At 46.5% G+C, this 57,671-nt stretch carries 55 protein-coding genes and 3 pseudogenes (1 of these 58 running past the window's edge); 16 read left to right on the top strand and 42 right to left on the bottom strand.

Translation table 11 applies throughout. The features are described from left to right. Positions 1-229, top strand: partial view of a carboxynorspermidine decarboxylase gene (nspC, locus tag D8Y20_RS08155; RefSeq protein WP_121542568.1) — the end only. The gene continues 905 nt to the left of window position 1, outside the view; only the last 229 of its 1,134 coding nucleotides appear in the window; the start codon falls outside the window, past its left edge; its stop codon occupies positions 227-229. 99 nt (positions 230-328) lie between these two features. Here nspC and D8Y20_RS14030 read toward each other — a convergent pair. The 3 genes and pseudogenes from D8Y20_RS14030 to D8Y20_RS08140 all read right to left on the bottom strand — a co-directional run. Beyond that, positions 329-793, bottom strand: a pseudogene (locus D8Y20_RS14030) (30S ribosomal protein S6--L-glutamate ligase); the annotation flags it as partial. Between the two features lie 26 nt (positions 794-819). Next, entirely contained in the window at positions 820-1,272 is a 453-nt protein-coding gene (locus D8Y20_RS08145; RefSeq protein ID WP_121542566.1) for a RimK/LysX family protein, read from the bottom strand. Further along, positions 1,265-2,581, bottom strand: coding sequence for a mechanosensitive ion channel family protein (locus D8Y20_RS08140; RefSeq protein WP_236075345.1), 1,317 nt, complete (start codon positions 2,579-2,581; stop codon positions 1,265-1,267). Before D8Y20_RS08140 ends, D8Y20_RS08145 begins: the two co-directional genes overlap by 8 nt. A 261-nt stretch (positions 2,582-2,842) precedes the next feature. Between D8Y20_RS08140 and D8Y20_RS08135 the strand changes: the two genes are divergently transcribed. Then, the gene (locus D8Y20_RS08135) at positions 2,843-4,567 is read left to right on the top strand and encodes an autotransporter assembly complex family protein (protein ID WP_121542564.1); all 1,725 of its coding nucleotides are present in this window, start codon (positions 2,843-2,845) and stop codon (positions 4,565-4,567) included. Further along, on the top strand, positions 4,567-8,019 hold the full coding sequence (locus tag D8Y20_RS08130; RefSeq protein WP_121542562.1) for a translocation/assembly module TamB domain-containing protein: 3,453 nt from the start codon (positions 4,567-4,569) through the stop codon (positions 8,017-8,019). The genes D8Y20_RS08135 and D8Y20_RS08130 overlap by 1 nt, the downstream gene beginning before the upstream one ends. A gap of 28 nt (positions 8,020-8,047) precedes the next feature. Here D8Y20_RS08130 and D8Y20_RS08125 read toward each other — a convergent pair whose 3' ends face one another. The 4 genes from D8Y20_RS08125 to speA all read right to left on the bottom strand — a co-directional run bounded on the left by D8Y20_RS08125 (position 8,048) and on the right by speA (position 11,514). Continuing rightward, positions 8,048-8,269 (bottom strand): lipopolysaccharide assembly protein LapA domain-containing protein, encoded by a 222-nt coding sequence (locus D8Y20_RS08125; RefSeq protein ID WP_121542560.1) that lies wholly within the window; start codon positions 8,267-8,269, stop codon positions 8,048-8,050. A 118-nt stretch (positions 8,270-8,387) separates the two neighbouring features. Next, positions 8,388-9,200 carry a magnesium transporter CorA family protein gene (locus D8Y20_RS08120; RefSeq protein WP_121542558.1) on the bottom strand — a complete coding sequence of 271 codons (813 nt, stop codon included), beginning with the start codon at positions 9,198-9,200 and terminating at the stop codon, positions 8,388-8,390. Beyond that, complete coding sequence (locus tag D8Y20_RS13610) at positions 9,185-9,331, bottom strand: hypothetical protein (RefSeq protein ID WP_153232659.1); 147 nt, start codon at positions 9,329-9,331, stop codon at positions 9,185-9,187. The genes D8Y20_RS08120 and D8Y20_RS13610 overlap by 16 nt, the downstream gene beginning before the upstream one ends. 269 nt (positions 9,332-9,600) lie before the next feature. Next, the gene (gene speA, locus D8Y20_RS08115; RefSeq protein WP_121542586.1) at positions 9,601-11,514 is read right to left on the bottom strand and encodes a biosynthetic arginine decarboxylase; all 1,914 of its coding nucleotides are present in this window, start codon (positions 11,512-11,514) and stop codon (positions 9,601-9,603) included. Between the two features lie 284 nt (positions 11,515-11,798). On the opposite strand from speA, the gene D8Y20_RS13605 reads away from it, so the two are divergent. Next, positions 11,799-11,966 (top strand): hypothetical protein, encoded by a 168-nt coding sequence (locus D8Y20_RS13605; protein ID WP_153232658.1) that lies wholly within the window; start codon positions 11,799-11,801, stop codon positions 11,964-11,966. Between the two features lie 268 nt (positions 11,967-12,234). Further along, a complete protein-coding gene (locus D8Y20_RS08110; RefSeq protein ID WP_121542556.1) occupies positions 12,235-12,648 on the top strand; it encodes a PilZ domain-containing protein in 414 nt (137 codons plus the stop codon). Positions 12,649-12,730: 82 nt separating this feature from the next. Here D8Y20_RS08110 and D8Y20_RS08105 read toward each other — a convergent pair whose 3' ends face one another. The 29 genes and pseudogenes from D8Y20_RS08105 to D8Y20_RS07970 form a co-directional block, all read right to left on the bottom strand. Further along, positions 12,731-13,903: a deoxyguanosinetriphosphate triphosphohydrolase gene (locus D8Y20_RS08105; protein WP_121542554.1), complete on the bottom strand. Its 1,173-nt coding sequence runs from the start codon at positions 13,901-13,903 to the stop codon at positions 12,731-12,733. 17 nt (positions 13,904-13,920) lie between these two features. Beyond that, complete coding sequence (gene pyrF / locus D8Y20_RS08100) at positions 13,921-14,574, bottom strand: orotidine-5'-phosphate decarboxylase (protein ID WP_121542584.1); 654 nt, start codon at positions 14,572-14,574, stop codon at positions 13,921-13,923. Between the two features lie 59 nt (positions 14,575-14,633). Beyond that, entirely contained in the window at positions 14,634-15,773 is a 1,140-nt protein-coding gene (locus D8Y20_RS08095; protein WP_121542552.1) for a heat-shock protein, read from the bottom strand. Then, positions 15,770-16,081, bottom strand: coding sequence for a lipopolysaccharide assembly LapA domain-containing protein (locus D8Y20_RS08090; RefSeq protein WP_121542550.1), 312 nt, complete (start codon positions 16,079-16,081; stop codon positions 15,770-15,772). The genes D8Y20_RS08095 and D8Y20_RS08090 overlap by 4 nt, the downstream gene beginning before the upstream one ends. A 7-nt stretch (positions 16,082-16,088) precedes the next feature. Continuing rightward, complete coding sequence (locus D8Y20_RS08085; RefSeq protein WP_255418414.1) at positions 16,089-16,388, bottom strand: integration host factor subunit beta; 300 nt, start codon at positions 16,386-16,388, stop codon at positions 16,089-16,091. Between the two features lie 138 nt (positions 16,389-16,526). Next, a complete protein-coding gene (locus D8Y20_RS08080; RefSeq protein WP_121542546.1) occupies positions 16,527-18,356 on the bottom strand; it encodes a 30S ribosomal protein S1 in 1,830 nt (609 codons plus the stop codon). 81 nt (positions 18,357-18,437) lie between these two features. Next, positions 18,438-19,151, bottom strand: a complete 714-nt coding sequence (gene cmk / locus D8Y20_RS08075; protein ID WP_236075342.1) for a (d)CMP kinase — start codon at positions 19,149-19,151, stop codon at positions 18,438-18,440. Continuing rightward, entirely contained in the window at positions 19,151-20,521 is a 1,371-nt protein-coding gene (aroA, locus tag D8Y20_RS08070; RefSeq protein ID WP_236075341.1) for a 3-phosphoshikimate 1-carboxyvinyltransferase, read from the bottom strand. The genes cmk and aroA overlap by 1 nt, the downstream gene beginning before the upstream one ends. Then, a complete protein-coding gene (locus D8Y20_RS08065) occupies positions 20,505-21,386 on the bottom strand; it encodes a prephenate dehydrogenase/arogenate dehydrogenase family protein (protein WP_121542544.1) in 882 nt (293 codons plus the stop codon). Before D8Y20_RS08065 ends, aroA begins: the two co-directional genes overlap by 17 nt. A gap of 4 nt (positions 21,387-21,390) precedes the next feature. After that, on the bottom strand, positions 21,391-22,494 hold the full coding sequence (gene hisC / locus D8Y20_RS08060) for a histidinol-phosphate transaminase (RefSeq protein WP_236075340.1): 1,104 nt from the start codon (positions 22,492-22,494) through the stop codon (positions 21,391-21,393). 82 nt (positions 22,495-22,576) lie between these two features. After that, positions 22,577-22,948, bottom strand: coding sequence for a GxxExxY protein (locus D8Y20_RS08055; protein WP_121542540.1), 372 nt, complete (start codon positions 22,946-22,948; stop codon positions 22,577-22,579). Positions 22,949-22,990: 42 nt separating this feature from the next. Beyond that, a complete protein-coding gene (gene pheA / locus D8Y20_RS08050) occupies positions 22,991-24,142 on the bottom strand; it encodes a prephenate dehydratase (protein ID WP_121542538.1) in 1,152 nt (383 codons plus the stop codon). Positions 24,143-24,214: 72 nt separating this feature from the next. Further along, complete coding sequence (locus D8Y20_RS08045; protein ID WP_236075339.1) at positions 24,215-25,453, bottom strand: O-antigen ligase; 1,239 nt, start codon at positions 25,451-25,453, stop codon at positions 24,215-24,217. A gap of 2 nt (positions 25,454-25,455) precedes the next feature. Then, on the bottom strand, positions 25,456-26,430 hold the full coding sequence (locus tag D8Y20_RS08040; protein WP_201265586.1) for a glycosyltransferase family 4 protein: 975 nt from the start codon (positions 26,428-26,430) through the stop codon (positions 25,456-25,458). A 177-nt stretch (positions 26,431-26,607) separates the two neighbouring features. Continuing rightward, the gene (locus tag D8Y20_RS08035; protein ID WP_121542536.1) at positions 26,608-27,747 is read right to left on the bottom strand and encodes a glycosyltransferase family 4 protein; all 1,140 of its coding nucleotides are present in this window, start codon (positions 27,745-27,747) and stop codon (positions 26,608-26,610) included. Then, positions 27,744-28,655, bottom strand: a complete 912-nt coding sequence (locus tag D8Y20_RS08030) for a glycosyltransferase family 2 protein (protein WP_161957600.1) — start codon at positions 28,653-28,655, stop codon at positions 27,744-27,746. The genes D8Y20_RS08035 and D8Y20_RS08030 overlap by 4 nt, the downstream gene beginning before the upstream one ends. Beyond that, positions 28,652-29,563, bottom strand: a complete 912-nt coding sequence (locus D8Y20_RS08025; protein ID WP_121542532.1) for an NAD-dependent epimerase/dehydratase family protein — start codon at positions 29,561-29,563, stop codon at positions 28,652-28,654. The genes D8Y20_RS08030 and D8Y20_RS08025 overlap by 4 nt, the downstream gene beginning before the upstream one ends. Before the next feature lie 35 nt (positions 29,564-29,598). Then, the gene (locus tag D8Y20_RS08020) at positions 29,599-30,819 is read right to left on the bottom strand and encodes a glycosyltransferase (protein ID WP_121542530.1); all 1,221 of its coding nucleotides are present in this window, start codon (positions 30,817-30,819) and stop codon (positions 29,599-29,601) included. Between the two features lie 2 nt (positions 30,820-30,821). Then, positions 30,822-31,565 (bottom strand): bifunctional 2-polyprenyl-6-hydroxyphenol methylase/3-demethylubiquinol 3-O-methyltransferase UbiG, encoded by a 744-nt coding sequence (locus D8Y20_RS08015; protein WP_121542528.1) that lies wholly within the window; start codon positions 31,563-31,565, stop codon positions 30,822-30,824. 10 nt (positions 31,566-31,575) lie between these two features. Next, the gene (locus D8Y20_RS08010; protein WP_161957599.1) at positions 31,576-32,691 is read right to left on the bottom strand and encodes a glycosyltransferase family 10 domain-containing protein; all 1,116 of its coding nucleotides are present in this window, start codon (positions 32,689-32,691) and stop codon (positions 31,576-31,578) included. Beyond that, positions 32,691-33,371 (bottom strand): FkbM family methyltransferase, encoded by a 681-nt coding sequence (locus D8Y20_RS08005; RefSeq protein ID WP_121542524.1) that lies wholly within the window; start codon positions 33,369-33,371, stop codon positions 32,691-32,693. Before D8Y20_RS08005 ends, D8Y20_RS08010 begins: the two co-directional genes overlap by 1 nt. Before the next feature lie 44 nt (positions 33,372-33,415). Then, the gene (locus D8Y20_RS08000; protein ID WP_121542523.1) at positions 33,416-33,952 is read right to left on the bottom strand and encodes a methyltransferase domain-containing protein; all 537 of its coding nucleotides are present in this window, start codon (positions 33,950-33,952) and stop codon (positions 33,416-33,418) included. A 41-nt stretch (positions 33,953-33,993) separates the two neighbouring features. Further along, positions 33,994-34,149: pseudogene (locus D8Y20_RS14025) on the bottom strand (DapH/DapD/GlmU-related protein); the annotation flags it as partial. Between the two features lie 75 nt (positions 34,150-34,224). Then, positions 34,225-34,407, bottom strand: a pseudogene (locus D8Y20_RS14020) (hypothetical protein); the annotation flags it as partial. Positions 34,408-34,460: 53 nt separating this feature from the next. Further along, positions 34,461-35,870 (bottom strand): lipopolysaccharide biosynthesis protein, encoded by a 1,410-nt coding sequence (locus tag D8Y20_RS07990; RefSeq protein WP_161957598.1) that lies wholly within the window; start codon positions 35,868-35,870, stop codon positions 34,461-34,463. 301 nt (positions 35,871-36,171) lie between these two features. Continuing rightward, positions 36,172-36,606 (bottom strand): transcription antitermination factor NusB, encoded by a 435-nt coding sequence (gene nusB / locus D8Y20_RS07985; protein ID WP_121542520.1) that lies wholly within the window; start codon positions 36,604-36,606, stop codon positions 36,172-36,174. Next, a complete protein-coding gene (gene ribH / locus D8Y20_RS07980) occupies positions 36,606-37,112 on the bottom strand; it encodes a 6,7-dimethyl-8-ribityllumazine synthase (RefSeq protein WP_121542519.1) in 507 nt (168 codons plus the stop codon). Before ribH ends, nusB begins: the two co-directional genes overlap by 1 nt. Next, entirely contained in the window at positions 37,109-38,323 is a 1,215-nt protein-coding gene (locus D8Y20_RS07975; RefSeq protein WP_121542518.1) for a bifunctional 3,4-dihydroxy-2-butanone-4-phosphate synthase/GTP cyclohydrolase II, read from the bottom strand. The genes ribH and D8Y20_RS07975 overlap by 4 nt, the downstream gene beginning before the upstream one ends. After that, positions 38,323-38,925, bottom strand: a complete 603-nt coding sequence (locus D8Y20_RS07970) for a riboflavin synthase (RefSeq protein WP_121542517.1) — start codon at positions 38,923-38,925, stop codon at positions 38,323-38,325. The genes D8Y20_RS07975 and D8Y20_RS07970 overlap by 1 nt, the downstream gene beginning before the upstream one ends. A gap of 427 nt (positions 38,926-39,352) precedes the next feature. On the opposite strand from D8Y20_RS07970, the gene panB reads away from it, so the two are divergent. Genes panB through dbpA form a run of 6 tightly spaced genes read left to right on the top strand, consistent with a single transcriptional unit; the run spans position 39,353 to position 44,999 of the window. Beyond that, positions 39,353-40,144 carry a 3-methyl-2-oxobutanoate hydroxymethyltransferase gene (gene panB / locus D8Y20_RS07965; protein ID WP_121542516.1) on the top strand — a complete coding sequence of 264 codons (792 nt, stop codon included), beginning with the start codon at positions 39,353-39,355 and terminating at the stop codon, positions 40,142-40,144. Further along, positions 40,141-41,001, top strand: a complete 861-nt coding sequence (gene panC, locus D8Y20_RS07960; protein WP_121542515.1) for a pantoate--beta-alanine ligase — start codon at positions 40,141-40,143, stop codon at positions 40,999-41,001. The genes panB and panC overlap by 4 nt, the downstream gene beginning before the upstream one ends. Continuing rightward, entirely contained in the window at positions 40,998-41,375 is a 378-nt protein-coding gene (panD, locus tag D8Y20_RS07955; RefSeq protein WP_121542514.1) for an aspartate 1-decarboxylase, read from the top strand. Before panC ends, panD begins: the two co-directional genes overlap by 4 nt. Before the next feature lie 2 nt (positions 41,376-41,377). Next, positions 41,378-43,012 carry an NAD(P)/FAD-dependent oxidoreductase gene (locus tag D8Y20_RS07950; protein WP_121542513.1) on the top strand — a complete coding sequence of 545 codons (1,635 nt, stop codon included), beginning with the start codon at positions 41,378-41,380 and terminating at the stop codon, positions 43,010-43,012. Then, positions 43,013-43,600, top strand: coding sequence for a DUF1456 family protein (locus D8Y20_RS07945; protein WP_121542512.1), 588 nt, complete (start codon positions 43,013-43,015; stop codon positions 43,598-43,600). It begins immediately after the preceding gene. Between the two features lie 19 nt (positions 43,601-43,619). Further along, on the top strand, positions 43,620-44,999 hold the full coding sequence (dbpA, locus tag D8Y20_RS07940; protein ID WP_121542511.1) for an ATP-dependent RNA helicase DbpA: 1,380 nt from the start codon (positions 43,620-43,622) through the stop codon (positions 44,997-44,999). A 71-nt stretch (positions 45,000-45,070) separates the two neighbouring features. On the opposite strand, the gene D8Y20_RS07935 is transcribed toward dbpA, so the two are convergent. From D8Y20_RS07935 to D8Y20_RS07920, 4 genes are all read right to left on the bottom strand, one after another. After that, entirely contained in the window at positions 45,071-45,541 is a 471-nt protein-coding gene (locus D8Y20_RS07935) for a cyclic nucleotide-binding domain-containing protein (RefSeq protein WP_121542510.1), read from the bottom strand. A gap of 343 nt (positions 45,542-45,884) precedes the next feature. Beyond that, on the bottom strand, positions 45,885-48,107 hold the full coding sequence (locus tag D8Y20_RS07930) for an ATP-binding protein (RefSeq protein ID WP_121542509.1): 2,223 nt from the start codon (positions 48,105-48,107) through the stop codon (positions 45,885-45,887). After that, the gene (locus tag D8Y20_RS07925; protein WP_121542508.1) at positions 48,100-48,969 is read right to left on the bottom strand and encodes an ABC transporter substrate-binding protein; all 870 of its coding nucleotides are present in this window, start codon (positions 48,967-48,969) and stop codon (positions 48,100-48,102) included. The genes D8Y20_RS07930 and D8Y20_RS07925 overlap by 8 nt, the downstream gene beginning before the upstream one ends. A gap of 3 nt (positions 48,970-48,972) precedes the next feature. Further along, on the bottom strand, positions 48,973-50,904 hold the full coding sequence (locus tag D8Y20_RS07920) for a TonB-dependent siderophore receptor (protein WP_121542507.1): 1,932 nt from the start codon (positions 50,902-50,904) through the stop codon (positions 48,973-48,975). A 389-nt stretch (positions 50,905-51,293) separates the two neighbouring features. Here D8Y20_RS07920 and hslV point away from each other — a divergent pair, with 389 nt between their 5' ends. From hslV to D8Y20_RS07895, 5 genes are all read left to right on the top strand, one after another. Then, the gene (hslV, locus tag D8Y20_RS07915) at positions 51,294-51,824 is read left to right on the top strand and encodes an ATP-dependent protease subunit HslV (RefSeq protein WP_121542506.1); all 531 of its coding nucleotides are present in this window, start codon (positions 51,294-51,296) and stop codon (positions 51,822-51,824) included. A 1-nt stretch (position 51,825) separates the two neighbouring features. Next, on the top strand, positions 51,826-53,169 hold the full coding sequence (gene hslU, locus D8Y20_RS07910) for an ATP-dependent protease ATPase subunit HslU (RefSeq protein WP_236075338.1): 1,344 nt from the start codon (positions 51,826-51,828) through the stop codon (positions 53,167-53,169). A 154-nt stretch (positions 53,170-53,323) separates the two neighbouring features. Beyond that, positions 53,324-54,031 carry a DUF3047 domain-containing protein gene (locus D8Y20_RS07905; protein ID WP_121542505.1) on the top strand — a complete coding sequence of 236 codons (708 nt, stop codon included), beginning with the start codon at positions 53,324-53,326 and terminating at the stop codon, positions 54,029-54,031. A gap of 57 nt (positions 54,032-54,088) precedes the next feature. Next, a complete protein-coding gene (locus tag D8Y20_RS07900) occupies positions 54,089-54,610 on the top strand; it encodes a hypothetical protein (protein WP_121542504.1) in 522 nt (173 codons plus the stop codon). 267 nt (positions 54,611-54,877) lie between these two features. Continuing rightward, a complete protein-coding gene (locus tag D8Y20_RS07895) occupies positions 54,878-55,282 on the top strand; it encodes a hypothetical protein (RefSeq protein WP_121542503.1) in 405 nt (134 codons plus the stop codon). Positions 55,283-55,405: 123 nt separating this feature from the next. On the opposite strand, the gene D8Y20_RS07890 is transcribed toward D8Y20_RS07895, so the two are convergent. Continuing rightward, positions 55,406-57,181, bottom strand: coding sequence for a glycoside hydrolase family 6 protein (locus D8Y20_RS07890; protein ID WP_236075349.1), 1,776 nt, complete (start codon positions 57,179-57,181; stop codon positions 55,406-55,408). Further along, positions 57,181-57,564 (bottom strand): 3D domain-containing protein, encoded by a 384-nt coding sequence (locus D8Y20_RS07885; RefSeq protein ID WP_121542501.1) that lies wholly within the window; start codon positions 57,562-57,564, stop codon positions 57,181-57,183. The genes D8Y20_RS07890 and D8Y20_RS07885 overlap by 1 nt, the downstream gene beginning before the upstream one ends. Positions 57,565-57,671: the final 107 nt, after the last annotated feature.

The following is a 57,671-nucleotide window of genomic DNA, read 5'->3' as shown; positions in this document are numbered from 1 at the left end:
CGGTGGCACCTCTTGCCTTGCCGGCGATGTCATTGGAGATTATTCCTTCGATGAAAAACTGAGTGTTGGTTCACGACTGGTATTTGAGGATATGATTCACTACACCATGGTAAAAACCACCATGTTCAATGGTGTCTGTCATCCTGATATCGGCATCTGGCACAGCAACGACAGCTTCGAACTGGTACGTCGTTTTACCTATGAGGATTTCCGCGACCGTCTCTCCTGATGATGTGAACGGTTCAACACAGATATGCCAGACAATCCAGCGTATATTGCCAAGCCCAGAAAGTTTTACTGCTATTCAAGTGATCGGAGTAAAACCTGAAATACTTTCAGCCGCTTTTTTATTCTCAGTCAGAACCACACCGATACCCTGCATACCTTCCAGCAGTTTAATGACAAATTGATTGCCACCTACGGAATTCAACAGGTCACCAATATCATCCGGATTGTGGGAAAACCCGGTTACCGGCAGGCCGATACCTTTGCGCGCCAACAGCTGGGTGGAACGCAACTTGTCACGCGAACGCGAGATGGCGACCGACTCATTGAATGGATAGCCCCCCATCATTTCAAACTGGCGCAGAACCGCAGTACCATAAAAGGTGACGGATGCACCGATACGTGAAATAACCGCATCAAAACCTTCTACTTTTACACCTTTATAACGAATGGATGGACGCATCGATGTGATATTCATATAACACCGCAGGTGATCAAACACGTGCACCTCATGGCCTCGTTCTTTAGCCGCTTCAACCAGTCGCTTCGTTGAATAGAGTTTTGGATTTCCTTACATAATTGCAATTATCATATTTAACTTCCGTTGTTCAATTCATTCGTCCGGTTGCCTAATAGATAGGAACGTCTGGGATCTACAATGCAGTCTCCCGCCATAGCTGTTCGACCCAGTAGCATTCTAAATTTCATATTTTCACGGTTGGTCAGTGTGATCTCAATATTTTTACGCAGACCACCCAATACCAACGACGTTAATATCACCGCACGCTGCTCGGTGTGACCACCTGAGTCGGTGACATTACGTTCATCCAGCAGCGGGGCAACGCATGTCTTTACTATCGACGCATCATGCTGATAAGGATGAACAGAAAACCGTACCATGGCAATGCCAGCTTCACTGAAAGGTTCCATTTCAAATGTGTGCAGTGCAGAACTGCGAGCGCCGGTGTCCACTTTTACCTTGATGGCCACAATGCCCAATCCAGGCAGTGAGGCCCATTCTCGCCAACCGAGCACTAATCTATTCATTATGTGCATCCTTTTGCTGTAATCCAGTATCATTAGCATAGCTGATGTGAACATCACGCTGTGGATACGGAATAGTGATGCCTGCCTTTTTAAAGGCCCGCCAGATAGCAAGATTCACTTCTGATCTAACACCACCCAATCCATTTTCGGGATCAAGTATCCAGATTCGCAGTTCCAGTACAATCCCATTGTCACCGAACTCCATCAGTCGTGTTAATGGCACCGGATCATGCTGAACACGGGGGGAAGCGTTGGCGCATTCAAGCATCAGCTGCATCGCTTCTTCCGGATCATCATGATAACTGATCTGCACACGTATCTTCATGCGAATATTTGAATCAGTATAACTCCAGTTGATGACTTCAGAAGTCACCAGATTTTCATTCGGTATCAGCGTTTCCACACCATCGCGGTCACGCACAACAATATAGCGGGCACACAACTCCTGCACCCAGCCAAATTTATCGCGTACGGTAATCACATCACCCGGTTTAATGGAGCGATCAAACAATAGAATAAAACCACTGATGAAATTACTTGAGATACGTTGCAAACCAAAACCGATACCCACACCAACCGCACCACTGAACACTGTCAGTGCGGTCAAATCAATGCCTGCGGCATCCAGTGCCACGAAAATAGCGATGGCAAACAGCACAAATTTACTGAGCTTAGCCAGTGCAACCTGAGTACTGCCGCTAAAATTCTCAGACTGTTTTACCCGTTGTTCGATCCATTTGGTCAGCCATTGCGCCAGCATCCAGAAGAAAGCAATCGTCAAAATCAGTTTAATTACCAGCAATAGAGATATATGGCTTTCGCCAAGATTGAATGCGAATGCATCAAGTGCTGAAATAACGCTGGGAAGCCAGCCGAGCAGATGCAGGACAACCATCAGCCAGATCATTGTACTGATGATACTCTCCCAAGCTTTGACCAAGCGACCACTGGAAAACCCTTTACGCAACATATATATAAGAATGCGAATGGCGGCCAGCGAAAGCAGCAACGGTGTGGCAATCGTTAACAATGGCGTCTGTATATCAAGATTCTGGAGAATAGCTTTACCGATCAACGTCACCAACAACATCGAAATCGGAAATTGTATGCGATGCAGACCCTTGCGAGACATCTTTCGCAGTCTGCTTTCTGCTGTCTCCCGCCCTTCACCCTCCGAGCGTAAAATGAAGCTACGCACCGAACTGGCGAGAATCACGGCGAATGCCAATATGATCACCTGCCACCAGAAGTCAGATTGCATGATATGGTTTATTATTGTTTCATAATTACTTTGAAAGCGTTCTAACATAAAACTCCCTGTAACATCTGTTCTACACCTTCTGCCCCGTCACTTGGTAGGAAAAATAACTTGATTGCTGTATTCAAACAGATGATCACATCATATGCCTTTGCATGCTTTCGACAACCGATTGCAGACAATGGCACACCGTACAGTGCGTAAAATCCCCCCTAACACTGATATTATTTTATTGTCAGCAAAATCAATCCAGTTGATGATGCGACAGTCTCAGTACCATAGTTCAGATGGCTGATAACAGGTGGACGTATCATGTATTGGTGGATAGCAGTAATTAAATCTACAAATAACCACATCTTAGCCCTTCAGACAATCGTACTGGGTCTGCTGCTGACGTATTCGCCACCTGTTTTAGCTGGTGATGCAGGCCATATTCTGGACAGCCCCATTACCGCTCCTGATTCCCTGTTAAAAAAAATGGACACCTTGCGTCTTAAAGCATCCGCCGGCTCAGCCATCGTTGGCTACGTCGCGAAACAGGACTCTTTGTTAATTCGGCAATGGTTGCGTAGTGAAGGCTACCTGGATGCCAAGGTGGCAGTCCTCATTGAGGAAGGAAAAGCGATCTGGCGCGTAAACGCAGGCAAACTGTGGCACATTCGTCTCATCAATATTAAACCTGAACCCGACAGCCGGATGCCCGTTCCGCTCAGTGGCGAAGCTTTTGTCAGTGCGAATTATGAAAACGCCAAAACTGCATTGCACTGGTCTTGGCGTGATCGCGGTTATCTGAAGGCAGAATTTAGTAAAGCTGTCGTCATCCCCGATGCACAGAATAAGCAAGTTGATATTATCTGGGAGATTAATCCCGGGCCACTATTTTATATATCAGATATTCATGTTGAAGGTGCCCGTCAGTATGCAGCTGAACTGGCCGTGAAGATCAGTCGCTTGAAACCTGGTCTGGTGCCCGCCCAACAACGGCTGCACGAAGCAATGCAGCACCTGGCTGATGATTCCCGTTATCAACATGCGATGATTGTGCCAGATCTTCAGCATGCGACCGGCAATCAGGTCCCGGTTCGCATCACCGTCACCGAGGCCGGTTGGAGAAAACTTAGCGGTGATGCCGGTTTCTCAACGGACGCCGGTTTCGGGCTCGCTGCCGCCTGGGTAGATCGCAGTCTGATGCAGGGCAATATTGAATACGCACTGCGTGGTGAAGCTTCGCGTACTGCATCCGGGATTGGCGGCACATTAAAGCGCCCGGCCTGGCCTGCCGCCAACCAGCAGGTCGGCATGAATATCGACTACTACAGAGCTGACAGTGATGGACGGCGTTATGACTCCGTCAGTGGTGGCCCCTTCTGGCAATGGAATTTCCATCACACCGATTACCTGCGCCTGTCGCTGCAGGCCGAAAATGTACGCGAGGAAGGAATCGGACTGATCACCCTTGGCCCTCGTGTTGATGTCCATTTTTCCCGTGAGAGTGGTGGCATGCTGCCTTCACGTGGCTGGCGCGTGAATGCAGGGGTTGGTTTGCCGTTACGCGTGAATAGCACCGGACTATGGACAGTGATGAATGTGTCCGGGCGACTGTTTTATCAACCTGTTGATTGGGCTCTCCTCTCTCCCCGCGTCGGTTACGGGCGCACGCTTAATTTGCAGGGTACGGTGCCGAAAACATATCGTCAGTTTGCCGGTGGAGCGACCAGTGTACGCGGATTTGCACTCGACTCGCTGGGGTCTACTGGCATTGACGGACTGGCAACAGGTGGACTAATGAAGGCCTTTGGCGGCGTGGACCTGGTCTTGATGCCATCAGCCGAAAGGTTTTCACCGGTACTGTTCGGGGATGTAGCTAAAATATGGCAGGCCATCGGCAGCAAAACTCAACCTGTCTGGTCGGTTGGTGCAGGTATGATTATACAAACCCCGGCTGGCCCTTTACGCCTTGATCTGGCTCTGCCATTGAACAGGCGCACACAGGATGCCCGCTTTCAGTTCTACCTTACCCTTGGAGATATATTTTGATGCGACGGGCTTCGATTGTTATCGCAGCAATCACAATGCTCGGCCTGACTGCCTCTACCGGTCTGTGGTTCTGGCTGGATAGCAGTGCAGGACGCCAATGGGTTTCCGACTCGGTACATACACTGAGCCATGGCAGCGTAACCATTCGCGGTTTAAGCGGACATCCCTTATCACAAGCCACTGCTGATGCAGTGCTATTGACCAGCCCCACGCTGGCAATGACCGCAGAAACGGTGATATTGGACTGGTCACCATGGCGTTTGTTAAGCGGAAAACTGAGCATCGCCACGCTGGATAGTGACAAGGTACATCTACGCATGATCGAGGCTGCTCAAGCGAATGACGATTCCCCGGCCACCTTACCGGCCATCACCATCGGATTGGAGTCGATGCATGTCGGCGAATTGATCGTAGAAAAAAGTGATTCCAGCACAACCCGGCTCACCGACATCCGGATAGAGAGAGCAAATTTCGGCACAACCCTTTCCGGTGCATTGCAGGCGCGCCTGCCCGATGCGGATCTGAAATTGCATGTAGTCGGTTCAATGGCTGATTGGAAGCTTGATGGCCATTTGATACGGGGTAACAACCTCAAACGGGATGATACAAACACACTCGACATCACGCTAGCAGGTCACTTTCTAAATAGCGGCAAAGCCGAACTAGCCATGATCTCCGGTGATACCGATGGCCATCTGGAAGCACGCTGGCAGTACGACAACAGCACCTTGAAGGCTAGTGGCACACTAATAACGCAAGCAGGCACATCCAAACTGACAGGAGACTGGACACTCAGCACGCCAACCGACTTCTCCCAAGTCAATCTGAACATGCGAACTGCAGCGATGAGCCCTTTGCTCATCAGGTCAATACCACTGGATATCAGCGCCAGTTTGAACGAAAGCGGTTTATCCGCCGTGATCGAAGAACGTGGAGCATCACTCAAGCTGCATCTCACCTACAAACAAGCGCAATTAGAAGGAGAGATGACACTGGCAGAATGGATATCTCCGTTGAAAAATGCCGTTGGCCGACTGAGCGGCCGCATCCACGGATCATGGCAGCAGGATAATCAAACATGGCAACTACATGGCGATATCGACAAGGGTGAACTGGCCGGTTTAATAGCCCGCTTAAAGATCGATGGTGAGGGAGATGCAGCACACTGGAAGATACACAGGGCTGATTTGCGCGCGCTCGGACTGATTTTAAAGGCCAGCGGTCAGGGCGATCATGATCAATTCACAGCCTCTGGAGAACTCGCAGGCAAGAGCATCACACCTGCACTTACCTTTGCGGGTTTAGCGCAAGCCTCCGGCAGTCTTACGGCAGATATAAAACTGCAAGGCAGCTACAAAGACCCACACCTGCAACTCACAGCAAAAACAGCCGGGATCTCACTGGAATCTATTCACATTGATACACTCACGCTTAGTGCTCAACACAACCTCACACATGGAAGTGCTCAACTGACAGCCACAGGTATGTCGGTCTCTGGCAGGCGTGAGATGAAGAGGTTGAGTGTAACAAGCAATCTGAAGTCCAATCAGCTGAGCGTAAGCATGGCTTCACAAGGCAGGCTACAGAGTCGCGCCAAGGTTCAGGTCGATATCAGCGATCTTGAGCATCTCGATTTTGCTATCACCGGCGCAGACCTGAACTACGCATCTGCCCGATTATTGAAGGCAGACAAACTGGTATTGCACATTGATGGCCCAAACATCCTTTTATCCGATGCCGACCTGCACATACTTGATGCCAAAGCCAAGGCTGCTTTTGCAATTACAAATGGACAGGTCAAGGGCACCTTGCATATGGCAGGTCTGATTATCAGCGGCAATGAGCCATGGTTGAGCGGCATGAAATATCATCTCTCAGGCAAGGGTGATCTATCACTCGAACTAGCAGGCCAATCAACATCACCTACTGCTCAATTTCATCTCACAGCACCTGCATTCAATATCAAGCATGCCATGTTCACAGGAAAGAATGGTCGCGCACTAACACTTGCCGATGTCAGTCTTAAACTCGATTATCAACAGCCTTGGCTAGCCTGGCAGCTCAACGCAAAAGCTTCTGCAGAAGGATCATTAGCAAGTCATGGTCGCTTCTCGATGCGGTTTAGCATGCAGCCGTGGCAACTGGAATTACCTGAGCAATTAAATGGTTCGGGATCGCTTGCGCTCAAACTGGCCCGCCTGTCTGATTTTCAACCACTGCTTCCACGCATCGACCCCTTTGAAGGTAAGGCGAACCTCGATTTAAGCTGGAGCATGCCGATGCGTTTGAGTGCTATCAGTGGCAATAGCAACATCAGCTTTGATGCCCTCGGCATACCTGAATTTGGTCTGGATATGAAAGGTGATATCAACACCACCATCACGGAGGGGAAACCCCATACTGATCTGCGCCTGCACAGCGGTAGCGGCGAATTGAGCATGCGCGGCCTGATCGACATCAATAAGCGCACTATCCCGGAGATTCGGTTCAATCAATTTTCTCTGATCGATCTGCCTGATCAACAACTGGCAGTCAGCGGCACCATTGCCACTTCCGAGCAGCAAGACATCAGCATCATCAAGGGTGATCTTGAAGTCACCCGTATGCGTCTGGAAATACCCGATCCGGTTCCCGGTCCTACTACTGATCTTCAATGGCCAGATGAAACAAAGATGGTAACAAGTAATAAAAAAACGCCATTAACGAAAATCGACTTGAATCTGGTGTTAAACGACGACTCCGAAATATATGGCAGAGGCATGCAGCTTAAACCAAAAGGACGATTACATCTTGGCAGCAGTCTTTCTCAACCGCTGCTAACCGGTGTACTGGATCTGGCCAGTGGTAAAATTGAGTTCCGCAGTGTCAAACTCGATATTCAACCGGGCAGCCGCGTTGTCTTTTCCGGTGATCCCAAACGACCATCCATCCATGTCATCGCAGCCCGAAAAATCGGAGATATTTCAGCCGGAGTCATCGTTGATGGCCCTGCCGATCAACTGAATTCTCAGCTCTTCTCTGACCCTGCGATGTCCAATGCCGAAATATTCTCCTACATTGCCACTGGTCGCCCGCTTGCCTCGCTTGGCAGCGATACTGTTAGCGATCTGATGACCGCATCTGAATTTATTCTCGGCCCCGGCACCATGATGCAGGAGGTGCAGGGTAAGGTAAAACAGGTCACTGGACTCGATGTGTTCGAGATTGGTGGCGATACTTCAGGCGGTAAGTTGAAGGCAGGACGCAGACTCTCCGAGGAGATGACGTTGACGGTAGAACAGACTATTTCCAAAGAGCCCAGCTCTGCGTTAACCCTGGAGTACATGCTAACCAAAAGCGTCTCGCTGTTTGCCCGTCAGGCTCTGGACATGGCTCCTAAGGTTGGCTTGCGTTATAGCAAAGAGTGGTTCGGTTCACCGAAAAAAACGACGGCGCGTGGCATAACACCTTAAACACACGCTCAAGCATTATCAGGCGGGATTACTTCGCTATGTGCTCTCGTTTCTGCATCTCATGCAGTCTTTGCCCACGCAGTAACCAACCTATAGCTACGCCAATCAGGATGAGAAAGATAAACATCAATGCCCGCGACATGGCGATCTTCCAGAACAAGAAGTGCAACTCGACAATATCAGCGTTCTGAACGATAAAAATCGAGCCCAGTGCAATCAAACATAGCGTGATAGATAATTTCAGATTCATTGAGACTCCATGCTCAAATCATTCCTTTGTTTGTTCTGCATGAGTATCTGCTAGCACGACACCTACACGGACTACATCTTCCTTGTCGGCAACGCCGGGTTTTACAGCCACCTTACCGCTACCACCACTTCTTGAACCTGAAGAAAGCAGCCAGCATTGCGCCCAACAACAACATACCCCAAACCGACAAGGCGAAACCATTGGGATAAGCCAGCACATCCATATGTGTGAAATTCATGCCAAACACACCTGCAATAATACCCATCGGAGTCAAAACCACCGTGATCACAGCCAGGAAGGTCATCACCTCATTCAGTCGCTGGCTAAGGAGTGACTGCGCCGCCTGCATCACATTCAGTGCATGTTCCGCCTTGGATTCAGCAATTGCAGTCGCCCTTTCCATATGCTCATGCGCATCAATCAATCGCAAATTACCCTTATAAACAGGGTCATCCATCAGCTTTTCAATGGCAATTCCATTGGTTCGTGCATGCCGAGCCAGTGTCGCCATCTCCTTACGCATATTGAGTAATCTGCCTAGATCGGCACGGTTTACATCTGCCAGACACTCCTCTTCAAACTCATCCATCTCCTCACGCAAGATATACACACGAGAAAGCAGATAATCCACCAGCATATGAATAATCATGCTAGCGCACTCATTAACATTTAAACCCTTGAAATCCGCATTGGTGAATCGATGAAACCGCTTGCCGGGCCAAACCAAAGCACACATATCTCGATCCACGAGAATAGATACACTGGTCACTTCACTGAATGGATCCTCTGTCTCTTTTTCAACAGGGAAACGCAAAATAATATGCATGGCTGCATTTTCAAGACGCGTGAAATGGGGCGGATGAATAAGGTTGCGAATATCCTTGATATGCAACGCATCCAGAGCAAAGCGTTCACTTAGCATATCCAGCATCTCAGGCGCATGCTCCACAATGTATGTTCAGGCGTTGCCAGCGCTTCTTGCAGGTCAATTTCCCGCATGTCTTCCAGCAGGTGAACATGCACCGATGATTTTATTTCAATGGTTTCATTGGCTGGCGGCATATTGTATCCTCTTGCAATACTATATGTTTAATAAATCCAAATAGCGATTATTAAGCTTCGGCATCAAACTCAGAAACCATGAAGCTTTTACCCTTGCTTTGACTCGCTACAACCCTCCGAATTCTTTACTCATGTTTTCGCATCAATATTCAAACAGCTTAGAAATAGAAAAGAATTGCTATACATACATGAAGTTTCACCACGCTTCTGCCCTCTTCCAGCATGACCATAGATCCGTTATGAGGTCGGTATGCACTATCCTAAGGATGTTAGATTCCTGTGCCGGGCATCTGCTCTTCGAGATAGGTGTAACCGGCTAAACCGTCTTTGTAGAAACGTAGAAATTTATTGGACTGAGCCGCAGTCAGGCGACCTTCCGAACGGGCCTGAGTGAGCTGGCGGCGCATGCGATCAAGCAACACCTTCTCATTGAACTGCACATAATCAAGGACATCGGCTACCGATTCCCCCTCCACGATCTGCTCTAGTTCGTACTGATCACCATCCATGCGTATATGCACAGCATGTGTATCACCGAAGAGATTATGCAAATCACCCAAAATTTCCTGATAAGCACCGGTCAGAAATACGCCAATCAGATAGTCATCTCCGTTTGCTATTCCATGCAGCGGCAGCGTGGGTGAATGACCTGATGCAAGTGGAAAGTTCTTAATAGTGCCATCGGAATCGCAGGTGATATCCACCAGAATACCCTGCCGGTCCGGCTCTTCATCCAGACGGTGAATAGGCACCACAGGAAAGACCTGATCAATAGCCCATGCATCGGGCAGCGACTGAAACAGGGAAAAATTACAGAAGTATCGATCAGCCATCTGGCTGCGAATGCCCGGTACCAGCTCGGCAGCCTCATCCTCATCAAGTAGTTCCAGCAAGCGAATCAGCATATGCCAGTATAACTCATCGGCTTGGGCGCGCTCCATCAGCGTGCAGTGGCCAAGCACAAAAAGGCGATTGATATCTTCGCGCAGAGATACCACATCATGCAGTGCTTCACGCGGTGAGATTTGTTCAAAAGCACTATATGTATCCCACAATTGACGCAACTGCATCGGGGCATGTTCATCCGGTTCATTGAGCGAAAGATTACTGGCGCGTTTGGTAACTCCGAGCACATCAATCACCATCACCGAATGATGTGCCACCAGAGCACGGCCGGATTCAGAGATAATATTAGGATGCGGCAGCTCTTCATCGTCACAGACAGCTTTCAGCGTCCAGACAATATCGTTGGCATACTCTTGCAATGAATAATCCACCGAGGTGTGCGAACCGGAAATAGAACCATCGTAATTCACGCCGAGGCCACCACCGACATCCATGAACTCAATCGGTGCACCGAGCTTGTGCAGCTCAACATAAAATCGGGCAGCTTCCTGCATGGCCTGCTTGATACGACGGATACGCGGCACCTGCGAACCGATATGGAAATGTAGCAATCTGAGCGTATTGAGCTTGTCAGCAGCTTTTAGTTTTTCGACTACCTCCATCAACTCATGGGCAGAGAGACCGAACTTGGAATTATCACCGCCGGAATCCTCCCATTTACCATCAGAGGTGGCCGCCAATCGACAGCGCAGGCCGATCAGTGGCTCAACATCCAACCGTTCCGATGCTTCCAGAATCATATCCAGCTCACCGAGTTTCTCGACCACGATAAAGACTCGTTTACCCATCTTGCGACCGATCATGGCCAGTTCGATAAATTCACGATCCTTATAGCCATTACACACAATCAATCCTTCAACATCTTCAAGCATAGCCAGTGTGGCGTGCAGTTCAGGTTTGGAACCAGCCTCCAGCCCCCAGTTGAACTCAGCACCGAATTCAACAATTTCTTCTACTACCTGACGCTGCTGATTGACCTTGATCGGATAAACACCGTAATAGCGCCCCTCATAGGCAGCATCTTTGCGGGCAATGGAAAAGCGATCATGAATCTGGCCCATGCGCTGTTTAAGGATATCGGAGAAACGCAGCAGAAACGGCGGATATAAATCCTTTTCAGCCAGTTCATCACATAGCTGCTTCAGATCAACCTGATGTTCACCATCGGGAATGGCCACCATATTGCCCGCTTTGTTAATATCAAAGAAACCGTTACCCCAGCCTTCAACCTGATAGAGCTCTGCAGCATCGTCTGTTGTCCAACTTATTTCACCCATCATCTGACCTCAGACCCAAATCTCTTTTATTCGCAGCCAGCGGAAACTACCACATACCATCTATACCCTGACAAGTATTTTCATCGGCCAACGGCTACTTACTAAGGAGAAGTTTATTTATTACACCCTGCAACAAGAGCCTGGCTTGATTATTTTTATAGTGACTTCGACACTTGGATATTTTTTATATAGGTTGAGAAGTCCATTCTTTCTGTTTGATCCGCTTAAACGCATAGCGAATTTTTCAAAAAGATTGAGAAAACAAACGTAGTTGAGGATATTTCATGTATAAACATATACTTGCGGCTTTGTTAGTACTGATATTCAGTGCGGCCATGACTGGCTGTTATTTCGATCCACTGCATGATTTTGGTTACCGCAATGGTCATTATAACAACGGTAATTATGAAGGTGAACGAAATCATGGTGAAGATCACAACGATCACGACTAAATCATTCTAAAGCAGCAGAAAGAAGATCTTTGGATCGACTGTTTGTCACATTGAACGGCCGTAGATTAAGCAAGGCCCTATTAGCATGGCTTACAGACAGTCATTAGCCCAAATATTATTCAGGTTAGATATCCATATATCTGCATAAAATTGTACGGTGGCCGTATCAATTGACAAGTCACAAACCAACCCAAAGAGTGTAGCTATGCTGTTTTCATTTTTGCCATGAATCTACTCGGAATGTAAGCACTAGTGGCTGGAGGTATGCATGCCCGATGATCAAAATAGAGCGTTTCAGCGCACCACTATTTCCCTGCCTGCACAAATCACCCCTGCAGATGGAGATCCCTTTGATGCCGTCATCAAGGATTTAAGTCTTCACGGGACTTGGGCTAAGGCCAAGCATGATCTTAAAATTGGTCAAGCGTGTAAAATCACCATCCAATTTGAGAACCATGAAGATGAACTGCCCATTCATGCGGAGGGGGCGATCACAAGAGTTGAAGATCATCATTTTGGTATTAAATTTGATACCATCGGTTTTGAATCACATGAAGAACTGGAGAGCATGATTCTTCAACACTCGAACAACAAAGAACAATGCCTCAAAGAGTTTACCAAAGAGTCTTTTTTCTTCGACCCGCTATCCGCTTTCGACTTTGATCCGATGAAACCACGCTGAAAAAGGCCTATTTTTTTATTCCTATCTCTGTTTATGCTCTAGGTGTTAGTAACGCTGTGGCAACCGCGTTGAAGCTTTATCTTTATGGGCGCACATGCACATTGAACAGGCGCTCGTGTTCTTCCAGTGCATAACGATCGGTCATGCCGGCAATATAATCGGCTATAATCCTTGCCTGACGTTGCTTACTCAGTCCATCCGAAGCTTTAGCTTCGAGCATCTCATGTTGCTGATTCTCAGGTAACATGGATGGATTCTGAATATAAACATCAAAAATTTCACATAATACCCGTTCAGCTTTATTGGCCATGCGAGCAACGCGGTAATGGCGATACATATTTTTATAAAGGAATTTTTTCATCTCTCCATTGATCCGACGCACAGGTTTTGAAAACCCGACAAGGGTGGAGCCTGCGGCACGTACATCAGCAAAGCTTTTGATGCCCTCAGCTTTAATGCGTTGACTTGTTTCTTCAACCACATCACCGATAAGAAAATTGATCATCATACGCACGGTTTCATTGACTTTTAAACGTTCAATTACATCTGGGAATTCGCGTTCTGCCTGTTCATAAAAACGGCCAAACAACTCCAACCCCATCAAGTCATCAATGGATAACATACCAGCGCGATATCCATCATCGATATCGTGATTATTGTAAGCAATTTCATCTGCCAAGTTACCAATCTGGGCTTCCAGTGCCGGCTGCTCATGCAGGTTAAAATGGCTCAAATCACTATTTTGTGGTGTATCATAGGTGGAGTGATGTTTCACAATACCTTCGCGTGTCTCATAACTCAGATTCAAGCCAGTGAAAGCGGCATATTTATGTTCCAGGCTCTCTACAATGCGCAGTGACTGACGATTATGTTCAAAACCACCATAAGGCTTCATCACAGAATTCAAAGCATCCTGCCCGGAGTGCCCGAATGGCGTGTGTCCCAAATCATGAGCCAACGCTACAGCCTCAGCCAAATCTTCATGCAGACGCATGGATCGACAAATAGAGCGGGCAATCTGAGCCACTTCGATAGAGTGGGTCAAACGGGTACGGTAGTGATCCCCTTCATGGTTAACAAACACCTGTGTTTTATATTCAAGGCGGCGAAACGCGGTGGAATGAATAATACGATCACGATCACGCTGATAAGGGTTTCGATATGGTGATTCAGGTTCATCATGCACGCGCCCTCGCGAATGGCATGTTTTACAGGCATAAGAGGCCAGTGTTGTTTCATACGCCTGTTCCGTCATCTTACCAACCTTATAACTTAAGCGGAACGCATCAGAGACAATGCTTCCAGCGCTGCCTGACGAGGATCTAAAGCGTGTAGAATGGGACGACCAACCACTAAAAAGTCGGAACCGCCAGCAATTGCAGAAGCCGGATCAGCGACACGTTTCTGATCCTGCACATCTTGCCCCCCCCAACGAATACCGGGGGTAACCGTGATAAAATCACTACCACAAGCCGTTTTAATCGCCGCAGCCTCAAACACACTGCAAACTACTCCATCCAAGCCTGCATCCTGCGCCATTTTGGCACGTTCAAGCGCTACAACCCTGGCTTGCTCTTTTGGCATCGCATCACTGGTTAACACAGTGACTGCAATCAGACGCATATCCGGAAATGCCACCGCAGCCTGAGCTGCCGCATTGAGCATTTCAGAACCACCTCCAGCGTGGACATTGATCATATTCACGCCCAAACCACCCGCACTTTCAACCGCCTGCGCCACTGTATTGGGAATATCATGAAATTTCAGATCAAGAAACACACGATGCGACTGATTCAAATCACGTACCAAGGCAGGTCCTTCTGCTACAAACAAGCGCAGTCCCACTTTTAACCAACCAACCGAATCACCCAATCTATCCCGCATTTGCAATGCAGCATCGCTACTGTCCACATCAAGTGCCACCATCAAACGATTCAACATATCATCGTTCTGATTTGCTACTCCAGTCATAACATCATTCGACATTACACGTTCTCCTCAGCTTTAGGATGCAACGTGCCCCAAGAATGGCATTGCGGGCACTGCCAACGCACTTCTACCACTTCGACACCGCACTGTTCACAAACATAATTCTTGGCTGTTTTGCGCCACTGGCGTGCAAAACCGGTGTGTACATCTGAATCTTCTCCCAACGTAGCATTTAAACGTAAGGATTCACGCAGAGAGTGTGGGACAAATGATAACTCATTACATAAATTTCGAGCTTCTGTAATGCCTCGCTTCTCGGTCAGTGATTCAATCCAGGCCAGGATCAACTCCGCATCTTGTCCATCCAACCACAATTCACGTAACAGATTCAGACCACGGGTTTGATAAAATGTTTCATGCTGTAACAACGAAGGGATCACCAGCGGAAAATGTTCGCGTGCCTGCTTCCACAACGTCCGAACACCAGTTTCAGCAGCATCAAGATCCTGTCGATGCAAAGCCAGATCGATTTCAACAATACGCGCAGGTGCACATCTAACATCAAGCTCAAGTGCCCGGGCTGCATCCGCCTGTGCACCTTCCTCATCATGCTGCTCAAAACGCTGCCGCGCCACTTCAGCAAACAAATACGCACGATGAGAACCGTATGATTCATTGCGCACACGTTCCAGGCGGGATAACAACTCCTCAGCCAGTAACCACTCTTTACTCTGCTCACGAATTCTTAAACTTGCTTCTAAAGCAGCGGCATGATCAGACTGGATATTCAAAGCTTTCTGATACTGTACAAGAGCCCGATCCAGCAAACCACCTGTCTGAAAATCGATGGCCAGAGCCACATGCGCCTGCAGATGAATATCCTGAGACAAATCAGGACGCGCTAATAGGTTCTGATGGATACGAACAGCACGGCCAATTTCACCACGGGCACGAAACATTTCACCAAGTGCCATATAGACATCAGCTGCTTCAGAACGTAAACGCGCCACCTGCACCATCTCTTGCAATGCACGATCCGGCTCATCAGAGAGCAGATAATTGATGCCACGTAAAAGTGGAGAAATACGCTCATCTTCTTCATGATTGGATTCGACATCTTCTTGGACCGGACGTAAGACCAACGCCACCAAGACCACCAGTGCAAAGGCTGTAATAGCCAACAACAGTGTATTCATACGTCGTCTTGCAAGGGAATATTTCTGAGATTATCCACTTCTCGTTGTAAGCGTGCATGCTCGGCTTTCAGCCAGGCAATCTCTTGTTTGTGTTTGCGCCTGGAGAAGGTCAAGGCCAACACTCCGCCAGTAAAACCAAGCATAAATGCCAAAAAAACCGGGATATAAATAGGAACTTCAGAGCTAGTAACACCAAGAAAATGTACTTGTACCGGCAATAGGTTTGCCATGGCAAACATGGTGGCAAACGAGGTCAAGACAATGACCAGTAGAACGTTTATCCAGTTCACCGAGTTAAAACTTTGCATAAAATGATTATTCAGCGGAGCTATCCACGCGCTCACGCAGCTCTTTACCGGGTTTGAAATGTGGAACACTTTTAGCTGGAACCATAACAGAGTCACCAGACTTTGGATTTCTGCCCAAGCGTGCATTACGCTGTTTGGTGGTAAAACTACCAAAACCACGCAATTCAACATGATCCCCTGTTGCCAGAGCATCACCAATCACAGTGAAAATCGTATTCACTACCACTTCAGCTTCGCGGCGAGTAATGCCTTCCTGCTTTTCAGTAATCATTTCAATCAATTCAGATTTTGTCATTTCACTCTCCAAGCATGGCAAGACTAGATACTCCCCGCCAATCCACAAGTCCTTCGCAAAAACAGAACCAACTCAAGAGTCTTGTAAAAGCCCGGGTGGAGAATGATACCCCCACCCAAGCTTTACAAGTCACCTTTTCATATCTGCTTATTACAGCTGTTTATCTAAAAATTTACGTTGCAATTCCAACGCCAATGCAGATGGCGTTGACTCTGAAGCATTTTTCTGTGAATAGTTACGTACTGCATCCCGTTCTTCATCACGCAATTGCTGGCTAATAGACAAACTTACCTGTCTGCGCTTGCGATTGACTTCAATAATTTTTGCTTCAACCGTATCACCAACTTTCAGGTCTGCATCTTCACGGGGTACTTCGCGACGGGCCAGAAAAGCCTGCACACCATCGGCAACTTCAACCACAGAACCACCCTGATTAAGCTCAATCACCTTGCCATTAACGCTATCGCCACGCTTCACACCCGACATAAATACTTCAAACGGATCTCCGGAAAGCTGTTTAATGCCAAGCGATATACGCTGTTGTGCAACATCCACACCCAATACGACAGCTTCAATTTCCTGACCCTTGCTGTATTCAGGTAGTACTTCCGCACCTTTTTTATCCCATGACAGATTTTCCAGGTGAACCAGTCCATCCATACCACCAGCAACCGGCACAAAGAAACCAAAATCAGTAACATTTTTGATTTTACCAGTCACATGTGAACCGATGGGATGATCAGCCAACCAAGACTGCCATGGGTTTTCACTCACTGCTTTCAAACTCAAACGGATACGACGTGCTTCAGCATCTACTTCCAAAACAGAGACATCAACCACATCCCCTTCTGCTAACACAGAGGCAGGTTTCACATCATGCTTGATCCAGCTTAGTTCTGAGCGATGGATCATGCCTTCAATACCCGGTTCAATTTCAATCACTGCACCAAAGTCCAGCAAACGGCGTACCGTACCGGTTAAACGCATACCTGTTTCGTAATTTGCAGCCACATTATCCCATGGGTCAGACTGTAATGCCTTCATAGATACAGATACTTTTCCAGTTTCTGCATTTAATTTCACAATCTCAACAGTCACACTCTGGCCAGCAGCCAACATTTCAGATGGATGTTTAATGCGTCTCCATGAGATATCTGATACGTGTAAAAGTGCATCGACACCACCCAAGTCAACAAAAGCACCAAAGTCGGCCATGCGTTTGACTACACCGGTAAGTTTATCACCAACGGCTTTTCCTTCGAAGAAAACAGCACGCTGCGCATCACGCTCAGCAGCCATTGGTTTCTTACGCGATACCACCACATTTTCAGGTTTACGACGTGCTTCCAGCACTGCCACCTTACACGTTTTTCCTATGATATCTTCAGCATTAATGTGCATATCCGTATCAGCTTCTGAGCGTGGCATAAATGCGTTTAAACCAGACAGGCTAACGCGATAACCACCCTTCACAGCCGCCGTTACAACAGCTTCAACCGCTTCACCACTTTCAGCGGCTGCAGCAACTGCTGTCCATGCCTCACGTTGTTTCACTTCCAGAACAGACAACTTCACGCCACCGCTAGTGGACTGAACCAACGCATCAATTTCATCGCCAACAGCAGGTAATGCGATACCAGCCTGAACAAACTCAGCCGCAGGGATCGTACCCTCATCTTTGGCACCCACATCAATAGTTACAGTATCAGCGGTTACGCTCACCACCATACCTGTGATCATTTCTCCGCGTTTAACAATTGGCTTCTCTTTCAAGGAAGCTTCAAACATCAGTTTGAACGACTCTTCCTCTTCAGCCTCAACTGTTGATGACACAGTTTTCTCTTCTGTCACCTCAACATCCTGTTTCACTTCGATATTTGGTGTCAATGTCACTTCAGCCTCTTGTTTCACTTCGGCGTCTTGTGTCACTGCAGCGGTCTTCTCTTGCTGTGTGCTTTCCAAGCTGTTGGTTTCGCTCATGTTGTACCATCCCGGTTACTCAATTCATCAAGAATTGTTATTCAGTATTGTGTATTTTTTATCTCGTTTTCTATTGCTTTATTACGACACTGACCTTGCAATCAGTTTTCTACGTTCTAACACACCAAGCATGCGATCGATGACTTCATCAACACGCAAAGTAGTTGAATCTATGCCAATTGCATCATTAGCCTGTTTCAGTGGCGCATGCTGACGTTCAGCGTCGCGTTGGTCACGCATTTTCAACTCTGCCAGCACGCCTTCAAGGCTACTATCGCTATCATCTTTGAGCTGAGCCCAACGCCTGCGAGCTCGTTCACGCACTGAGGCGGTCAAAAAGAACTTGGCTGGCGCGTTGGGTAAGACAACCGTACCAATATCACGACCATCCATAATACAGCCTTTTTCAGCCAGAAGATGTTGTAATCCTAATAATTTCTCACGTACTGAGAGCATCGCTGCAACCTGTGATGCTGCCGCACCTACCTGCTCATTACGCAACTGAGATGTCACATTTTCACCTGCAAAAAAAACACCATCTACTGTCCAGTCAATGTCTGTCAGTAAATCATCCACCAGTGCAGCCACATCGGATTCACAATCTAATGACACATCACGTTGCAACGCCACTGAACCTGTCAGACGATATAACAGACCGGTATCCAATACCGGCAAAGCCAGTTCATCAGCCAACATTTTAGCAACGGTGCCTTTGCCTGAGCCCGATGGCCCATCAATCGCAATCGTTAAGCCCTCGACAGGATTCCAGTCACTCACGCCTGACTCCTCACTCATCAGGCATTCTCCCAGCGTACATTCATACCAATACGCTGTGCTAAAGATACAAAATTTGGAAAACTGGTCGCAATAGCTGCTGCATTATGGATACGAATTTCAGATTTAGCCCGTTGTGCTGCCACTACCATGGCCATCGCAATGCGATGATCACCATGCGCATCGACATCGGTGCCACCAGCCAGACTAGCTAAGCCCTGAATCACCGCACCATCAGGTTTCTCAGCAATATCAGCTCCTGCTGCACGCAGTGCATCTGCCATCACAGCAATGCGATCTGACTCTTTTACCCGCAACTCTTCAGCATCACGCAATACAAACTCACCATCAGCCAACGATGCCGCTGCAAAAATCACCGGAAATTCATCAATGGCATCCGGCACATCATTCGGATCAACCAGCAGAGCATGCAACCCACCCGACCTGACACGCACATCAGCAACAGGTTCTTTACCCACCATACTCTCATTCAACAATGTTACATTCGCGCCCATACCATGCATCACACGGCGCCAACCATCTCTGCGCGCATTGATACCAATACTTTTCAGCGTGATATCTGAGCCTTCAACCAAACTGGCGGCTACCGCAAAGAAGCAGGCCGATGAAGGATCAGCAGGAATATGCACTGCATCCTTAGGTGCCGTAAGTTGATCACATGGTGAGAGCGAAATAGTACCATCATCAGCCACATCCACCGGCTGACCGAATAGCGGTAACATGCGCTCAGTATGATCACGGGTTGGTTTGGGTTCATTCAAGGTGGTCACACCATCAGCATAGAGACCTGCCAGTAACACACATGATTTCACCTGCGCACTGGCCACTTCAGAGACATGATGGATGGCTTTTAATTTACCACCGCGAATGGTGAGCGGTAACAGATTGCCTCCATCACCACCTTCCACCTTGGCTCCCATACGGCGTACAGGTGCTACTACCCGCTGCATCGGACGCTTACATAACGAAGCATCTCCAGAAATCGTTGATGCAAAGTCTTGACCGGCCAACACACCAGTCATCAAACGCACACAAGTACCCGCATTACCGGCATCGAGCACCCCTATCGGCGCTTTCAGACCATGCAGACCTACGCCGTGAATACGTAACGAAGTCTTCTTATCATTGAGCCACTCGATGTTGACGCCCATGTCGATAAACATCTGAGCGGTTGAAATATTATCTTCACCGGGTAAAAAGCCGTGCACTTCTGTCACACCATCAGCCAGTGATGCCAGCATCACCGAACGATGCGACATGGATTTATCACCGGGTACGACAATATCCCCTTTCAATGGCCCGCTAGCAGGGCCTGCAATTAGTGTTCCACCAACATTCATAGCATTTTTCCCATCATAACGATTTCCCATACGTGTTAAGCCATGCATCACGTGCCTGTTTGGCTGAACTGAAATGTTCCAACAACTGCTCGCCGTCATCTGACCTTAAAGCATCTTTCAAACTATTTAATTCATCCTGTAATGCATCGACTTGGCGAATCACAGCATCGCGATTACACAGGGCAATATCACGCCACATCTGCGGAGAAGATGAAGCGATACGTGTAAAATCACGAAAGCCTCCGGCAGCAAATTCAAACGGATCATGCTCTTCATTACCCTGTTTGCGCACGGCATTGACCAATGCAAACGCAGCCAAATGAGGTAAATGACTGACTGCCGCCAAAAAATCATCATGCTCTGCCGGCGCCATACACATCACACGACTACCAACCACTTTCCACATCTCTTGCACGCGCTGCACAGCATCAGCTCTGGTATCGGCATCCGGGGTCAAAATACACAGACGCCCATCAAACAGCTCGGCAAACGCCGCTCCTGCACCGGATTGTTCTGTACCGGCAATCGGATGCCCTGCCACAAATCGAGAACTATCAGATAGATAAGAGCGTGCTTCGATCATCGCAGACTGTTTGGTACTACCAACATCCGTGATTATTGTCGTTGCTGAGAGGTGGGGTGCCATCGTTTTGAATACCGACGCATACGCAGACATCGGTACAGCCACAACCACCATATCTGCACCACGCACGGCTTCAGCAATATCATGTGTCCAGTCATCAACTATTCCCAGTTCTTTAGCCAGCTCCAGATTGGCACGACTACGCCCTACTCCGGTAACGCGCTCAACAAGGGCTGCTTTTCTCAAAGCCAAACTAAGCGAGCCTCCAATGAGACCCGTGCCAATTACGACCATATGTTGTATTGGATTCATGGGCTTAAATCTCTCCTGCAATATGATTTAACGCCGCTAGAAATGCGGCATTTTCCTCAGCACTACCCACCGATATACGCAAATATTCAGGCATTCCATATCCAGCTAAGGGACGAGGAATGATGCCCTGATCTTCCAATCGTCTCAAAATATCTGCACTTCTACTGTGCCTCAGCAATACAAAATTCGCAAAACAGCGGCCTCCCAATACTCCCATAGCATCGAGTTCAGCTTCAAGTTTATCACGCTCAATTGCCGTTTTAGCCACTTTGTCCTTTACCCAGTCATGATCATCCAGAGCAGCCATGGCTGCTACTTGCGCCAACAGATTCACATTAAAGGGTTCCCGAAAACGATTCACTACAGCAACAAGCTCAGCATCAGCTACAGCATAACCAACACGACAACCGGCCAGCCCATAAGCCTTGGAAAAGGTCCGGCTAATCACCAAACCAGGATGTTTCAATGTGTGTACGGAATCACCCAGTTGATGCGCCACAAAATCATAATAGGCTTCATCAATAATCACGACGACATTTCGTGGTAACTGATCGAGGAATAACTGCATCGCATCATTACCTAACAATGTGCCGGTTGGATTATTCGGATTAGCAATGCACACGACTTTGGTTTTATCTGTAACAGCAATAGCCATTGCATCCAGATCATGTGTTAAACCATCGGATTCCGGCACGGCAATGCCAGTTGCGCCTGCCGCTTGTGTCGCCAGCGCATAGACAATAAAAGCACGCTGCGCATAAATCACTTCATCACCGGAACCGGCAAAGCTGCGAATCAACAGTTCCAACACTTCATTAGACCCATTACCAACCAGCACTTGTTCTTTCTTTACAGTATGAAATTCAGCCAGTTTCAACTTCAAAGCATTGGCATCACCATCAGGGTAGCGGTGCACCTCACTCGCAGCCTTTTGCATCGCTACAATCGCTTTTGGTGATGGCCCATATGGATTCTCATTTGAAGCCAGTTTTACTGCATGTGAAAGCCCTTTCTCACGCAACAGTTGCTCTATCGGTTTACCCGGCACATAAGGGTAAAGGCCAGCAGTTTGGGCAACGGCCCGTGCCATCCAATCAATACCCATCATTACTCACCACAGAGAGCACGAAGGGCACGAAGACGTTTATTGTCCAATAGTCTTTATTCACTGTTTCCATCCTGATATCGTGTTATAAAACAAAACGCTGAATCCCATCCTTCAGCATACGTACATTAAAATTCATTAGCAGACCTGTCTCTACTTGTGTCAGCTTCATATATGTGAGCAACTGCGCCTGATGAATGCTCGATAGCTTATCGACGCTCTTCAGTTCGATAATCAACCGTTCATCTACCAGCATATCAATACGATAACCACACTCCATGTGAACGCCTTTGTAATCGACAGGAACAGGAACTTGCAAGGCATATCTAATCCCGTTGCATCCCAGCTCATAAGCCAAGCATTTTTCGTAGGCCGATTCAAGCAGTCCCGGACCAAGATTACGATGCACCTCAATAGCGCAACCGATCACCCTGTTTGACAACTCATCAAATTTCATTCCCTTCGTGCCCTCTGTGTTCTTCGTGGTAAAAACTTTTGACTAAAGCGGTCTGGAAACAGGGTATGAACCCAGCACTTTGATAAAACCACCCAATTTTGATTGAATCTCAGCAATCGCATTGGCGACATCAACATCATCACGATGACCCTCAATGTCTGCAAAGAACACATACTGCCAAAGCTGTTTTTTGGATGGGCGGGATTCGATGCGTGTCAAACCAATACCACGTTCGGCAAATGAGGTAATCAGCTTATGCAGTGCGCCCGGTTCATCTTTAATCGACATCACCAATGATGTCTTATCTTCACCGGAAGCTGGAGAATCATGCTGGCCGATCACAAAGAAACGGGTGGTATTATCATGAAAATCTTCAATATTACGTTGCATTAAAGGTAGCTCTGACTGATCCACAATAGAATATGGGCCAACCACAGCACACTTTTTCCAATCCAGAGCACTTACACTACTGTTTCTGGCTTCATCCACGATTTGAGCCGCCCTGATCGTGGATGACGATTCCATCAAACCGGCATTGGGCAGATGTGATGCAATCCAGTTTCGACACTGGCCCAATGGCTGCGGATGCGAAATAACCGTTTCAATCTCATGAAGATTATCAGCATAAGAGAACAGATGGTGATGAATCGATAGCTGCACTTCAGCACAAATAAAGACATTGCGCTCCATATCTGCAAACAGATCCAAAGTCGGCGTCACAGCCCCTTCAAAGGCATTTTCCACCGGCACAACACCATAGGTTGCACGTCCGGACTCCACTTCATCAAAGACCATGGCCAATGAACCACAAGCCATATAAGTCGGCGTTGCACCAAATTGCCGTGTGGATGCGGTATGGCTAAACGTTCCTTCAGGCCCCAGATATGCAATAGTCATCGGATGTTCAAGCGCCAGACAGGCACCAATAATTTCACGATAAATACCGTGAATCGCAGCATCAGGAATTTTGGTTTCATGCGAACATTCAGCCGCCGCATCATTTTGCGATAGCAATCTGCGAATAATGGAGGCCTCACGGCTCGGCACATAAAATGGTGCATCACCGGTATTCTGTTTGGCTTCACCCACCTGCGTAGCCAACTGCGCCCGCTTGCGAATCAAGCCCAGAATTTCATCATCAACTGCATCAATCGACACGCGTAGTTTGTTTAATTTTGTTTCCAAATCACCCATGCCAGCACGCTAGCAGCACTCTAATTGTCATTCCATGATCAGACGTCATGCTGTCCAGAAAAACAACGAACCTCATGTATGTTCGCTTGATATATCTCCACTAGAATCAGACAAACCAACACCTAACAATAAGGCCGCCAACAGGCCAGAAAAGTGTTCCTCCATCGATGGCGCAAATAAACCATGGCTGGCAAGCGCTACTGCCGAAAGGCAAATCAATGGTGCTGTGCCGGATCCACCCCAGTCTTGCCCCCTGCTTTCCCGCACCCAAACTACAAAGAGAAACAGCAATAAACCAAGCCCTATAGGCCCCCATCGGACAAGATCAAGCAGATATTGATTATGGGGGTGTGCAAACGTGATGCGCTGCGTATGCCCTTGCAGTTCCGATATGTTTTTCACAGCTTGCGGTAAACCGCCGGTTCCTACGCCCAGCAGAGGATATTGTTTCCAGATATCAACACTCACGGCTAGCATATAAAAACGCTGATCTGTTGAAGTTCCCGTGTACGCCGACTTACTGACGACACCAGTCGATATATTGTCTATTACACCTTGCCAGGCCATTTGCCACCGATCTTTATTCGGACCAATCAACAGACTCAAGATAATCAGCACAACAAACAGACCGGCACCAATCATCAATCGGCGTATATTCACCTTGCGAAGATGATAAATAGCAATAACCATCATCAATAAGGTCGCCACCAACAGCCCTGCTCGCCCCTGAGCCAGCAAAATCATCAGATAAGCCCAAGAGGTCAGAACCCACAACCATATACGTTGCGAGCCACTATAAATCCAACCCAGATGCAACAACCATGCGCCCCACAGCCCGTACACCACACCAAATCCAATATGTCCGATATGACCGGTTGCATCAATAGCATTAGAACCTTGTACAGTGACTTCAACCAAGCCAAACATTTGCATCACACAATAAAACAGATTCAAGGTAAGCCCGGCAGATAAAGCGACAAGAAAACGCCTACGCCACTGCGCATCTGCGAGCACGGCGATTACTACCGGAATTAATAACCAGAACCATTGACGTCCTAAGACATGTACTCCCCACGCCACATCCAGACTCCAAATCAACCCCATGACCATCAAAAGAAAATAGGCAATAAATGCGATCAACAGCAGCCTGTTATCTTGCCAAAAGCGGACCAACCCTTGCCACCATTGACCTGATAACACCGCCACACCTAGTGCAACCCCCAATGCCACATTGGTTGCCCCTACCGAAAATGGAAATGCGAGCGCTCCAATACAGAGAAAGAAAGGGCTCAGCTGAGAGATCCATTTCATTCTCACTGTTGTGCCTCCATACGGTGAACCTGTATAGCCAGCAGAATGTACAACAGCACCCAACCCAAGAGCACTGCGTAAGTCAGCACGCTGTTATGCAAGAGAACTAGCAGGAGCGCAGATGAACCAGCCAGCACCATCAACACATATTCGGCTAAGACCGTTTTTTTATGCCCCCAACCCAATTGAACCAAACGTTGATAATAATGCGAACGATGCGCTTCCCAAATCCGCTCTTTGTTCATGATTCGGCGAATCAGAGTCACCGTTGCATCTACAACGAAGGGCGAAAAGACAAGCAACGGAAACCACCAGACAAAAAAGCCATCATGAATACCCCACAAGCTAAAAGCAGCAGCCAACAACCCCAGCGTAGCCGAACCTGCATCGCCCATGAATATTCTGGCAGGTGGAAAGTTCACACCGAGAAAACCAAGTGCTGCCGTTGCTACAACGCCAGCATACAAGGCATATTCAGATCCTCCCTGCAACCAACCCCCTAAAGCAAGGAAGCCGAAACCAAGCAAAGTCATACCACCAGCGAATCCATCCATACCATCCATAAAATTATACAGATTAAGCATCCAGACAATGGCAAACCAGGTAAATATCGCTCCAAACCATCCATCGAACAAAATCATTTCACCAACAATCAATATAGCAGCAGCAATGCCATGCACCAGAATACGATGTAAGGGACTGAGTTCACACAGGTCATCTAATAATGATATTGTAGCGATCAATGCCGCTGCAACAGCAATCCAGCTCATCGCTTCAGGCCACGACTCAGTAAATGTCAAAATCAACCACGTTACGCTGATGGCAATTAATATGGCCACTCCACCACTGCGAGGTGTGGGCTGTTCATGCAAAGAACGTTCATTAGGCGTATCCATAATGGTCAAAGGGGATTTATCAGAAATTAACCACAGCGTAAGCAAAAGTGCTAATACAGCTGAAACCATCAATACGATCATAATATTGATACCTCCAGCGCATCCTGATCCAAGCAATCATCCTGTATCATTAACTGTTCTTCCCCTTTTTTTATCAACTTTAATATTTCATTTCGACTAACACGCTTTTCATTCACCACGACGCACTTCAAAACAAAGATTATACTAAAAACTACTACAATCTCACATCTCAATTCATTATCTTTTCAAGAGCATCTGATAAAACTCCACCCATAAATGGGTCACGCGTGCACTGGAAAACAACCTATGGACTCGATCCATTGCACGCTTACCAAGCTGCTCGCGTAATAGATCATCATCTAGCATCTGCTGCATAGCATCGCTTAACGACTGCGGTTGCCCGACATTAAACAACACACCTGTTTCATTTTCTTTCACTGCATCAGTAATGCCATAAATACGTGAACCAACCGTTGGCACCCCACATGCAGCCGCCTCCAGAATAGCCACGCCAAAACTCTCACGGTAACTTGGCAGACAAAATAGATCAGCTGCTGCGAAATACTGTTGAGAATTTCGCGTATAACCCTCTATACGCAAACGATTACTACGCGAGCCACAGGCAGCTTCAATCTCTTTTCCTAATCCATCTTCATCCGGGCCAACAACCCATAGCCATACCGTCTCATTCGGATCTTCCAACAAGGCGAAAGCACGCGCCAAATCCAAAACACCCTTATCTCTTTTCAGTCTGCCAAGAAACAACACTACCTTTGCTGACTCAGGCGTATTCATCTTCTGTCGCATGGCATGTTTCATCTGCAGATCAGGCTTAAAGCGGTCAATATTGACCCCGGCAACAGAACCATCACCCAGCACACGACATTTACTCCGGCCAACCAATTTACCGGCCACCAAAAAGTCAATCTGAGACTGACTATCTGATAATAAATGTGTAGCGAACTTCATCGTCATGCGGTCAATATTTTTAAGCAACAATCGAGACAATCCATCTCTTGTCACCCACACCTGACCACTAAGGTTATGGATTCGCACGGCATGCGAGGTGAGCTTTGCAGCTAACATCGCCAGCAGCCCCGCTTTGGGCGTAATCGAATGGACAACATCAAATGATTCCGCTCGAAACAAACGAATAAGTCGAGATAAGGCCCGCAAATCAGCCAGAGGCTTGATCTCTCTTTCAATCGCAACAGGGATCACACGCACATCACTCAAACCATAATCATCAAGAAAATGGCAATTATCAGTATTCACCACAAGCGTAACATCATATTCCCGGCTCAATACACGTAACGGTTCTATAAGAAAAAAGTGCACCACGATTTCCGCAGATGCAACCAGACATATCTTTTTCACACCCTTTCACCCGCCTGAATACACTTCAATTTCTGTAAAATATCGCACCACTCGGCTCGCGTTTTTTCATCAAGAGGAAGTAAAGCGTTGCGTAAAGCATGCAAACCCAACCCATGCCTCAGCATATCAGCAAATATTTTTGCCATTTGAACGGATAAAATTTTCACCGCATCCACATAAAAACCTGACACCAATGCTTCACGCCCCAATGAACGCAACACCACCATGCGGGCACGAAACATTTTTTTCAGCACTCTGGCTTCCCGGTAGGCCAATAAAGGTTCCGATAAACAGGCAAAGTGGCTATGCCTAAAACTTCGATATAGCAGATCCTGATCTTCTGCACCATCTGCACATGTACGATAGCGATAATGACGAAACCAATGCAAACGTCCCATCCATGTTGGATGAGCCATATAAAATCCACGCCACGGATGCCTGCAGATATATTCATGCGTACCGCTACCCACATCCCACTGTCCCAGAACCTCATCAACCCCTTCAAATACAACAACATTAGCGGATAACAGATCCACATCAGGATGCGACTGTAGATAAGCCAACTGCTTCTCTAATCGCTGAGGAAAACTGATATCATCCTGATCCATTCTGGCAAAGTACTCTCCTCTAGCCATATCCATAGCCATATTCAAACGCGCAGAAAGACCGATATTTTCCTCGCCCTCCACCAGCCGAATTCTTGAATCATCAAAGGAACGCATAACAGCCAAACTGTCATCAGTCGATGCATCATTCAGAATGATTAACTCCCAGTCACTAAAGCTCTGCATCAGAATTGAATGCACAGCGACAGACAAGGTCGCAGCGCCGTTATAAACAGGCAGTGCAATAGTCACCAACGGCTGTTTATCGGAGCCAGTTCCCCCTCTAACATCTAACGATTTCACTGATCGCGTAACCATTCTAAATGGTTAAGAATGCCATCAGACAACGACACTTCAGGTGACCAGTTAAATGCTTCAATAGCTTTAGAAATATCCAACACCACCTCTTGAACATCACATGCACGACCTTGACGATAGTCGATCTGTAACTCTTCATCCGCCAGATTACGGATCAAATCAACAATCTGATTAATCGAATTTCCCTCTCCACTACCCGCGTTGAAGACACCACACGTTTCACTTTCCAGGGCACTTACACATAAACGTGACAGATCGCTGACATGCATATAATCACGCACAACAGAGCCATCGCCCCAGATTTCCAGACGTTCGCCGGCCAATATCCGAGCCAGAAAAGTACCAATCAGACCCTGCACACCAACATGCCCCTGTCTTGGCCCATAAGGATTTGAAGGGCGCAAAATAATAGGCTTAAAACCATAAAGTTGCTGATACATCAGAAGATATTTCTCAATCGAGACTTTCACCACACCATATGAACTAATCGGGTTCAAAGGCTGATCTTCACCAATAGGTGAAGTCACCGTATTCCCATATACCGCCCCTCCAGAGGAGAGATATAATATCCGATGCAGATTTTTTTTTCTCATCTGCTCTAACAACTTCAATGTATTCACAAGATTGCTTTCAACATCCACAACCGGATCCAAATTGGATGTACCTGGCACCGTCGAACTAATTAGATGACAAACAGCATCCATACCATCAAGCGCTTCTGCAACCTGAAATGTATCGTCAAATCGTCCGAACCTGTATTCGACATGCTTAAGAGGCTCTCGATAAAGCTCAACACTCCGATCAAACACACGGACTTTATGCCCTGCCGCAACCAAATGATCTACAACATGAGAACCAATAAAACCATTGCCACCTAGAACTAAAACTCTCAAGCAAACCCCCACATCAATAACAAAATACTAATCATTTAACTCTGTTTGTAAAAAATACGTCCAACCCAATTTGTTACTGAATAGGTTTTTTTACCCAGATAACGCCAGCTGAATTCATATAATAACCTTCGAGCAGCTCTGGGCCCTCGCCGCTTCCCCCATATCAAGATACAAGGCAGCAACAGTATATATTTCAGAAAACAAAGCAGTAAGTGCGGTTGATATGCTCGCGCAAGTTTATCGAAAGCAGTGAAATCAACACCATGATCAGCGGTGCACCGTAGAAGCCTCTTTGCGAGTGCCTCTTCAATAATGCATCCAAAGCGCGACTCGTACGTATGTTCATTTTTGGTGCGCTCAAATCCAGCTAACGCGATAGTATCGCGTTTCTCTGGATGCGCTAACAGTTCACGAATATGATTGGCTAATTCATCAATATTCTCAAACACAACCATCTCTTTTCCCAACTCAAAAAACTCATCCAAATGCTCTGCAGGCTCAGTTGCCAATAAACCTCCGGCTCCCGGCACCTCAAACACACGCGCCTTGATCTGCCGACTACGCACATGTTTTCCATCTTCGATCACCACACCCGAATCTCCAAAATTAAGGCTGATCTGAGAGGCGCGCATAATTTCGGTAATTTTTTCAGCAGCTACGGGTCCGGCCGGCCAGCCATAGCCAAATGTATCAACATGGATACCTCTATCTTTTAATGATTCCACCCACTCAGCACGATTGCCATAATTTGAACCAATAAAGCTCACTTGATATTGACATTCTTTCGACATCAGCGGGGGTAACATGTGCGATGAATCAGCAGCCCACTGCGACAATGTGAAGTTATTCAATCCATCAGCGATACTTTTCTTCAATGCTGACGGATAAGTAGTCACATAAAGATCAAAAAATGGCGCGATAAATTTAGAAAACTGTTCGTATTTCCATGAATCATCCGCCGCCCAGTGAATCAATGCCGCATGACTACCATCCCGAATCAACTGCAGCGTTTCCATCCAGATTTCATACGTCATAAACACACAAAAAATAAGGTCAGGCTGTTCAGAATCTACCAACTGCAATAATTGACGATTCATATCTGCAAAATCATGATAGGATGATTTATTCAAACTTTCGAAAAACACCACCTCATGACCAAGGTTTTCCAGGGCCGGAATAAAATTAGAGTATTCGTAACCTAGACCTCGAGCGGGATCACCATAATTGTGTTTGCCAAATACGCAAAGCACTTTCATGCTTAATGATCGCTATTCAGATCTTCTGGCTTTCGTGCCACCGCCATCATAGAGCGGGTCCAGATACGCGGAGGTCTAAGTCCAAGCCCCATACAAAACATATTGGCAACCAGCCGTGTTGGAAAAAAGACCAACCAACGAACGGTATCAACTAACCCGGTTGGTTGTGGACGCTCATCCAAAAGCTCTATATTTTGAAAACCGTTCAGTTCCAGGATCGTACGTAACACATTCGATGTCAGCCCCCACTCATGCGTCATATCATTCCAGGCATCATGTGCACCAAAAGGGCCATCTGCACAGGGCGCTCTCAAAATCAATCGTCCACCAGGTCGCAACGCTTGCATACATAATTCAATCAGTGCCAAAGCATCATCTTTGCTAAGGTGTTCAATAAAATCCAATGATGAAATCAGATCATACTGATTCGGTTTGCTTTGCAGGTGAAGCAATGCATCCCCTTCCTCAGCAGGAAGATTTAGCAATCGGGCAAGCCTCACCTGCTCAGCATCGAGATCCAGACCAAGCGTGTTTTTGTAACCACGACCCTCCAGAAAATAGAGAAAGTTACCAAATCCGCATGGCAGATCCAAACAGTGAGCATCGGGGTTTTCCGGCAAAAAAGGACTCAGACGGCAAGCATACCATTTTGCCATTTTTTCGAACTGCAAGCGCAAGCTATGCTCATCTAACAAGCCACGAGCTTTGGTCTGATAGCCATAATAAATACTTTTATAATCAGCCATAAACTCACTCCTATCTGGCGAACGTAAATTTGAGAACAAACCTGATATGACGCAAAAAATTTTTCATACTGCGCGGTCGATAGTGCATTGCGGCACGGATCACATCACGCTTAAACGTCCAGAAACCACGATTCGGCACAGGGACGCTCTTCAAAGACTGAATCTGACTCAATACAGTTTGCGAAAACCCTTTAGAAGTGAATCTCTGATAATCAGACGAGTCAATAAATGCCTTCACCGCATCCAGATATACCTGATATTCTTCCTCAGTCATTTTCACCATGAAATCATAGAGACGCTCATAATTGATGAATTCCCTGAAATCGATATAGCACTCAGAAGGAATGTAATCCTGAATATTAGGTGCTCCATAATAAATCGGCACCGTTCCCGCTGCAAAACAGTCAAATATTTTCTCAGTAATCAAACCAGCATCATCTCGTGTGTTCTCAAAACATAATGAAAATTTATACTGTTTTAACACATCTCTTTTTCGAACGCACTTGCCCTTATATGACTTTCGGACAGCTTGAAGTGAAGAAGACTCCCAACCAATTCCATACAGATCCATTTTCTCTTCTTGCCCGGAAAAGAATTCTATAGCACGAATACGATCACCATATAAGCTATTTTCATCTTTGGATGACTTATTCGAATAAACACACCCCATAAAATATTTATCAGCGTATTTCACACGCGGAATGCTTTCCAAATGTATCACAGGCTCACCGATGTTTGCCTTCACAAAGGGAAGTCCTTTGGTAACCAATCTGTCATTCCACGTTAGCACCCGATCAAATGGCATATGTTGTAACACACAATCAAAATGCAACGGAGCCACCATGGACGGTTCAATCGGAATATTTAACAAATATACACAGGGATTCGCTTTTACCACAGAGAGTATGTCTTCAAATTCCAAGGCCAGATTATAAAATAGTAACACATCAATTTGATTTGCATGCAATGTATCCGAAGTCTGACAAATCATACCCTGATCTTCCAAAAGAGATTGCGTCTCTACAAACCGTTCAAGAGCATTATCCCTTGCAGATTCAATATCAAACATCCTATTTTCAGTGAATGCAGGACTACAAGGAACCATCCCTACGACCAATTTATTCATCATTGTTCTCGTTTACGTTCCCAGCTCTCCCAAATAAATGGAAAGTCCCACATTAATTGGTGCGTTTCTGATAAACGCTGGCGAATATTTTCTCGTTTTGATACTGCATCAGGAACAAAATCATGAAACTGAATCTGTAAATATTCAATATGCTCTATCAACTCAGGTCGATCCAACAAAGCAATTAAAAGCTCATACTCCCCGCCCTCTATATTAATCTTCAACAAATCTACTTTCTCATAAGATTTAGCCTGTAAATAACCGACTACAGAAACCAATTTTATTTTCTCAATATCATCTTTTCTGATATTATCCGGAGCATCAAACACGCTTGAGCCTAAACCCGTCACATGGATATTCTCCTCTCTGTCTGCAGCAGCTAAACCAGCTTTAAGCACCTCAATGCAATCGTTGTATTTAAAGCGTTCTTTTATCTTCTCTGCGTAAACGGCTATTGGCTCAAACACATCCACATGGCACCCGAACTTGCAAAAGATACTCGATGCGAAATCTCCGACATAACCGCCAGCATCAATAACGATAGCATTTTTATTCAAGGGATAATCAAGACGTAACATTTCACCATGTTGATCATAATAATTGTAGCATGCCATCCGTTTTGAATCCTTCCGGATTCGCACATCATAAAAACGTTTTAAATTTCGAATCATTTGCAACATATTTTCCCTCAACTCAACCTATTCATTTCACATGTTAAAGTGTCTTACAGCCTTTTAGCGGTAATATTCAAGCTCATTAATCTACCTTGTTCAAAATCCATATGAGGAAGATATGATCTGCTATAGTCATCAAAATTTTCAGAAGGTAAGAAATCACGCCAGTCATAACGCTCTGGTTTGGAAAAACCCGCTTCGCGTAACATTGATTGAACCGAAATAAAATCAAAGGCCACATGATGAAAATTATAATCATAGGTTTGTCCGCCATAGAGCAAACCCTGCATATTCATTAAATCCCGATTTTCCAGGTACTCGGTCGCAACGGCCTCAAAATCAGGCACAGCCAAGCGCAACACCCCTCCGGGGTGCAATACTCTCGCCCACTCTCTCAAAACCCCGACCACTTCACCACGCTCTACATGCTCCAATATATGACATGCATAAATCTCGGAGACGCTATTATCTTCAATTTTTTCCAGACGCCTGGCATCACACACAAAATCAACATGATCAAAAGCAATCACATCAACATGTTTAAAACCCGGTAAATATTTTTTTCCACAACCAATGTGTAACTTCATATCATCTCCCCCCGTTTCAACCTTAACTCTCGGGGCTCCAATTTTTTTATTTCACGGGCAGGTACTCCGCCAACAACACAATCAGGTAATACATCCTTTGAAACCACAGCTCCTGCTGCAACAACAGCACCATCTTGAACTGTTACCCCGGGCAGAATAATTGCCCCTGTTCCAATCCACACATCCTTACCAATAACGATAGGTTTATTAATACCCACACTTGAAACGGGCAACACATTATAATCATGTGTTGGCGTGACAAACCTTACTCCTGCAGCGATAGCGCAGCGATCACCAATATGAATTGAACCCTGACTTGATGCTCCAAGATGTACCCCGGGAGCGATCGACACACTATCACCAATAAAAATGTGTGACGGATAGGTAATTTTATAGCCTGAATAAATAACCGACGCCTTTCCAAGCCCGCCTAAAATAAGCCTTAGATAAAGCATATTCAATCGCCTTAACGCAGCCGTAAACAGATCATATAATTTTCGCAGAACACTCATAATACACCTTTCTTAAGATAGGCCATACACATTCTATAATTCAATGAGCCCATCAACACCATTAACGTCCCGAATAAAAGCACAGCACACATCACAAACATGCCCCATGATTCACTAATAAATATGCTTTGGGAAATCAGTAATGCACTGCCAAATAAAACTACTACCGTAAACAGAGCATTTATCATAAATCTCATATCAACGTTTACGTACAATGTTTTCTTTAACCTTAGACCAAGAAAAACCAGCGACAACAAACAAGACAACAGTAGCGCACAAGGAACGCCAACCACGCCAAAAGCACTCAAGCCGATAAACATCAGAGCAATTCGACTGACTCCTTCTCCAACAATAATGCTTGATGTATATACAAAATCACCTAAACCGTTCAGCAATTGCCACACCATCGCCCGTAAGGAACAGACAAAAAAAGCACAACCAATGAGAAACACAATAGTATGATCAAGTGCAAATTCCTTCCCTACCCACAACCCCACGAAAGATTCATTTAATCCGACATAAGTAGCAAAGCCAAGAAGCGATGACGCAAAGGTAATAAGTAGCAATTTTGATGCGATAGCCCAGGTTTTTTCAAGGTTTTCTTCTCCGGCCAGATGGGAGAATGAACTATGACTAGCTCCATACAACACGCCCAATACCTGAAACACCATATCTGCGGCCTTGCGGGTTATCATATATGCAGCAGTTACTTCGGGGCTAAGGAACACTGTTATTAACAAGGGTTCAGACTCTCTTGATAGCACATCTCCCATCCTGGCCATCAACAAAGCCGGACTAGTTCTCACATATTCTCTTATAATTTGATAATCGGCCCTGATTTTGACTTTCAGTTGACGAAATAATAATGCCGCATGAAAGCAACTCACTATACCTATGATACATTCACCAACCACAGTACCTATAGGGATCGACCACAAAGCAAACCCATCATAGAGCATCCAAATTGTCACGGCTATGCCTATAATGCGACCTATCGCCATTGCAATCATGGGAACAACAGGGCGCAGCAAGGCCTGACTGAAGCTTCTTAAACACTCATTCAAAATAGCAACAACCATCGCTACGACAGCAAGCAAAAAACACCCTTGCAAAACTGCCGCATCATCACCAGCCACCTTCAAAATCAACGGAATAGCTTCTGAAACAGCCCAACCTACCAGACCGAACAACAAACAAATGACAAGATAGACAATCATACCATTGAAAAAGTATGCACCTGTTCGTTCGAAATCTTTCTCACTATATGAACGGGACACGCGCTGAATAAGCATCGAACTTATGCCAAAGTTCATCATCGCCAACATGCCCAGAATTCCACCAGACGCTAACCACAAGCCATAAGTATGTGCGCCAATATAGTAAAGATAAAGCGGAATAAGCAGCAATGTCTGCAGCATCACAATAGCCGTATTCACATAACCACCAGCAGCAAGAAACAGCGTTGCACGCTTACGGCTTGGAGCTGTGAACAAGTCGGTTTTGAGTTTTTTCACCATATAAATACGAGTTCAGTCATAAAATTTAATGGGAACAATGCAACCCCCTATAAAAAATTCGACATTCATCTCTCATCAACGCTAAATAGCATTCACCAGAAACTGTTGCGCTTTTCTGCTCACAACTTGAATTAATGAGTGTAAAAACATGCACTACACACTATCTGAGTGAACAACATTCTTCATAGAGTTATTTCTTTTTCACTTCTTCAGGACGCAGTTGTTTAGCGAGGTTATCCAGTACACCGTTGATGAAGCCACGTGGTGGTTCACCTGCATAGGCACGGGTTAATTCGAGCGCTTCATTGATGATCACCTTGTATGGGATCTCCAAGCGATTCTGCATTTCCCATACGGCCATGCGGATTACATTAATCTCAATTTGCGCTACTGAACGCAGGCTTCTGCCACGTACGGCTGTTTTAATGATGGTATCGAGATCATCAACATGATCGGTCACACCATAGACCATCTCACGAAAATAGTTTTCGTCCTGATCTGCACGTTCTTCATGCTGCAAGCGACTGGCGATCAGATCAGGGATCATACCACCGTCCTGCTCGGCAGTGCCCCATGCATAAAGTGTTTCCAGCGCCGATTCGCGCGCCATGTGACGATTTGCCATTATGCCTCCAAAGCCTGATCGATAGCTATCTGGTCAATCCATTGTAACTGTCTGACAACTTCAACAGCCGTTAAGGCTGCTTCTTCGCCTTTGTGCCCATGCGCACCACCCACACGTTCAAGTGCCTGTGCATGTGTTTCTACCGTCAGTACGCCGTTGCCAACACCGATATCACCGCGCTGTGCGACTTTTCCAATCGCATCCATTGCACCCTGACATACATAATCAAAATGCGCTGTATCACCACGAATCACGCAGCCCAGACACACTACCGCATCAAATCGACCGCTATCTGCCATCTTTGTCGCAATCGTGCCAATTTCAAACGCTCCCGGCACATGCGAAATCACCATATCAGATTCTGCACAACCGTGCTCTTTCAATGCTGAAACGGCACCGGATAACAGTGCTTCGGTAATATCAGCATTAAACCTGCTCGCTACGATGCCAACCTTCAAACCGCTTGCATCAACGTTTCCTGCCAAATGCGGCGCGTCTAAACTCATGATTTTTCACCTTTCATATTCAATAAATGTCCCATTTTATCCCGTTTGGTGGTCAGATATGCAACATTATCTTCATGTTCACCCACTTCGAGTTGCACGCGTTCACTTACTTCCAGACCATAACCATCAAGCGCAATAATTTTCTTGGGGTTATTGGTTAGCAGTTTCAACCGACGCAGCCCCAGATCACGCAAAATTTGTGCTCCAATACCATAATCACGCAAATCGGCTTTGAACCCAAGCTTCTCATTCGCTTCAACCGTATCGTGGCCCACATCCTGCAACGCATAAGCACGCAGCTTGTTCAGCAGACCAATACCGCGCCCTTCCTGACGCAAATAAAGAATCACACCTTCACCCGCTTCTGCTACCTGTCGCATGGCTGCATGTAGCTGCGAGCCACAATCACAACGGCGTGAAGTAAACACATCACCAGTCAAACATTCGGAATGCACACGCACCAGACACGGCTTATCTGCATCAGGATTACCCATTACCAAAGCCACATGTTCGGCCTGATCCACGGCATTGGTGTAGCCAATCAGACGAAATTCACCGAATTCGGTCGGCATACGCACTTCCACTTCACGTTTCACCAGTGAATCATGTTTCAAGCGGTGACTGATCACATCTGCAATCGAACCCACTTTCAAACCATGTTTTTTGGCAAACAGTTTCAATTCAGGCAAGCGCGCCATGGAACCATCATCGTTCATAATCTCGCAAATCACACCGGCAGGCTTCAATCCAGCCATGCGTGCCAAATCAATACTGGCTTCGGTATGGCCAGCGCGCACCAGTAAACCACCATCACGTCCCACCAGCGGGAACACATGACCAGGAGTATGGATATCGCCCGGTTTTGCATTATCCTTAATTGCAGCACGCACTGTATGGGCACGATCATAGGCCGAAATACCTGTGGTCACACCTTCTGCCGCTTCAATAGAAATGGTGAAATTGGTTTTAAATTTGGAATTGGTATTGGCTACCATCAACGGCAGATCCAGTTGATCGGTCTGCTCCTGCGTCATGGCCAGACAGATCAGGCCACGCCCATGGGTTGCCATAAAATTAATCGCTTCGGGAGTCACCCACTCCGCAGCCATCACCAGATCACCTTCATTCTCGCGATCTTCATCATCAGCCAGAATAATCATGCGGCCAATGCGCAGCTCTTCAAGCAGCTCTTCAGTTGTTGCCAAAGTCATTATGTCTCCGTTGGGAACTGCATCAGTCGTTCAACATAACGACCATACATATCTGTTTCGATATTTACCATAGCACCAGCTTTCAAAGTGCCCAAATTTGTGTGCGACAAGGTATGAGGAATCAGGTTCACGGTAAAGTCATTCCTGCCCACCTTGTTCACGGTAAGACTAACACCATTAATGCAGATCGAGCCTTTCACCACCACATAGCGTGCTAAAGCATCCGATAATGTAAAACTAAATTCACGATGTTCGCCAATCTCGCGCACCGACTGAACCAGACCGATACCATCCACATGACCTGTCACCATATGTCCACCGAGGGCATCGCCCATGCACAAAGCCGGCTCAAGATTCACCGCATCTTTCTCACAAGCATCTGCAAAAGTTGTCAATTGCAATGTCTCTAACGATAAGGTTGCAGCAAACGTTCTATTGTCCGGGAAAGCAGTAATGGTCAGACAGCACCCATTGCAAGCTACCGAATCACCAATATGCCAGTCTGACATATCAAGTGCAGTTGCAAAAACCATATGCGATTGTAGAGATTCCTGTTGGATTGACACTATAGAGCCAACATCCTGAATAATTCCGGTAAACATGCACCGAACACTACATACTTCATGGCATGATTAATAACCCCACTGCAATGCAGCATTTTTTTCACCGCTAAGTACGCAAAGTTTCGCAAAGCAAGTCAACGGCAATTCTATAATAAAGAGAGTTCAACTGATATTGTCTGGCTATAACTATTTCGATGGTGGTTAAATCAAGCGACACTACCAGACCTTCTTACTTTCTCGTTTTTGATTTTACTTTGCGCCAAGGTGAATCGAGTTTGCGAGAGAGAAGGCACCCTGGGGTGAACTTTGCGTCCTTCACGGTGAACGCTTTTAAATATTTTAATGCCTTGCATGCAGGCATGTGTGCAATAACTTCCTTTATACAGCCCTTAGCTATAACGTTCGTCCATCCTCAAAGACGGTACCTCAGCTGTGTAAACAGACGGACTGAAGCGGAAAGGAATAGATGACTACACTTAAACGCATTACTGCAGCGACGCTTACGCGCGCCAAGCAGGCAGAAGAAAAAATGGTATGGCTGACAGCATATGACGCTGCCAGTGCTCAGATTGCTGAAGCCGCCGGAGCTGAAGTGCTGCTTGTTGGCGACTCACTAGGCATGGTTTCATTGGGCTTTGATTCCACCCTGCCTGTCACCCTTGATCATATGATTCACCACACAGCTGCCGTTGTACGCGGCCGCAGCAAAGCGTGGGTTGTGTGTGATCTCCCCTTTGGTTCCTACCAGCAAAATCCCGAACAGGCTTTTTTAAGCAGTGTGCGTGTATTGCAGGAGAGTGCCTGTGACGCTGTCAAAATTGAGGGTGGTGAACACATGGCTAATACCATCAGCTTTCTGTCTGAACGTGGCATCGCTGTTGTTGCCCATATCGGACTCACCCCTCAATCAGTGAAAAAATTTGGCTCCTACGGTAAACGCGCTAAAGATGACGCAGGACGAGCACAATTGATCCAAGATGCAAAAGCGGTCGCTGCTGCTGGTGCGGTATGCATTGTACTGGAAAATATCCCTGCTGATCTGGGTACTGAAATCACCAATATGCTGGATACGCCAACCGTAGGTATAGGCGCGGGAAATCATTGTGATGCCCAGGTGCTGGTGTGGAATGATTTGCTTGGTATTTCTGCCTCCAACCCACCCTTTGCTCCGGCTTATGCCAATGTGCGCGCTGTGATGAGTGACGCAATTTCACGCTGGGCCGCAGATGTCAAAGCCGGTCAGTTTCCCAAAGCATGAGAGTCGCCCATACGACAGCTGAAATGCGTCGCCAGCTCAAAACCCTGCGCGGGAACAATACGATTGCCTTCGTACCCACCATGGGCTGTTTGCACGATGGCCATATAAGCCTGATCAAGGAAGCCAAAGCCCTGGCCGATATTGTTGTTGTCAGTATTTATGTGAACCCATTGCAGTTCGGACCGAATGAAGATCTCGAAACATATCCACGCCCTTTTGAACGTGATGCGCAGATGTGTGAAGAAGCCGGTGTCGATTTTATTTTTCACCCGACATCGCTCTATCCCAAATCAGGCCCCAAGGTAACATTGAAAGCCACCAAACTCTCTGACTGCCTGTGCGGTTCTGATCGCCCCGGCCATTTTGATGGTGTGGTTACAGTCGTAAATATCCTGTTCAATATTATCCGTCCGGATTTCGCCATCTTCGGCGAAAAAGACTGGCAACAACTGGCCATTATTCGCCGCATGGTCAACGATCTGCAGATACCTATTGAAATTATCGGTGTAAATATTGTACGTGAAGCAGATGGTCTGGCTATGAGTAGCCGCAACCGATACTTATCCGAAACTGATCGCCAACAAGCGCTGGCCCTCTCGCAAGCCTTGATCGCCATGCAAACGCTGGCTGCTCAGGGTGAGAACAACATTGAAACACTCAAGGCAGCAGCACAAGAGATTCTCACTGCCGCCAATATCACCACCCAATATCTGGATGTACGCAATGCGACATCTCTCAAAAGCAAACGCAAACTCAATCACCTGAGCAGTAGAGCCTTTATCGCTGCGCAAGTCGGTTCAGCACGATTGATTGACAATATGCCACTTACTTACACCCCGTTGGAGCCAACCTCATGAAACTCACTATGTTAAAATCCAAAATTCACCGCGTCAGCGTCACGCATGCCGAACTCGATTACGAAGGCTCTTGCGCCATTGATCAGAACCTCATGGACAAAGCCAATATTCTGCCCTTTGAAATGCTGCATATTTATAATGTTGCCAACGGTGAACGTTTCACCACTTACGCTATTACCGCTCCGCGCGATTCAGGCACCATCGGAGTCAACGGTGCCGCTGCCCACAAAGCATCTCCCGGTGATCTGTTGATCATCTGCACCTATGCCGAACTGCAAGCTGCCGAGGCTGAACATTTTAATCCCGCCTTAGTCTATGTGGATGCAGACAACAGCATCACCCATACCTCGCACGGCCACCTCGCAGCAGCCTGAGCGTGTCTTATCTGTATGCCATTAGTAACGTCCAGATCGGACTAGACGCACACGATTGTGAAATAAAACAACAACTAGCAGATCATTGCAGCCTCAATTCCGATGCCCTTGTATCATTCAACTGTGCGCGTCGTGCCCTCGATGCACGCAAAAAAACCAATATCCACTTTGTCTGCACCTATGAGGTTGAACTCAATCATCTGCTCGATCCACTGCCTAATAACAGCCGCCTGATTGAACACTCCTCATTCACTGCAAACACGCCTGAACCATTAAGCAGGCCCGTGAACAACGATGATCATGTGGTCATCATTGGTGCAGGGCCTGCCGGTCTGTTCACCGCCCTAGCACTGGCTGAATCGGGTGTTCAGGTAACACTACTTGAGCGCGGTAAACCGGTTGAAACACGCATGCGTGATATTGGTCGCCTGCGTTCTCGCGGTGAACTCAACCCTGAAAGTAATATCTGCTTTGGTGAGGGCGGTGCCGGCACCTATACCGATGGCAAACTCTATACCCGCATCAAACATCCCTTCCTGCGCCATGTGCTGCACACGTTTGTGCGATTTGGCGCCAGAGACGATATTCTCGTTGATGCGCATCCGCATCTGGGCACCGATAAACTGGTTCGCATCGTACGCAATATGCGTGAAAAATTGATTGAACTCGGTGTGGATTATCGTTTTGAAACGCGTGTTGATGATCTGCTTATGATCAACGGTGCAGTAACCGGCGTGCGCGCCACCAATCTTGCCACACAAACGGAAGATGAAATCAGCGCTACCCATGTGGTATTGGCTACAGGCCATTCAGCCCGTGATACCTTTGAACGCCTGCAAACGCTTGGTATCAAGATGGAAGCCAAGGCCTTTGCTATCGGTGTACGTGCGGAACACCCACAGGAACTGATCGATAATATTCAGTTCGGTGCATCACACCCTAAACTGCATGCTGCAGAATATAGCCTAACCCACCAGACCAAAGACAAACATCTCGGCAAACGTGGCATTTACAGCTTCTGCATGTGTCCGGGTGGACTGATTGTACCCTCCCCCACAGAAGAAGGGCATATGGCCGTCAACGGCATGAGCAATGCCAAACGTGGCGGTCGCTGGGCTAATTCAGGACTGGTGGTACAGGTGACACCGGAAGACTTAACGCGCCATGGTATAGCTGAAAACCCATTGATGGGCATCGCATTCCAACGTGAACTGGAAGCTGCCACCTTCAAAGCTGCAGACTATCAATATGCGTCACCCACTATGAAGTTAACCGATTTTATTAACGGCAGAGCAAGTGGTACACTGGCTTCAAACCGTTTTAAGCCACAAGCCATCCCATCTGACCTGCATACCCTATTCCCAAACTGGATCAGCCAACCACTGGCCGAGGGTATTCGTACATTTGATCGCAAAATGCGCGGCTATATCACCGAAGAAGCCAATCTATTTGGTGCAGAGACCCGCACCAGCTCCCCTATTCGCATTGAACGTGGCGAAAATATGCAATCTGTGAATGCCCGTGGCCTGTTTCCGGTTGGTGAAGGTGCAGGTTATGCCGGCGGCATTGTCAGCGCTGCCGTCGATGGTCTGAAAGCCGCTGCGGTTATCTTGAATAGCAACGATAGAGAGGGCTAAATGACCAATAACGATATTCTGCGCAGGCTGCGTTACAGCTTTAGTTTCGATGATAACAAGGTGATGGAACTGTTTGCATCTGGTGGTTTTAAAGCCAACCGCACCCAGATCAGTGCCTGGTTAAAAAAAGATGATGATCCTGCCTGTAAAGAGTTGGAAGATGTGAAGCTGGCGGCTTTTCTAAACGGTTTTATCAATGAAAAACGTGGCAAAAAAGATGGCCCGCAACCCAAGCCTGAAACAGAGCTGAACAACAATCTTATTTTTATGAAATTACGCATCGCCCTGAACCTGAAAGATGATGATATCCTCGCCATTTTGAAATCGGTCGGTTTGGTGATTGGAAAACCGGAGCTCAGCGCATTTTTCCGTCGCTATGACCATAAGAACCGCCGTCACTGTAAAGATCAGGTACTCCGCAACTTCCTGCATGGTGTGCAGATCAAATATCACAGCGAGAAAAAGGTCGTCACACCCCCAAAGAAAACCGTAGCGATGAAAGAAAAAACGACCGTCGTAAAAGATCGACCGACCTTAAAATGGGCCAGCGCCATCGCGTTAAAAAACAGTTCAAAAAACAATAAATAAGCAACATAGGACAACACCCGTGGAACACACATCTTTCTCCAAGCTGAACATGCATCCTGATCTCTTAAACAATCTTGAATCTCTCTCCTATCATGAGATGACCCCTATTCAGGCCCGGAGCCTGCCTGATATTCTGGCCGGTAAAGATGTAATCGGCCAGGGCAAAACAGGCTCCGGAAAAACGGCTGCGTTTGGTCTTGGCCTGTTGCAAAAACTTGATCTCAAGCAGTACAAGATACAGTCGCTGGTACTCTGCCCTACCCGAGAGCTGGCCGATCAGGTGACCAAAGAAATTCGTCGTCTGGCCCGCCAGATGCCCAATGTAAAAGTATTAACATTGTGTGGCGGCATGCCATTCGGCCCTCAGGTTGGTTCGTTAGAGCATGGTGCGCATATCATTGTAGGCACCCCCGGCCGCATTGAAGATCATTTGAGTCGCAGCACACTGAGTCTGAAAGATGTGAACACGCTGGTGCTTGATGAAGCCGATCGTATGCTTGATATGGGGTTCCAGGCCTCTGTTGATCATATTGTCGATCAGATTCCAAAGTGGCGTCAAACACTGCTGTTCAGCGCTACTTTTCCGGATCAGATTCAAGCCATCGTTAAGCGCATCATGCTCAAACCGATTATGGTAAAAGTGGAATCAACCCATGATAGCAATACCATCTCGCAACATTTTTATAACGTTGATGATTTCAAACAGTCCGTGATTGGACTGCGGCTACTGTTACTGAAACATAAACCTGAATCCAGCGTGGTCTTCTGCAATACCAAAAAAGAAACGCTGGATATCACCAATGAATTGAATCAAAACGGTTTCAGTGCTTTAGCACTCAATGGTGATCTTGAACAATGGGATCGTGACCAGACGCTTGTACGTTTTGCCAATAAAAGTATCTCGATTCTGGTGGCCACTGATGTCGCAGCACGTGGTCTGGATATCGATGCGCTTGATGCCGTGTTTAATTTTCAGCTACCGCATGAACCGGACACCTATGTACATCGCATTGGCCGAACAGGGCGCGCCGGCAGCACCGGTTCATCATTTACCCTGCACAATGGCAATGCATACAAACTCACCATGTTAAGTGATTACATTAAGACTCCGATCAAAAGCGAAGCGCTACCGGATGCCATCCTGCTCAAGAATCATCCTGCCAAACCACTGATGGCCACCCTGCAAATTGGCGGTGGTAAAAAGCAGAAGGTACGCCCCGGTGATATTCTCGGCGCATTGACTGGTGGTAATGGTATTACCGGCAAGCAGGTTGGAAAAATTCAAATTCTCGATAACTGGGCCTATGTCGCAGTCAGTCAGTCGATTGTAAAAATTGCACTAAAAAAACTCAGCGAAGGCACATTAAAAGGTCGCTCATTCCGCGTTCGGTTGATTTAGCTTCACGCTTCCAAACAGCATAGAGAGAAGCAATGGCATCGTTCCGTTTGATAGAACTGTGGCCTTGCTTCTTATTTATGAGCGCCCGTCATAAATGACATCATTTTCACCTGATCTTCGTTGCATTGATGCACCATTTTAGACTGATATAAAAGCATATAGGTAAACAGTGAAAAGACCATGTCAGCACTTGGCTGTATCAACTTAGTAAAGTCAGTGCGTTTTATACGGTAGAGCACACTTTCTTCTTTTGCTGTCGCTGATGCTGTCGCAGCCTCATCGGAAAGAAAGGTAATCTCACCAATTAAAGCACCCTCACCCAGTGTGCCAAGATGTTGTTCTTTCGCATCCATCTGTTGAAAGATATCGACAGATCCCGAACGAACCAAGTAGAGCGTGCCGCCCTTCTCACCCTCACGGACAATGCTTTCACCCTTTGCTACAGTCACAGTTTGCATGGTATCCGCCCACTGCATCTTCTGTGTCTCACTCAATGGTGATTTAATGATCTGTTGTTCCAACCAATCTATATCAATTTTCAAAATAGCTCCTGTATCCTTGTTCCTGAAGATCCCTGTATTTAAAACAGAGCCCTTCCCTTACGGCCGCGATTTTAGCAGTAAAAAATGACAAAACTGTGACCTGCATTACATGTTGAATAGAGGGCTATGCGGCTTGACCTTGAAGTAAAACTTTCCAAACCAACAAAAGAGAAAACCATGTCATTTATGATGAAGTCGTCATATATTCATCCGTGGCCTTCTTGTTCCACGGAAAACATCTGGTGTCAGAGACCTTCAAAGAATGGGTTTGGGTTATGGACTTACTCACCCGTCCATAAAACTACAGATGGCTTTTTATAACCACCTCATCTCAGAGCAAGGCCTATTCTTGCAACACCCTCAGCACCTCAGCACACAGGTCACTGGCTTGATATGGTTTACTAATAAAACCATCGTAACAGAGCGACTCCGTAGCAGAATCAAACGTTGTTTCACTATACCCAGTCATCACAATCACCTTTAAACTATCGTAGCTGCTTCTAATCTCTCGCAAGGTTGCCATACCGCCAATCCCCGGCATATTCATATCAAGCAACACAACGTCCGGTTGTACCTCGTCACTATTCGCCAAAATAGCCAGAGCCTGCTCACCACTTATCGCCGTTAAAACCTCTAAACCGGAAAGGCTTAGAATCTCTTCACCAAGCTCCCGAAGTAAGTCTTCATCATCGACCAATAACACATGACCAATTAGATTAGGAATTTCTGTGCTATTGCTTTGGATATTAACATGCCCTCTATCTCCCTCGTACAGAGGTAACTTTATTTCAAAGCATGTACCTTTTCCTGGCGTAGAGTTCACCGAAATATGGCCATCCTGCTTTTCAATAATACCATAAACCATAGCCAGACCTAGCCCTGTCCCTTTGCCTGTTTCTTTGGTCGTAAAGAATGGTTCAAATATCTGTTTGAGTACCTTCTTTGTCATCCCGACCCCTGTATCGGAGATACGAATGACAACCTGATGATTGGCAGAGAAGCTACTCAGTGACAACTCACCCCCATCTGGCATTGCATGCAGAGCATTAATAGCCAAGTTCATAAGCACTTGATGCAACTGCCCCGGATCTCCCATAATGCGTAAATGTTCAGGACCACTTTGAAAAGAGACATTTACGCGTCGATCACAAGTTTCTCTGATCAAACTTAAGACCTCTTCTATCACTCCCTTAATAAGCACCGGTTCACGGCGCATTTCTCCCTTACGGGCAAAACCAAGCAAATTTGTAGTCACTTCAGCAGCGCGTTTAGCAGCTTGTTTAATTCGACTTGTGTAACGGAAACTCTTCTCATCTGCAGCGGTATGTATGCTGAGTAATTCCACATTCCCGAGAATAGCAGATAACAGATTATTGAAATCATGAGCCACACCGCCTGCCAATTGACCAACCGCTTCCATTTTCTGAGCTTGAATAAGGTTATCCTCAAGCAACCTTAGCTGGGTCATATCCTGAATCATGCCTTCAATACCTGATGGGCGACCATGTTCATCTTCAACTAAACGCGCATGCAATATACAGCGTAACTCCCCATAAGAGTTTGATACATATGAAATTTCTCTTCGACTTACGCTTTGATTACGCATCAAATCAACGATGAGTGCATCACGATCAGCTGTATCCTTATAAATCGCCCGAATATCCTCTATTGATTCCAACATCGCTTCAGGCGTCTCATAACCAAACAGACGTGCCATTGCTGGGTTACATTGATGCAATGAGCCATCGATATTGGCCATATACATAGCTACGGGCATATGCGTAAACAACTCTCTGAAACGCATTTCCGACTTTTCAAGCGCACTGGTTTGCAGATGGATTGACTCTCGATTTTTAGCCAGAGCATCTGTCATATCATTAAAGCTTGTGGCAATACGTGCGATGGGATCCGGGATATCAGCATTGATCGTGACGTCGAGCCTGCCCTGCGTCACCGCTTCGACAGCCCTATCGAGCTCATCGAGTGGCCGTTTCAATTGTCTGACAGACAACCATGCTAACCACCAAAAAACCAATAACAGTAAAAGGCTGATTGCACCTGAGATCATCAATGAAGATTCAAGTGTTCTATTAATTGAGGCCCGTGAAAGATCAAGCACACTATACCCGATCACTTCACCACTAGAGGTACGAATAGACGTAATAATTCGCTCTTCTCTTCCATCTCCTAGCGTTTCAAAAGTAAGCCCCCCACGAAACGCTTGCAATAAATGATCCATTGCCAGCACATCGTGCTCACCCTTTAACAGTACAATTCGGCTACCAGTCGCATTATAAATATCAACCGATAGAATATCAGGGTTTGCAATTAAACTCGTGGCGCCATCACGTACAAATTCTGTTTCGCCAAGCTGAACTCCAAGCCGTATATTTTGTTCCAGACCAGCAGAAAGTGATTCTCCATTTTGCTGTAACATCGTTTCCAGCGAATCCTTTTCAGTCCACCAAACTGCCAAAAAAAGTGCACAAAATATGCTAACGGTTGTCAGTGTTAAAAGCAGATACAATCGGCCGGTAAGTGAAAAACGGTGAAAAAATTTATTCATTTTCACCTACCTCTCTCGTATCCGCTGTACGAACTGAAAGTTTCATTTCAGTTGGGTGTTGCAAAGGGATTTTGACTGGATCTTCTCCTGCTAAAATGCGGTTAGCCAAGATAGACGCCTGCTCACCAATCTTCCTGGGTTGTGGTGTCCATGCCAATAGCGCACCCGCACGCACATATTTTCCAGACAACCCCACTAGATTTTTCCCTTTTTTGGCCAGTCCAAATAGCAGCCGTAGTGTGTCAGGATTCACACTCTGATATTCCATCTGCATCCAGTAACAGTTTGCATCCTTCATGCTTTCATTCACGGATTTCTGCACATCATGTTCAGGCCATGGCTTCGCAATCAATAATAAACCTTCTTTTTTAAATGCTGCTTTTGCCTCTTCAATATAAGCATTAGAAAGTGCTGGGTTATAATAACTAATCACCGTAGCTCCCTTGGTTAATTGATGCGTCAACTCTGCAGACACAACAATAGGGGATGGCCTTAAATCAACACCGGTGAGGGATATTTTATTTTGCAACGTCGCACGCAGACTCATCGACATCATCGACACAGTCGGAATGCCTGTATTCAAAGAGATAGCCGCTTGTAGAGCATCCTCTCCAACGACAACCAGCAGATCCGGTTTTCTCTCCTTGATGCGTTGAAGTTGCTCCATCATTTCCGCAAGATCTCTGCGTTTATCAATAGAAAACAGACGCACATCATCAGCCCGAACTCCCTGTTTCAAACCTTGCACTGCCTCAACATGAGGACGATAGCGATCTGAAAAAAGCACATCAACTTCAACGGCCTGAACAGTAGTGATGACGAAAAATAGCGATAGTACCAAACATGTGAAACTGTATTTCATCGACTAGAACTCATATGCGAGATTAACCATCCACTGCCTGTCAAAAAGCGTTAAATCAGACATACCCGGCACAGTGATGGGACTGTAAACTTTCCGGTTAAACAGGTTACGCACAGTCACACTCGTACTCAACCCATCAACCGGATTGCCTGTACGTAACGCAAGGTTAGCCAGCCATATTGCACCGACCGGTGGTCGAGTATCACCTAGATCACGGGATTGTGGCCCCATCCAACGCAGATCTGTATGCAGATGCGTATCCAATGGCAGAGGAACATCTCCACTGAATTTAATCATCCGTACAGATACACCCGGCAGTTGCTGACTGGTCAGATCATTACTGCTTCTCTGCCATGTATATGCAAGAGAACCATAAAGCCCTTTTTTCACATCAGCACGTAGTTCAACTTCAAACCCTCTGAGGTTGGTACGACCAACATTAACGGTCAAAGGACTTGGTGAAATTCGCGTGATCTGTCTTTTATAACGGCTGTAAAAGATACCGCTGTCCAGACGCCAGAGGCCATCATGAAAGGATCCACCAAGCTCAATTGTATCGACAGTTTCAGGGCTAATGTTGGGATTTCCTTGCACTGTGGGGTTATTGCTTGAATAAAGTTCGACAAAACTCGGAGCACGAAAGGCATGGCCGTACATCGCTTTAATATCCAATGATGACATTGGGCTCCATATTGCCGCAAAACGTGGCGAAACATGGCTACCCACATCGGAATAGCGCTCTATACGAATGCCAGTTGTAATAGACAACTGCGGTAGAGGAGACCATTCATTCTGAATGACCAATGCTGGCACCTGACGCACAGCATTCCGGTTATGGTTAAACAGAGTAGAAACATCCAAGCCATTATTGGACATATGCACACCAAACTGCCTTATATGCTCATAAGCCAGACTGATGGTCCACTCCTGCATTTCCCAACCACGATAACGCAACAGAGCACGAGCAGAAAGTGTCAAATCTTTGACCTGTGGACGCAGAGTCTGTGCACCACCAAACATCTGCCATTGCGGATCCAGATCAAATAAGTCTGCATCAGTTCGCAACTCAGCATCCCAGTCATCACCACTCAGCTTCCATGCTACAGCCACAGCACTCTGACGAATCGCAACATTTGTACTCTGATCAATTCTATTACTGCCATCGAGAACAGAACCACGACGTTTATTTATATGCATGGCAAACAATGACAAATTCCCTGATGATGCAGATAGAAAAGCTGACTGCTGCTTACGCCAAAAGTTACTTAGTCCTGTCGCACCTGCTGCATCACTAGGAATCATTAGTCTATCCCCATCGGTCGATGAGGCATTCAAACTTAACAAAATATTACGGTTATCTTTTTTGCTACCTCCCCTGATATGACCAAGTTGGGTGTTATGATTCCCTGCTGCAACAGATGCTCCAGAGCCACGGAAATCCTCACCACTCTTAGTAATCACATGAATCACGGCAGCCATCGCATTGGAGCCATAAAGTGCTGAACCCGGACCTCGAATAATCTCTATACGGCGTACATCATTGAGAGGGAACTCGTCGAACAGAAAAGTCCATGAACCGGAATAAGGGTTATTAACCCGATGACCATTGATCATCAACAGTGTTTTCTCTGCTTCACTGCTTTTAAGGCCACGCACTGTCAACGTGTGACCCGTAGCCAAGTCCATTGGATAGCTGACATTCATGCCGGGAACAGCATCCAGCACCTCAATCAGCGTATGCGCCCCCATATCCCGAATCTGTTTTTCTGTAATCACAGTCACTATGGCAGGCACCTGTCCCAGCACTCGCTGCGACTCAGTTGCTGTAATTACACTGTCCTGCTCATCAAATAGCAGATCAACCGGTGTCTCTGCATGTGAGATCCACACAGGAAATATAATCATTAATAAAAATAGTACTGACATCCATGCCATAAACTTTCTCTTCCCTCCTTTGGTCCCCACCAATAGTATGGAAACAGTATGGCAATGAAATAGAATGGGCAAGATTGGTTATTAATCTAGTATTGTAATTAATGAATGTGTATGGCCGAGTACAATATTAGCCTGACCAAAGGTCCCCACTAATAGATCAGGTGGAAGGACTCTCAATAAAATCACGATACCGCAACAGGGAACACGATGATGGATTGAAGGGATAGGTTACAACTGTAGTGAACCACTACAGACTTTACTAATTTCAAAAATTGACCGTATAAAATATACACTGATATCACACCTTAAACGACCAATTATAACTACTGACTCTCTGATGCTCTGACGATAGAGTCACTCACCTCAGATCACTCTTCACGAGGTATTCCATGACTACAATATGTTGCGTACGAAAAAACGGTGACGTCGCCATTGGTGGCGATGGACAAGTCTCACTCGGTGATACGGTCATGAAACACAGCGCCCGCAAAGTACGCACCATACGCGATGGCGCTATTCTGACCGGTTTTGCAGGTTCTACTGCCGATGCCATGAACTTGTTTGAACGTTTTGAAGCCAAGCTCGATGAACATGGCGGCAGCCTGATGCGGGCGGCGGTAGCACTGGCCAAAGACTGGCGTACCGACAAATACCTGCGACAACTTGAAGCGATGATGATTGTTGCGGATAGTGAGAATACCCTGCTCATCTCGGGTAACGGTGATGTACTCGAACCTGATGATGGCATTGCCACAATTGGTTCCGGCGGTGCTTATGCCAAAGCTGCAGCAACGGCTCTGGTCAATCACAGTGCGTTAAATGCCGAAGAAACAACGCTGGAAGCCATGAAAATTGCAGCAAATATATGTGTCTATACCAATGACAATATCATCATCCACGCTATTACCAAGGAATCATAAAATGAGCCAAACCATGACCCCACGTGAAATAATCTCTGAACTCGACCGGCATATTGTCGGCCAGAACGATGCCAAACGTGCAGTTGCCATTGCGCTGCGTAACCGCTGGCGCAGACAGCAGGTTGCATCCCCCATGCGTGAAGAGATCACGCCGAAAAACATTCTCATGATTGGCCCCACAGGTGTAGGTAAAACTGAAATTGCCCGCCGACTGGCGCGATTGGCCAATGCTCCTTTTATCAAAATTGAAGCAACCAAATTCACCGAAGTCGGCTATGTCGGTCGTGATGTTGAAACGATCATTCGCGATCTGGTGGATACAGCCATCAAAATCGTGCGTGAAGAACATCTCACACGCGTACAAACCAAGGCTGAAAAGGTGGCTGAAGATCGCCTGCTCGATATCCTTATTCCGCATCCGGTCAATTCCGGCCCGCAAAGCAACGACAGCAATAGTGCATCCAACGAATCCCGTGAAAAAATGCGCCACAAACTGCGCCTGGGTGAACTGAATAAACGTCAGGTAGAAATTGAAGTCGAACAGTCCCAGGAAGCTCCAATGATGCAATTCATTTCCGGAGGACAGGGCGGTGACGGCATGGATCTGCAAGATATGCTGGGCAATATGATGGGCAAAAAACAGAAGCCCAAACGCATGGATGTGGCCGATGCGTTGAAAATCATTCAGCAACAGGAAGCTGACCGTTTGCTTGATCAGGACGCCATCAAAGATGAAGCCATTAAACGGGCTGAAAATGATGGTATCGTATTCCTTGATGAGATGGACAAAATCACCCATCGTAGCGGCACCTCATCCGGTGGCGAAGTGTCCCGCGAAGGTGTGCAGCGTGATCTGTTACCACTGGTGGAAGGCACTACGGTCAATACACGTTATGGTCATATCAAAACCGATCATATTCTGTTTATTGCATCCGGTGCATTTCATCTCTCCAAACCATCCGACCTCATTCCTGAGTTGCAGGGGCGTTTCCCGATCCGTGTGAATCTGTCGGCGCTCGGAGAAGAAGAGTTCCGTCGTATTCTGGTTGAGCCTGAAGCTTCACTTACCCGTCAATATGTCGCACTGCTCAACACTGAGAATGTGAGTATCGTATTTGATGATGAAGGCATTGCCGAACTTGCGCGCATCGCTGTATTGGTGAATGACAAAACTGAGAATATAGGTGCCCGCCGTCTGCACACACTGCTTGAGCGCGTGCTCGAAGAGATCAGCTTTGAAGCTTCCGATAGCAATGGCGCAAAAGTAAACGTTGATGCTAAGTATGTACGCGATCAACTCGGTGAAATCTGTGAAGATGAGGATCTTTCCCGTTATATCTTGTAATGGATTCAGATGTCGGTAGAGCAGTTTATATGATTGCTCTACTGACGTCGCAATCACTTTGAATGAACGCACCGTTTCCATGTCAACGCATTCAATCTCACACTTGCAACATGAAGCAAGTCAGCGAAATACACGAATGCACCAGGGAGAAAAGATGCCTTATCTTCAATATTGGAAGAGCGTTATCAGATTATTCCTGTTAAGCATAAGCCCTGTACTATTTTCAGCATTCGCTGTTAGCTCAGCAGCAGTCATTGAAAGCCATCAACTGCAAATCGGGCTGTTTTCACAAGGAAACATTGAAGGCTGGGAAAACAGATCTTTTACAGGCGACACAGAATACACCCTGGTCACGGATTCCTCCTATGGCAAAGTGCTCAAAGCAAGCAGTCATGCCGCAGCATCTGGATTGTTCCGTAAAATTCATATCGATCTTGAACAGACCCCCTGGATCAACTGGGCATGGAAGACTGAACAGTTGTATTCAAACCTCAATGAGACCGAAAAGCGCGGAGATGATTTCGTAGCACGTCTTTATATCGTTGTGGATGGCGGTCTCTTCTTCTGGAATACCAAGGCTCTGAACTATGTATGGTCTTCTTCTCAAGCTACAGGTGCAGTCTGGCCCAATCCCTTCACTTCTAATGCCACGATGATTGCAGTTGAATCAGGGCGTTCGGGAATCAATCAATGGCAACACTACAGCCGCAATGTACGTGAAGACCTACGGAAGTTCACAGGTAAAGACATTCGCTTTATAGATGCTATTGCTATCATGACCGATAGTGATAACTCCGGACAAAAAGCCACCACCTATTATGGTGATCTCTCGTTCACATCCCATTCTAAAACTGTGAGATAGGTCATATTTTAGACTAGCTGCGTTGTCAGCATCGCCGTTTAAATGGAGGTGCATAACATGACCAATCATCAGTTATCATTAACAAGTAGCAACACATACCGATTTCAGGATGAGAATCTTGACCTTGAACTCTGCTACCATCCCTTCTCCGGCCGAGAAACTGTCGCATTCGATGGGGTAATTGTCTCTGAAGAGCACAACCCAACGCCAGGATTTTCCTACAATTTTGAATTTAATGGCAATGATTACACGCTAATTCAGGATCGTCCGGCAGACCGTAGTTACAACTACCATTACCAGCTCAACAAAAATGGTCATCCCATTCAGCGCTATGAGATCAAACCCGAACATAAAAGAAAGGCATCCATTTACCTTCTACCGCTGTCTGCAGTGATCATATTCCCAGCCATTGCTGGTGAAATATCCCGGCATTTTGTGGGCGTATCACCGATGGATTGGAATACAATAACCACCTTTTCGGTCACCGTTGGGGCGTTATTCACTGCGATAGCTATTCATGTCAGCATGCTAGGACGCCTGATCATCAAAAAGACGATATGGACCAGCCCGAAAGAATGATCCCCCAGGGAAGAGAACTCCCTGGGGTAAATAGCGGTAAACAGCTCTTGAGAGCCTTTGACCAACTAAACAGTATTCCCAAGCTGATATATTAATATAAGACAAAGCGCTTCTAATACTATGTATGGTTTTGCTTTGCGTACTTAGCGGTATACGTTTTTCATAAATATTTTAATGCGATTGCCCTGGCAAAGCGTAAACATAAGTTACGCATCATATTCAGTTCGTTTATAGTGCGGGCAACGCACTGTTTTAAGGAAACCACACATGACATACCCCAAACCAATATCTACAACCAATGAAGGCTGGATCATTGAAATCATTGATGCATACAAGGATGCAAAAGCAGCCATTCCTTTTGCTGAAGCGGCAGGAAAAAACATCTCAGATGCCGATCTGTTTCATATGGCACCACTGGTATGTCTGAAGTTCCGTGACCTGCTGAGTTCACAGGAATCCCGCACAAGAGCAAAAGATGCGGCAATGGGCAGTTACATGGCCAATGTGGAGGCCGGTAACAGAAACATGAATGATCCCGTCATCGCATTTTCATTGTGTTATATCATTGCCCACTATGGGCTTGGTCTGTTGGATGAAGAGAAGTGTCAAAGTATCCTGATGTTGGTTGAAACGCACTTAGAAAAGATTAAAACAGCGGTTGCCGACGAATAAACCTGATCATTAAGGTGAGCACTTCCTTGTTGATGTGAACACGTGGGGAGCCCCTGTATTCTAGCCCTCGGCATCACAGAGCATCCCTAAGGGTTCCACTTATTCATTGAACATAAAAACAGCTCACTGAAGATCAACACTTCTAAAGGTCTTGGTATCGTTGATGGGAATATCGAGATATACAGGCTTGCCTATCTGCCCGGACTCCTCCACCGCTGGATAAGCATTCTTGATCAGCATCATAAACTGTTCATGAAACCAGTGTCCTGAAGCTGGTGCACTGGCCATCGCCCCGGTTGGTTTTCCAGATGGTGTCGGGCCAAAATCCCCTACATAATTCGGATCACACATTTTATCAAAGCGTTTTCCCTCTCCATCGGCCTCAGCCTGATTCGGATCACTGATGCCATCTGATTCTCCCGGTGGCTTAGCCCAGATAAAGGCGGCAATGGGATGGGCCGCGCCATAAGGTTGTGTGATCGGACGCGCCCCTAAACCTGTATTGATCGGGTTACACCAATTACCCCGATGAAAACGATGATCCAATCGTGACTGATCCACATAGTGGTTTACCGTATCTGACCCGGAGCTGGCTTTAGGCCGTTTATCCCCACCCCATCCATTGCGGGATGTATCAATCAAAAACTTCATATCCTTAGAAAAACCACTCTCGATGAACTTTGCATGCAATATTTCTATATAATCTTTCTCATCGAAATTCGGATTCCAACCATAGAATTCTGCCGATTTTACGACTTCTCCGTTCACCTGCTGGTTAGGATCAGTGAGAAACTGTTCTTCCGTGGGCGTAAAATTGGAGGTATTGGTAATAAACCCATCCACTGCACGCATACCGGAATCACTGTCTGCGCCAGCAACCACTTTCGTATAATACGCTACCGTACCCTTCAGGTTTTCTTCCCAGCCAAGCCAGCCGGAGTGGCCAATATCCATATAGAGATAAGTGTTAACCGCTTTACTCATACGCTGAATCGCATATTGATTACCGATCAGATAAACATTGTTTTTATGGGCGAATGCACACTCTGGGTGCCATAAATTAGTAATCATATTGGGAAGTGAATCAGGTTCTAAAATAAGCACAAAACGCAATGAAGCAAAACGAGGATCTTCGATTACATTGGCAATTACATCAATATACTCTTTTTTATAGGTTTCCAGGCCACCACTACGGAAATCCAGTGTACCATTCGAACTTAGCGCTGCGCAATCACGGTTGGGTAGATTATAGAGAACCAGCTCGACCAGCATAGGAACACCTTCTCGCTGCTGTGCCAAAGCCCTGATCAGATGCTGCTCCAGACTGCTGCGGCCATTATTCTCCTTACCACCATAAATCGCAGGAATTCTGTCCAGCCAGATCGCAGTAGCAATCTGTTGCATACTGCGCATGCGCGCTATTAATTCGGGCTTATCCACCTGCTTGATTGAAGTCTCAATTAATCGCGCATAATCGGGATTAATATATGTATCAGCACCATCATAAGGATTCACTACATGCGTTCTTTCAGGAGACAGTTTCTTTTTACCAATCACCTTCAAAATATGATCGTTCACAACCCTCATCGCTCCTACGGCCACACCCTTTCCACCCTTACCTGTGGCTGTCAGAGTAATTTGGTAATCTCCAGCCTTGTTGTAACGATACTTTAGCTTCTGTCCCTTTCTGCTTGAACCATCCCCGAGTAGCCAATGGTAGTTGGTCGTTTGCATGGTAGTGCATGAGGCATCCAGATGCAGGTCCTGACCGTGAATAGTGGCCTTGAAACAGACCTGATCAGCTTGTGTCGTTGTCAGGTGGGGTGCATTAAGTTCTGCAGCATCAGGTGCTGCAAAAGCAACGGTACTGGCTAACACCATCGCGGCCAACATGAACATCACCATCTGATGGTGACTTTTCGCTTGCCCCAGCGCCGGGCCGATTTGACATCACGCCCCATGTAAATATCAATTTTCCGTCTCCAGCGTTTATTCATCTTGTCTTTGACCAGATATATACCGGGCAGACCATCGATTTTAACGCGTGTGTTGTGTTTCAATCCCATGCGCAGCAGATCACGGGATACAGCGATAACTTTCATGCCGGGTTTAAGTCGGTCTCCCCATGCACCGATGGCAGGATTCCCCTGTGTTTGCGAACGCACCGAATTGTAGGCGCTGGCGGTGACTTTTAAGCTATGACTACTATTGGCATACGCCATATGAATGTTGCCGCATGCAATAGTGAGCAGGGCAAAAAGCAGATAATGAATAGATTTCATGAGGCAGAGTTTACCACGTTACAGCCATCTCGCATGCTATGGATGGTCGCTATGGATATATTCACTACCTAGGAGTCTGTCGGACTTATAAGAAATCTACTCGGCAA

Source organism: Mariprofundus sp. EBB-1, from assembly GCF_003665155.1.
Lineage (GTDB): Bacteria > Pseudomonadota > Zetaproteobacteria > Mariprofundales > Mariprofundaceae > Mariprofundus.
Note: the sequence above shows the minus strand (reverse complement) of the source record. Positions and strands in the feature narration are given on the sequence as shown.

Excerpts from the sequence above, each read along its gene's own strand:
- D8Y20_RS08145 (WP_121542566.1), bottom strand. The coding sequence starts at position 1,272 with ATGAATAGATTAGTGCTCGGTTGGCGAGAATGGGCCTCACTGCCTGGA.
- D8Y20_RS08140 (WP_236075345.1), bottom strand. The coding sequence starts at position 2,581 with ATGTTAGAACGCTTTCAAAGTAATTATGAAACAATAATAAACCATATC.
- D8Y20_RS08135 (WP_121542564.1), top strand. The coding sequence starts at position 2,843 with ATGTATTGGTGGATAGCAGTAATTAAATCTACAAATAACCACATCTTA.
- D8Y20_RS08130 (WP_121542562.1), top strand. The coding sequence starts at position 4,567 with ATGCGACGGGCTTCGATTGTTATCGCAGCAATCACAATGCTCGGCCTG.
- D8Y20_RS08125 (WP_121542560.1), bottom strand. The coding sequence starts at position 8,269 with ATGAATCTGAAATTATCTATCACGCTATGTTTGATTGCACTGGGCTCG.
- D8Y20_RS08120 (WP_121542558.1), bottom strand. The coding sequence starts at position 9,200 with ATGCTGGATATGCTAAGTGAACGCTTTGCTCTGGATGCGTTGCATATC.
- D8Y20_RS13610 (WP_153232659.1), bottom strand. The coding sequence starts at position 9,331 with ATGCCGCCAGCCAATGAAACCATTGAAATAAAATCATCGGTGCATGTT.
- speA (WP_121542586.1), bottom strand. The coding sequence starts at position 11,514 with ATGGGTGAAATAAGTTGGACAACAGACGATGCTGCAGAGCTCTATCAG.
- D8Y20_RS13605 (WP_153232658.1), top strand. The coding sequence starts at position 11,799 with ATGTATAAACATATACTTGCGGCTTTGTTAGTACTGATATTCAGTGCG.
- D8Y20_RS08110 (WP_121542556.1), top strand. The coding sequence starts at position 12,235 with ATGCCCGATGATCAAAATAGAGCGTTTCAGCGCACCACTATTTCCCTG.
- D8Y20_RS08105 (WP_121542554.1), bottom strand. The coding sequence starts at position 13,903 with ATGACGGAACAGGCGTATGAAACAACACTGGCCTCTTATGCCTGTAAA.
- pyrF (WP_121542584.1), bottom strand. The coding sequence starts at position 14,574 with ATGGTGGCACTTGATGTGGACAGTAGCGATGCTGCATTGCAAATGCGG.
- D8Y20_RS08095 (WP_121542552.1), bottom strand. The coding sequence starts at position 15,773 with ATGAATACACTGTTGTTGGCTATTACAGCCTTTGCACTGGTGGTCTTG.
- D8Y20_RS08090 (WP_121542550.1), bottom strand. The coding sequence starts at position 16,081 with ATGCAAAGTTTTAACTCGGTGAACTGGATAAACGTTCTACTGGTCATT.
- D8Y20_RS08080 (WP_121542546.1), bottom strand. The coding sequence starts at position 18,356 with ATGAGCGAAACCAACAGCTTGGAAAGCACACAGCAAGAGAAGACCGCT.
- cmk (WP_236075342.1), bottom strand. The coding sequence starts at position 19,151 with ATGAGTGAGGAGTCAGGCGTGAGTGACTGGAATCCTGTCGAGGGCTTA.
- aroA (WP_236075341.1), bottom strand. The coding sequence starts at position 20,521 with ATGGGAAATCGTTATGATGGGAAAAATGCTATGAATGTTGGTGGAACA.
- D8Y20_RS08065 (WP_121542544.1), bottom strand. The coding sequence starts at position 21,386 with ATGAATCCAATACAACATATGGTCGTAATTGGCACGGGTCTCATTGGA.
- hisC (WP_236075340.1), bottom strand. The coding sequence starts at position 22,494 with ATGATGGGTATTGATTGGATGGCACGGGCCGTTGCCCAAACTGCTGGC.
- D8Y20_RS08055 (WP_121542540.1), bottom strand. The coding sequence starts at position 22,948 with ATGAAATTTGATGAGTTGTCAAACAGGGTGATCGGTTGCGCTATTGAG.
- pheA (WP_121542538.1), bottom strand. The coding sequence starts at position 24,142 with ATGGGTGATTTGGAAACAAAATTAAACAAACTACGCGTGTCGATTGAT.
- D8Y20_RS08045 (WP_236075339.1), bottom strand. The coding sequence starts at position 25,453 with ATGAAATGGATCTCTCAGCTGAGCCCTTTCTTTCTCTGTATTGGAGCG.
- D8Y20_RS08040 (WP_201265586.1), bottom strand. The coding sequence starts at position 26,430 with ATGATCGTATTGATGGTTTCAGCTGTATTAGCACTTTTGCTTACGCTG.
- D8Y20_RS08020 (WP_121542530.1), bottom strand. The coding sequence starts at position 30,819 with ATGAAAGTGCTTTGCGTATTTGGCAAACACAATTATGGTGATCCCGCT.
- D8Y20_RS08015 (WP_121542528.1), bottom strand. The coding sequence starts at position 31,565 with ATGGCTGATTATAAAAGTATTTATTATGGCTATCAGACCAAAGCTCGT.
- D8Y20_RS08010 (WP_161957599.1), bottom strand. The coding sequence starts at position 32,691 with ATGAATAAATTGGTCGTAGGGATGGTTCCTTGTAGTCCTGCATTCACT.
- D8Y20_RS08005 (WP_121542524.1), bottom strand. The coding sequence starts at position 33,371 with ATGTTGCAAATGATTCGAAATTTAAAACGTTTTTATGATGTGCGAATC.
- D8Y20_RS08000 (WP_121542523.1), bottom strand. The coding sequence starts at position 33,952 with ATGAAGTTACACATTGGTTGTGGAAAAAAATATTTACCGGGTTTTAAA.
- nusB (WP_121542520.1), bottom strand. The coding sequence starts at position 36,606 with ATGGCAAATCGTCACATGGCGCGCGAATCGGCGCTGGAAACACTTTAT.
- ribH (WP_121542519.1), bottom strand. The coding sequence starts at position 37,112 with ATGAGTTTAGACGCGCCGCATTTGGCAGGAAACGTTGATGCAAGCGGT.
- D8Y20_RS07975 (WP_121542518.1), bottom strand. The coding sequence starts at position 38,323 with ATGACTTTGGCAACAACTGAAGAGCTGCTTGAAGAGCTGCGCATTGGC.
- D8Y20_RS07970 (WP_121542517.1), bottom strand. The coding sequence starts at position 38,925 with ATGTTTACCGGAATTATTCAGGATGTTGGCTCTATAGTGTCAATCCAA.
- panB (WP_121542516.1), top strand. The coding sequence starts at position 39,353 with ATGACTACACTTAAACGCATTACTGCAGCGACGCTTACGCGCGCCAAG.
- panC (WP_121542515.1), top strand. The coding sequence starts at position 40,141 with ATGAGAGTCGCCCATACGACAGCTGAAATGCGTCGCCAGCTCAAAACC.
- panD (WP_121542514.1), top strand. The coding sequence starts at position 40,998 with ATGAAACTCACTATGTTAAAATCCAAAATTCACCGCGTCAGCGTCACG.
- D8Y20_RS07945 (WP_121542512.1), top strand. The coding sequence starts at position 43,013 with ATGACCAATAACGATATTCTGCGCAGGCTGCGTTACAGCTTTAGTTTC.
- D8Y20_RS07930 (WP_121542509.1), bottom strand. The coding sequence starts at position 48,107 with ATGAATAAATTTTTTCACCGTTTTTCACTTACCGGCCGATTGTATCTG.
- D8Y20_RS07925 (WP_121542508.1), bottom strand. The coding sequence starts at position 48,969 with ATGAAATACAGTTTCACATGTTTGGTACTATCGCTATTTTTCGTCATC.
- D8Y20_RS07920 (WP_121542507.1), bottom strand. The coding sequence starts at position 50,904 with ATGGCATGGATGTCAGTACTATTTTTATTAATGATTATATTTCCTGTG.
- hslV (WP_121542506.1), top strand. The coding sequence starts at position 51,294 with ATGACTACAATATGTTGCGTACGAAAAAACGGTGACGTCGCCATTGGT.
- hslU (WP_236075338.1), top strand. The coding sequence starts at position 51,826 with ATGAGCCAAACCATGACCCCACGTGAAATAATCTCTGAACTCGACCGG.
- D8Y20_RS07905 (WP_121542505.1), top strand. The coding sequence starts at position 53,324 with ATGCCTTATCTTCAATATTGGAAGAGCGTTATCAGATTATTCCTGTTA.
- D8Y20_RS07900 (WP_121542504.1), top strand. The coding sequence starts at position 54,089 with ATGACCAATCATCAGTTATCATTAACAAGTAGCAACACATACCGATTT.
- D8Y20_RS07895 (WP_121542503.1), top strand. The coding sequence starts at position 54,878 with ATGACATACCCCAAACCAATATCTACAACCAATGAAGGCTGGATCATT.
- D8Y20_RS07890 (WP_236075349.1), bottom strand. The coding sequence starts at position 57,181 with ATGTTCATGTTGGCCGCGATGGTGTTAGCCAGTACCGTTGCTTTTGCA.
- D8Y20_RS07885 (WP_121542501.1), bottom strand. The coding sequence starts at position 57,564 with ATGAAATCTATTCATTATCTGCTTTTTGCCCTGCTCACTATTGCATGC.